Origin of the sequence: Acetobacter orientalis, assembly GCF_000963965.1 — a bacterium.
Taxonomy (GTDB): domain Bacteria; phylum Pseudomonadota; class Alphaproteobacteria; order Acetobacterales; family Acetobacteraceae; genus Acetobacter; species Acetobacter orientalis.
Map to the genome: position 1 here is coordinate 1 of NZ_BAMX01000002.1, position 57671 is coordinate 57671.

Annotated in this window: 52 protein-coding genes; 29 read left to right on the plus strand and 23 right to left on the minus strand. The window is 52.9% G+C overall.

What is annotated here, in order from left to right:
* Positions 1-272: 272 nt before the first annotated feature.
* Positions 273-1568, plus strand: coding sequence for a transcription termination factor Rho (rho, locus tag Abor_RS00530; protein WP_048839895.1), 1296 nt, complete (start codon positions 273-275; stop codon positions 1566-1568).
* Positions 1569-1652: 84 nt separating this feature from the next.
* Here the strand turns inward: rho and Abor_RS00535 are convergent, their stop codons facing one another.
* Positions 1653-1919 (minus strand): sulfurtransferase TusA family protein, encoded by a 267-nt coding sequence (locus tag Abor_RS00535; RefSeq protein WP_232014990.1) that lies wholly within the window; start codon positions 1917-1919, stop codon positions 1653-1655.
* A 226-nt stretch (positions 1920-2145) separates the two neighbouring features.
* Between Abor_RS00535 and Abor_RS00540 the strand changes: the two genes are divergently transcribed.
* The 4 genes from Abor_RS00540 (at position 2146) to Abor_RS00555 (ending at position 5686) form a co-directional block, all read left to right on the plus strand.
* Entirely contained in the window at positions 2146-2574 is a 429-nt protein-coding gene (locus Abor_RS00540; RefSeq protein ID WP_084594293.1) for a Fur family transcriptional regulator, read from the plus strand.
* On the plus strand, positions 2571-3422 hold the full coding sequence (locus tag Abor_RS00545) for a GNAT family N-acetyltransferase (RefSeq protein WP_048839897.1): 852 nt from the start codon (positions 2571-2573) through the stop codon (positions 3420-3422). Before Abor_RS00540 ends, Abor_RS00545 begins: the two co-directional genes overlap by 4 nt.
* Positions 3423-3538: 116 nt before the next feature.
* Positions 3539-5098, plus strand: a complete 1560-nt coding sequence (gene lnt, locus Abor_RS00550) for an apolipoprotein N-acyltransferase (RefSeq protein WP_084594302.1) — start codon at positions 3539-3541, stop codon at positions 5096-5098.
* A 90-nt stretch (positions 5099-5188) separates the two neighbouring features.
* On the plus strand, positions 5189-5686 hold the full coding sequence (locus tag Abor_RS00555; RefSeq protein WP_048839898.1) for a helix-turn-helix domain-containing protein: 498 nt from the start codon (positions 5189-5191) through the stop codon (positions 5684-5686).
* 91 nt (positions 5687-5777) lie between these two features.
* Here Abor_RS00555 and Abor_RS00560 read toward each other — a convergent pair whose 3' ends face one another.
* Entirely contained in the window at positions 5778-6554 is a 777-nt protein-coding gene (locus Abor_RS00560; RefSeq protein WP_048839899.1) for a DUF2076 domain-containing protein, read from the minus strand.
* Positions 6555-6663: 109 nt separating this feature from the next.
* On the opposite strand from Abor_RS00560, the gene Abor_RS00565 reads away from it, so the two are divergent.
* Genes Abor_RS00565 through glyS form a run of 3 tightly spaced genes read left to right on the plus strand, consistent with a single transcriptional unit; the run spans position 6664 to position 9790 of the window.
* Positions 6664-6807 carry a hypothetical protein gene (locus Abor_RS00565; RefSeq protein ID WP_158319705.1) on the plus strand — a complete coding sequence of 48 codons (144 nt, stop codon included), beginning with the start codon at positions 6664-6666 and terminating at the stop codon, positions 6805-6807.
* 33 nt (positions 6808-6840) lie between these two features.
* On the plus strand, positions 6841-7725 hold the full coding sequence (locus Abor_RS00570) for a glycine--tRNA ligase subunit alpha (RefSeq protein ID WP_048839900.1): 885 nt from the start codon (positions 6841-6843) through the stop codon (positions 7723-7725).
* A 4-nt stretch (positions 7726-7729) separates the two neighbouring features.
* Entirely contained in the window at positions 7730-9790 is a 2061-nt protein-coding gene (gene glyS, locus Abor_RS00575) for a glycine--tRNA ligase subunit beta (protein ID WP_048839901.1), read from the plus strand.
* 160 nt (positions 9791-9950) lie between these two features.
* On the opposite strand, the gene Abor_RS00580 is transcribed toward glyS, so the two are convergent.
* Both Abor_RS00580 and Abor_RS00585 read right to left on the minus strand, forming a co-directional pair.
* Complete coding sequence (locus tag Abor_RS00580) at positions 9951-12464, minus strand: TonB-dependent receptor plug domain-containing protein (protein ID WP_048839980.1); 2514 nt, start codon at positions 12462-12464, stop codon at positions 9951-9953.
* Between the two features lie 240 nt (positions 12465-12704).
* Positions 12705-14504: an ABC transporter ATP-binding protein gene (locus tag Abor_RS00585; RefSeq protein ID WP_048839902.1), complete on the minus strand. Its 1800-nt coding sequence runs from the start codon at positions 14502-14504 to the stop codon at positions 12705-12707.
* Between Abor_RS00585 and Abor_RS00590 the strand changes: the two genes are divergently transcribed.
* Positions 14503-14655, plus strand: coding sequence for a hypothetical protein (locus tag Abor_RS00590; RefSeq protein WP_158319706.1), 153 nt, complete (start codon positions 14503-14505; stop codon positions 14653-14655). The genes Abor_RS00585 and Abor_RS00590 overlap by 2 nt on opposite strands.
* Positions 14656-14942: 287 nt before the next feature.
* Positions 14943-15614: an endonuclease III gene (nth, locus tag Abor_RS00595; RefSeq protein ID WP_048839981.1), complete on the plus strand. Its 672-nt coding sequence runs from the start codon at positions 14943-14945 to the stop codon at positions 15612-15614.
* Positions 15615-15617: 3 nt separating this feature from the next.
* On the opposite strand, the gene hemH is transcribed toward nth, so the two are convergent.
* Positions 15618-16655 (minus strand): ferrochelatase, encoded by a 1038-nt coding sequence (gene hemH, locus Abor_RS00600; protein ID WP_048839903.1) that lies wholly within the window; start codon positions 16653-16655, stop codon positions 15618-15620.
* A gap of 102 nt (positions 16656-16757) precedes the next feature.
* The gene (locus Abor_RS00605) at positions 16758-17822 is read right to left on the minus strand and encodes an A/G-specific adenine glycosylase (RefSeq protein ID WP_086552600.1); all 1065 of its coding nucleotides are present in this window, start codon (positions 17820-17822) and stop codon (positions 16758-16760) included.
* Positions 17823-18000: 178 nt separating this feature from the next.
* Between Abor_RS00605 and Abor_RS00610 the strand changes: the two genes are divergently transcribed.
* The 7 genes from Abor_RS00610 to holA all read left to right on the plus strand — a co-directional run bounded on the left by Abor_RS00610 (position 18001) and on the right by holA (position 25210).
* Positions 18001-18423 carry a DUF721 domain-containing protein gene (locus Abor_RS00610; protein WP_232015234.1) on the plus strand — a complete coding sequence of 141 codons (423 nt, stop codon included), beginning with the start codon at positions 18001-18003 and terminating at the stop codon, positions 18421-18423.
* Positions 18424-18553: 130 nt separating this feature from the next.
* The gene (locus Abor_RS00615) at positions 18554-18790 is read left to right on the plus strand and encodes a hypothetical protein (RefSeq protein ID WP_048839905.1); all 237 of its coding nucleotides are present in this window, start codon (positions 18554-18556) and stop codon (positions 18788-18790) included.
* 62 nt (positions 18791-18852) lie between these two features.
* Positions 18853-20028, plus strand: a complete 1176-nt coding sequence (locus tag Abor_RS00620) for a lytic transglycosylase domain-containing protein (RefSeq protein ID WP_052946326.1) — start codon at positions 18853-18855, stop codon at positions 20026-20028.
* A 186-nt stretch (positions 20029-20214) separates the two neighbouring features.
* Positions 20215-20757: a DUF3576 domain-containing protein gene (locus Abor_RS00625; protein ID WP_084594296.1), complete on the plus strand. Its 543-nt coding sequence runs from the start codon at positions 20215-20217 to the stop codon at positions 20755-20757.
* A 66-nt stretch (positions 20758-20823) separates the two neighbouring features.
* Positions 20824-23463, plus strand: a complete 2640-nt coding sequence (leuS, locus tag Abor_RS00630) for a leucine--tRNA ligase (RefSeq protein WP_048839907.1) — start codon at positions 20824-20826, stop codon at positions 23461-23463.
* Entirely contained in the window at positions 23463-24167 is a 705-nt protein-coding gene (locus Abor_RS00635) for a lipoprotein (RefSeq protein WP_048839908.1), read from the plus strand. The genes leuS and Abor_RS00635 overlap by 1 nt, the downstream gene beginning before the upstream one ends.
* A 26-nt stretch (positions 24168-24193) precedes the next feature.
* On the plus strand, positions 24194-25210 hold the full coding sequence (gene holA, locus Abor_RS00640; protein WP_048839909.1) for a DNA polymerase III subunit delta: 1017 nt from the start codon (positions 24194-24196) through the stop codon (positions 25208-25210).
* A 726-nt stretch (positions 25211-25936) separates the two neighbouring features.
* On the opposite strand, the gene Abor_RS00645 is transcribed toward holA, so the two are convergent.
* From Abor_RS00645 to Abor_RS00665, 5 genes are all read right to left on the minus strand, one after another.
* Positions 25937-26143, minus strand: a complete 207-nt coding sequence (locus Abor_RS00645; RefSeq protein WP_126621285.1) for a hypothetical protein — start codon at positions 26141-26143, stop codon at positions 25937-25939.
* Between the two features lie 242 nt (positions 26144-26385).
* A complete protein-coding gene (gene pgm / locus Abor_RS00650) occupies positions 26386-28032 on the minus strand; it encodes a phosphoglucomutase (alpha-D-glucose-1,6-bisphosphate-dependent) (RefSeq protein ID WP_048839911.1) in 1647 nt (548 codons plus the stop codon).
* A 203-nt stretch (positions 28033-28235) separates the two neighbouring features.
* On the minus strand, positions 28236-30608 hold the full coding sequence (locus Abor_RS00655; RefSeq protein ID WP_370684217.1) for a TonB-dependent receptor: 2373 nt from the start codon (positions 30606-30608) through the stop codon (positions 28236-28238).
* Between the two features lie 252 nt (positions 30609-30860).
* Complete coding sequence (locus tag Abor_RS00660) at positions 30861-31238, minus strand: ArsR/SmtB family transcription factor (protein ID WP_146855115.1); 378 nt, start codon at positions 31236-31238, stop codon at positions 30861-30863.
* Positions 31235-31894: a peroxiredoxin gene (locus Abor_RS00665; RefSeq protein ID WP_048839912.1), complete on the minus strand. Its 660-nt coding sequence runs from the start codon at positions 31892-31894 to the stop codon at positions 31235-31237. Before Abor_RS00665 ends, Abor_RS00660 begins: the two co-directional genes overlap by 4 nt.
* A 106-nt stretch (positions 31895-32000) precedes the next feature.
* On the opposite strand from Abor_RS00665, the gene Abor_RS00670 reads away from it, so the two are divergent.
* The 7 genes from Abor_RS00670 to Abor_RS00700 all read left to right on the plus strand — a co-directional run bounded on the left by Abor_RS00670 (position 32001) and on the right by Abor_RS00700 (position 40412).
* Positions 32001-32927: an MBL fold metallo-hydrolase gene (locus Abor_RS00670; protein WP_048839913.1), complete on the plus strand. Its 927-nt coding sequence runs from the start codon at positions 32001-32003 to the stop codon at positions 32925-32927.
* 37 nt (positions 32928-32964) lie between these two features.
* Positions 32965-33747 (plus strand): sulfite exporter TauE/SafE family protein, encoded by a 783-nt coding sequence (locus Abor_RS00675; RefSeq protein ID WP_048839914.1) that lies wholly within the window; start codon positions 32965-32967, stop codon positions 33745-33747.
* Between the two features lie 248 nt (positions 33748-33995).
* Positions 33996-35690, plus strand: coding sequence for a thiol reductant ABC exporter subunit CydD (gene cydD, locus Abor_RS00680; RefSeq protein ID WP_048839915.1), 1695 nt, complete (start codon positions 33996-33998; stop codon positions 35688-35690).
* Complete coding sequence (gene cydC / locus Abor_RS00685; RefSeq protein WP_048839916.1) at positions 35687-37378, plus strand: thiol reductant ABC exporter subunit CydC; 1692 nt, start codon at positions 35687-35689, stop codon at positions 37376-37378. The genes cydD and cydC overlap by 4 nt, the downstream gene beginning before the upstream one ends.
* A gap of 49 nt (positions 37379-37427) precedes the next feature.
* Positions 37428-39038, plus strand: a complete 1611-nt coding sequence (locus Abor_RS00690; RefSeq protein ID WP_048839917.1) for a cytochrome ubiquinol oxidase subunit I — start codon at positions 37428-37430, stop codon at positions 39036-39038.
* 24 nt (positions 39039-39062) lie between these two features.
* Positions 39063-40202 (plus strand): cytochrome d ubiquinol oxidase subunit II, encoded by a 1140-nt coding sequence (cydB, locus tag Abor_RS00695; RefSeq protein WP_048839918.1) that lies wholly within the window; start codon positions 39063-39065, stop codon positions 40200-40202.
* Positions 40203-40220: 18 nt separating this feature from the next.
* A complete protein-coding gene (locus Abor_RS00700; RefSeq protein ID WP_048839919.1) occupies positions 40221-40412 on the plus strand; it encodes a hypothetical protein in 192 nt (63 codons plus the stop codon).
* Between the two features lie 163 nt (positions 40413-40575).
* On the opposite strand, the gene Abor_RS00705 is transcribed toward Abor_RS00700, so the two are convergent.
* The 4 genes from Abor_RS00705 to Abor_RS00720 all read right to left on the minus strand — a co-directional run bounded on the left by Abor_RS00705 (position 40576) and on the right by Abor_RS00720 (position 45356).
* A complete protein-coding gene (locus Abor_RS00705; protein WP_084594298.1) occupies positions 40576-42243 on the minus strand; it encodes a SulP family inorganic anion transporter in 1668 nt (555 codons plus the stop codon).
* A gap of 188 nt (positions 42244-42431) precedes the next feature.
* Entirely contained in the window at positions 42432-42815 is a 384-nt protein-coding gene (locus Abor_RS00710; protein ID WP_048839920.1) for a wnt family protein, read from the minus strand.
* A gap of 164 nt (positions 42816-42979) precedes the next feature.
* Positions 42980-43774: an SDR family NAD(P)-dependent oxidoreductase gene (locus Abor_RS00715; RefSeq protein WP_048839921.1), complete on the minus strand. Its 795-nt coding sequence runs from the start codon at positions 43772-43774 to the stop codon at positions 42980-42982.
* A gap of 121 nt (positions 43775-43895) precedes the next feature.
* Positions 43896-45356, minus strand: coding sequence for an aminotransferase class V-fold PLP-dependent enzyme (locus Abor_RS00720; RefSeq protein ID WP_048839986.1), 1461 nt, complete (start codon positions 45354-45356; stop codon positions 43896-43898).
* 117 nt (positions 45357-45473) lie between these two features.
* Here Abor_RS00720 and Abor_RS00725 point away from each other — a divergent pair, with 117 nt between their 5' ends.
* Together Abor_RS00725 and arsC are read left to right on the plus strand one after the other, a co-directional pair.
* On the plus strand, positions 45474-45935 hold the full coding sequence (locus tag Abor_RS00725) for an Lrp/AsnC family transcriptional regulator (RefSeq protein ID WP_048839922.1): 462 nt from the start codon (positions 45474-45476) through the stop codon (positions 45933-45935).
* Between the two features lie 12 nt (positions 45936-45947).
* Positions 45948-46304, plus strand: coding sequence for an arsenate reductase (glutaredoxin) (gene arsC / locus Abor_RS00730; protein ID WP_048839923.1), 357 nt, complete (start codon positions 45948-45950; stop codon positions 46302-46304).
* Positions 46305-46372: 68 nt separating this feature from the next.
* On the opposite strand, the gene Abor_RS00735 is transcribed toward arsC, so the two are convergent.
* Entirely contained in the window at positions 46373-47488 is a 1116-nt protein-coding gene (locus tag Abor_RS00735; RefSeq protein ID WP_048839924.1) for an S-(hydroxymethyl)glutathione dehydrogenase/class III alcohol dehydrogenase, read from the minus strand.
* Between the two features lie 334 nt (positions 47489-47822).
* Here Abor_RS00735 and Abor_RS00740 point away from each other — a divergent pair, with 334 nt between their 5' ends.
* Positions 47823-48410, plus strand: coding sequence for a GcrA family cell cycle regulator (locus tag Abor_RS00740; protein WP_048839925.1), 588 nt, complete (start codon positions 47823-47825; stop codon positions 48408-48410).
* Between the two features lie 122 nt (positions 48411-48532).
* Here the strand turns inward: Abor_RS00740 and Abor_RS00745 are convergent, their stop codons facing one another.
* Entirely contained in the window at positions 48533-49249 is a 717-nt protein-coding gene (locus Abor_RS00745) for a bactofilin family protein (protein ID WP_181014189.1), read from the minus strand.
* A gap of 198 nt (positions 49250-49447) precedes the next feature.
* Here Abor_RS00745 and Abor_RS00750 point away from each other — a divergent pair, with 198 nt between their 5' ends.
* Entirely contained in the window at positions 49448-50446 is a 999-nt protein-coding gene (locus Abor_RS00750) for an adenosine kinase (RefSeq protein ID WP_048839988.1), read from the plus strand.
* A 97-nt stretch (positions 50447-50543) separates the two neighbouring features.
* Here the strand turns inward: Abor_RS00750 and rnd are convergent, their stop codons facing one another.
* Positions 50544-51749 carry a ribonuclease D gene (gene rnd / locus Abor_RS00755; protein ID WP_048839926.1) on the minus strand — a complete coding sequence of 402 codons (1206 nt, stop codon included), beginning with the start codon at positions 51747-51749 and terminating at the stop codon, positions 50544-50546.
* A 123-nt stretch (positions 51750-51872) separates the two neighbouring features.
* Between rnd and queF the strand changes: the two genes are divergently transcribed.
* Complete coding sequence (queF, locus tag Abor_RS00760; RefSeq protein WP_048839927.1) at positions 51873-52343, plus strand: preQ(1) synthase; 471 nt, start codon at positions 51873-51875, stop codon at positions 52341-52343.
* Between the two features lie 101 nt (positions 52344-52444).
* Here queF and atpC read toward each other — a convergent pair whose 3' ends face one another.
* From atpC to atpH, 5 genes are read right to left on the minus strand one after another with little or no spacing between them, the layout of a single operon-like run.
* Complete coding sequence (gene atpC, locus Abor_RS00765) at positions 52445-52855, minus strand: ATP synthase F1 subunit epsilon (RefSeq protein WP_048839928.1); 411 nt, start codon at positions 52853-52855, stop codon at positions 52445-52447.
* Positions 52856-52883: 28 nt separating this feature from the next.
* A complete protein-coding gene (gene atpD / locus Abor_RS00770; protein ID WP_048839929.1) occupies positions 52884-54356 on the minus strand; it encodes a F0F1 ATP synthase subunit beta in 1473 nt (490 codons plus the stop codon).
* A gap of 31 nt (positions 54357-54387) precedes the next feature.
* Positions 54388-55281, minus strand: coding sequence for a F0F1 ATP synthase subunit gamma (locus tag Abor_RS00775; RefSeq protein ID WP_048839930.1), 894 nt, complete (start codon positions 55279-55281; stop codon positions 54388-54390).
* A 16-nt stretch (positions 55282-55297) separates the two neighbouring features.
* Positions 55298-56833: a F0F1 ATP synthase subunit alpha gene (atpA, locus tag Abor_RS00780; RefSeq protein WP_048839931.1), complete on the minus strand. Its 1536-nt coding sequence runs from the start codon at positions 56831-56833 to the stop codon at positions 55298-55300.
* Positions 56833-57417: an ATP synthase F1 subunit delta gene (atpH, locus tag Abor_RS00785; protein ID WP_048839932.1), complete on the minus strand. Its 585-nt coding sequence runs from the start codon at positions 57415-57417 to the stop codon at positions 56833-56835. Before atpH ends, atpA begins: the two co-directional genes overlap by 1 nt.
* Positions 57418-57671: the final 254 nt, after the last annotated feature.

The window sequence follows — 57671 nt, forward strand, 5'->3', positions numbered from 1 at the left end:
ACTGGCACTGGCACTGGCACTGGCACTGGCACTGGCACTGGCGGGCAAGCTGGTTGACTGCGCTGGCACGTAAAGCTATATTATGGGCCTAGACACTGGCTGACTTCACCTGCCCAGTGCTCCTCCTCCCCAAGTCAGGATCCTTCCCTGCGTCGGTTTTGTCGGCGTGACGTCTCAGCACGTTACATCAGGCAGTTCTTTTTCGGTGCCGGGGCCCCATTACGATCCAGACCTCCCTTTTGTGACCTACTTGCCAATTAGGGCATTTTTCAATGCATCTTGCGGAACTCAAGGCCAAATCTCCGGCCGACCTTCTAGCCTGCGCCGAAGACCTGAATATCGAAAACGCATCCTCCCTGCGCAAGCAGGACATGATGTTCGCTATTCTCAAGGCGCTGGCAGACAACGATCAGGCCATTTACGGTGATGGCACGCTCGAGATTTTGCACGACGGGTTTGGGTATCTCCGCTCTCCCGAGTCTAACTACCTGCCCGGCCCGGACGATATTTATATCTCCCCCACACAGGTGCGCCGCTTTGGCCTGCGCACGGGCGACACGGTTGAAGGGCAAATTCGCGCACCACGTGATGGTGAGCGTTATTTCTCACTCCTTAAAATCAACAGTATCAATTTTGAACCGCCAGAGGCCGTACGCCACCGGATCAACTTTGATAACCTGACCCCGCTTTACCCCGAGCGCCGCCTTCAGATGGAAGTTGAGAGCGCTGCCCCGCCGGTTGCAGAAACCAAGGGTAAAAAAGGCAAAAGCACCCAAGACTTTACCCCCCGCGTGATAGACCTTGTGGCCCCCATTGGTATGGGCCAGCGCGCCCTTATTGTGGCCCCACCGCGCACTGGTAAAACGGTCATGCTGCAAAGCATTGCCTCCTCCATTTCTGCCAACCACCCCGAATGCTTCCTGATTGTGCTGCTCATTGATGAGCGCCCTGAAGAAGTAACCGACATGGCCCGCTCTGTGCGTGGCGAAGTAATTTCTTCTACCTTTGACGAGCCAGCACACCGCCACGTGCAGGTAACCGAAATGGTGCTGGAAAAAGCCAAACGTCTGGTTGAGCACAAACGCGACGTGGTTATTCTGCTCGACTCCATTACCCGTCTGGCCCGTGCTTACAACACTGTTGTGCCATCATCTGGTAAAGTCTTGACCGGTGGTGTGGACGCCAACGCCCTACAGCGGCCCAAACGCTTCTTTGGTGCGGCCCGTAATATTGAAGAAGGCGGCTCTCTCACCATTATTGCGACCGCGCTCATTGATACCGGCAGCCGTATGGACGAAGTGATCTTTGAAGAATTCAAAGGCACGGGTAACTCTGAACTGATTCTTGACCGGAAACTGGCTGACAAGCGCACCTTCCCGGCCATTGATATTACAAAGAGTGGCACCCGTAAGGAAGAAATGCTGGTTGACCGCGCTACCCTGTCTAAAATGTGGGTGCTGCGCCGTATTCTGGCCCCTATGGGCACAATGGATGCCATGGACTTCCTGCTCGACAAGCTCAAATACAGCAAGTCGAACAATGACTTCTTTGAAGCCATGAATAACTAAGGCGACCAGTCTTAGCGCCTATGCAGCAGGGGGCTTATGGCCCCCTGTTGTTGTATGCGGCCCAACAAAGCCCCCCAACCGGGCTTATTTTTTTTGCACGGTTAAAATCACAATTGTGTCACGCTCTGGCTGCTCACCCAAAACAAGGTGGCCAAGAGCCAAGACCGAGCGTTTCACGTTTTTAAGCGGTTCTGCCCCCTGCAACCGTACCGCCAGCGTACCGCCAGAGGGCAGGCTATCTAACGCCAGCCGTGTACGTACAAAGGTCATGGGGCATTTTTCGTGAATAAGGTCGAGCACCTTTATACCGGGCACGGTGCTGTCTGGTAAAAGAGGGATATCGTGCATCATTTTTATAGCCTCCGGTGGCCCAATACCATGCCAAGACACGGGCCTTGTGCGCAAAGCCGCAGCATAGAAAACCTGCGTTGGCGTGTAAAATTGGACAAACCCCCTTTATTTCGGCTACCTGATAAGGACAAACGCAGGTGGTAAAGAAGCAGGATTTGCGCCCTTGAAATCTCAGTCGGCAGAAGAATCGCGGATCGCGCAGCTCTGTGTAGAACATGGCCTGAAAATGACCGGACAGCGGCGCGTGATCGCCCGTGTTCTGTCAGATGCAGATGATCATCCCGATGTAGAAGAACTCTATCGTCGCGCTGCTGCGCTAGATGCCCGTATTTCGGTGGCAACTGTTTACAGAACAGTGCGCCTTTTAGAAGAAAAGGGTATTCTGGAACGCCGCGACTTTGGCGGCGGCCGCGCCCGCTACGAAGTAAACGAAGGCGATAACCACCATTACCACCTCATAGATGTGGATAATGGTAAGGTTATTGAGTTTGAAGACCCCGAACACGAAGAGCTTATGCGCAAAGTTGCCCAGCGGTTAGGCTTTGACTTTGTGTCTATGCGGCTGGAGCTGTTTGGTAAAAAACGCCCAAGCGCTCAAGCCACCGCCAAACCCGCTGTAGCCAGCAAAGCCAAACGGAGTGGAGAGCCATCATGAGCGCAGCCAAACAAAACACTGCTGCCTCTCTCTCTACCCTTGAGCTGGAACGCAACGGCTTTCCGGAATTGCATGGCGGCAACCTGAGTGTGCGCATTGCCGCCACCGAAGCCGAGCGTGACGCCGCACAAGCCCTGCGCTACCGCGTATTTTATGAAGAAATGGGCGCACACCCAGACCCAGAGACCCTCCGCCTAAAGCGCGATAGTGACGAGTTTGATGCCGTAGCCGACCACCTTTTGGTGATTGATAACAGCATTGCCTCAGACGCACGCGGGGTTGTGGGCACGTACCGGCTGGTGCAAAGCGACGCAGCGGCTAAAATTGGACATTTCTACTCCTCAAGCGAGTATGATATTTCGCCCTTAACAGAGTTTCCGGGCCGCTTGCTTGAAGTGGGCCGCTCCTGCGTAGATAAAAACTACCGTGGCCGGGCCGCCATGCAGCTTTTATGGCGGGGTATTGCCTCCTACATTTTTCTGCATCGTATTGATGTGCTGTTTGGCTGTGCAAGCCTACCCGGCACAGACCCCGATAGCATGGCAGATGAGCTCACCTACCTGTACCACAACCATTTGGCCCCTCCGGCACTGCGTGTAAAAGCTTTGCCAGAGCGCCGGGTTGAAATGCTACGGACAGACCCCCATTCCCTCGACTTCCGTAAGTGCCTAACGCGCTTGCCCCCCTTAATCAAAGGCTACCTACGCCTTGGTGGTTATGTGGGTGATGGCGCGGTTATTGACCCGCAGTTTAACACCACAGACGTTGCCGTTCTGGTGAAAAGCGAGCTGTTGGCAGACAAATATTACCGCCATTATGAGCGCCGCCTGCGTGACGCGCTGGACTAAGCGCGCCCGCTAAGACACTCCTTTAAAGAGCCTCTGTGAAACGAACACTCCCTTTCCGTGCTGGTCTACGCCGTATTGGCTTGCCCTCTCGCAAAGGGGTGCAACAAACCTGCATTATGCTAGGGTTGGGGGTTTTGTCTGCCACGGCGCTGCCGCCCGTGCATGCCCTGCCTGTGTTGCTGTTTACCTTCCCTGCCCTGTTTGCTGCCATAGACCGTGCACCGTCTTGGAAACGGGCGGCTTGGGCCGGTGGGTTATTTGGTTTTGGGTTATATGCAGCCAGCCTTTATTGGCTGGTAAATGCAGTTATGATCCGCGCTGAAGACTTTTGGTGGTTTGTGCCATTTCCGTCTTTGGGGTGTGCGCTCATTTTAGCCCCCTTAACAGCCGCGCCTGCCGCACTGTGCCGTATTGTACCAACAGGCCCACGCCGTATGGCGCTCTTTGCCGCACTCTGGACACTGTTTGATATGGCCCGGGTGTTTTTGTTCAGCGGCTTTCCATGGAACCCACTTGGCAGCGGTTTTGCTCTGCCGGGTCGCGTGGGTGATGTGCTTATTCAACCTGCAGCATGGTTGGGGGTCGATGGCATGACCCTTGTGCTGGTATTCACTGCCCTGTTCTGTGGTACGGCCCTACGAGACCAAATCTGCTTGGCGCGCACCACCACGTATACCCCTTATTTTTCTCGCATTCTGCGCCGCAGCACGGGTATTTTTGGCACACTGCTTGCCGTAATGTGGGTTGGGGCTGGTGTTGCCCGGTTGCATTTTGCCACACCAAGCGGCCCATTAGGGCCAATCGCGGTGATGGTACAAGGCAATGTGCCAGAAATAGAAAAAGTTGGGCACCAAAGCCCCCGTACTATTTTTGAACGCTACCTGACCCTTACCGCCCAAGGCGTACAACAAGCAAAAGCTTTGCGTGCACAAAACCCCGCTCAGGCAGAGCGGCCTATCGTCTTTTTGTGGCCCGAGACGTCTTTCCCCGGCTATACGCTGCTGCAAGACAGCCCACGTGCGCGGCAAATTATTATGGCATGGGCTGCGGGGGCTGATGCCGGGTTAATTGGCGCCCTACGCCAAGATGATAACGGGCGGTACCGCAACTCCATACTGGCACTTGCGCCCGATGGCGGTATTGAAGCGCTTTATGACAAGGCCCGGCTTGTACCGTTTGGGGAGTACCAGCCCAAGCACATTCCGCTCCAAATTGTACCACAAGGCGGTTTAGCCGCTGGCCCCGGCCCCCAAACATGGCACTTGCCCAACATACCGCCTGCTGGCCCACTTATTTGCTATGAAGTTATTTTTTCTGGCGCTGTGGTCGATAAAGCAGACCGCCCGCGCTGGTTTGCCAATGTCACAAACGATGGTTGGTTTGGAGATAGTGCAGGGCCAAGGCAGCACCTTTCCTCAGTGCGTTTACGCGCAGTAGAAGAAGGCTTGCCAGTAGCCCGTGCCGCCAATACCGGCATTTCTATTGCCTATGATGGCTATGGCCACGAACTTGGCCGCCTAGGCTGGAATAAAACAGATACACTGGTCACAGCACTTCCAGCGGCTCTGCCCGTACCTTTATTTGGCCTATACGGAAGAATAATTCCGTTCTTGTTATGTCTTTTGATTGGGATAAGTGCACTGCTGCCTATTGCACAGCGCAAGCAGGTACAATAAATTAATAAACAGTTACTTATTTCTTAACAAACAGGTTCTGGTCACACGCATGACCCCTCCATTGCCTGTCCCCATCACCTGGCAAAAACTGTGACAAACACAAAATTTCCTAACACTGACCCAAGCCACACGGTGGTACCCAGAGCCACGTCTGTAGATGCCTATGTGGGCAAGCGCATTAAACTGCGCCGTATTGCCTTGGGCTTTTCGCAGGAAAAACTGGGCGAGTTGGTGGGTATTACATTCCAGCAAATTCAAAAATACGAACGCGGGGCCAACCGGGTTGGGGCCTCACGGCTTTATGATATTGCTGGCGCCCTTGATGTCCCCCTCGACTTCTTTTTTGACGGTGTTGACCGCCACCCCCAACCGGGCACCCTACAAAAAGAAGGTTTTGCACAAATACGCAAAGCATTTGAAGGCGCACCCAGTGGTAGTTCAGACCCTATGGATGCAAAAACTATCACTCAACCTGAAACACTTGAACTCGTACAAGCGTATTACGCCATTCCTGATGCCAATGTACGGCGCAATGTGCTGGAGCTTATTCGCTCCATGAACCCACAAAAGCCTGAAACATCAAACTAAATACTGTTGCTGTATCTTGAAATTTTAAGAAAATATAAAAAGGGCAGCGCGTTGCTGCCCTTTCCCTTAGTCAATAACGCAAGCTGGGGGCTTAAAAATTATCATCGCCCCAGCCGCCGCCAAAATCTCCACCATCGCCACCAGCATCCTGACCACCCCAGTCATTATTACCGGCATCAAAGTTGGAGTCTGCGGCTGTGCCTTGGCCTGCAAAGGGGTCTTGGCCCGCAGCACTATCTCCATAGTAGTTATTAATGGTTTCAGACTGTGGGGCACCCCAACCGCCTGCGGCATCACCACCCATACCGCCATCATGGTGGCCGCTAAACAGGCTTGTTAAGGCGTTAGCTGCCAGCATACCACCGGCAACCCCCGTTGCCGTTGTAAGGGCAGACCCCAAAAAGCCGCTACCGCCACGCTGGAACATGCTGGGCTGCATGCCATAGGGCATTTGCTGGTATTGTGGGGGGGGCGGGGGGGCCTGCGTATTGTTACCCCAACCCGGCGGGGTTTGCTGCTGCGGGCGCTGCTGGCCACCGCCAAACAACCCACCCAAAAAACCACTGCCAGACTTTTGCTGCTGTTGCGCCTGCTGCGCAGCCTGCTGGGCCTGCTGCAACTGGAACTGCAACTGCTGGATACGGTTTTGCGCTTCTACCAAAGCGGCTTCCTGCACAACGGCCATTTGCGTAATGCGGTAGCGGGCTTCGGGGTATTGCTGAAACTGCTGGGCAATAAACTGGTCTGCCTCAGGGTCTATAGGGGGCAGGCTGGGGCGGGTGCTAGGCACGCTGCCAAAACCGCCCTGCTGGGCACCGCCTACGCGTGCGACAAACTTTGAAATAAGGTCGCGTTCTTCGTTGTTCATCTTCTACCTTCCCGCCTGATTACGGCCTGCTGGCATAGCCTTGGTTGCCGCCAGTATGCCTTTCTTACCAGCATAATACGCTATCACTCTAACAAAAATGTGGCGCGCCATGGCAGAGGTTGCAAGAGCATTTGCACAGAGTGGCTGCCCTTCTCTTCCTGTATGCCGCACACACCTGTATGGTGTGGCCCTTCTGGCTGGCATGGCCTGCCCCGTACCTGTTGTGCGGGGTGCGCCGTGCTTGCTGTTCTGACACTGTTTTCTTACTGCGGAGTTTCAGTCTGACATGGACCCGGCGTCTCCCCGCCCGACCGAGCGGCCTCTTTCCTTTCAGGATTTAATCCTGACCCTCCACCAGTTCTGGTCACGGCAGGGCTGCGCCATTCTCCAGCCGTATGATACGGAAGTGGGTGCGGGCACACTCTCCCCCCACACCACGTTGCGGGCATTGGGCAACACCCCATGGAAGGCCGCCTATGTGCAGCCCTGCCGCCGCCCGTCTGATGGCCGTTATGGTGAAAACCCCAACCGTTTGCAGCATTATTACCAATACCAGGTACTGCTCAAACCCACACCAGAAGAAAGCCAAAAGCTGCTGCTAGACAGCTACCGCGCTATTGGCATTGACCCCGACAAACACGATATCCGCTTTGTGGAAGATGACTGGGAAAACCCCACCATTGGCGCATGGGGCCTAGGGTGGGAAGTCTGGTGCGATGGTATGGAAGTGACACAGTTTACCTACTTCCAGCAGGTTGGTGGTATTCCCGTTGTGCTCCCTTCAACCGAGCTAACATACGGGCTGGAACGTCTGGCCATGTATGTGCAGGGTGTGGAAAATGTGTACGACCTTGACTACAACGGCACCGGCCTAACCTACGGCGATGTGTTTTTACGCGCCGAGCAAGACTATTCGCGCCATAATTTTGAACTGGCCGACACAGACCTTTTGTTCCGCCATTTTGCAGATGCCGAAAAAGAAAGCGTGGCATTAGCAGAAGCAGGCGTGGCCCAGCCCGCTTATGACCAGTGCTTAAAAGCCAGCCATTTGTTTAACCTGCTTGATGCGCGTGGGGTTATTAGCGTGAGCGAGCGCGCCTCCTACATTGGCCGCGTGCGGACACTGGCAAAATTGTGCTGCGAAACGTGGCTGGCTGGCGAGGACAAGTAAGATCATGCCTGAATTGCTGATAGAACTTTTTTCTGAAGAAATTCCCGCCCGCATGCAGCAACAAGCCGGTGAAACCCTGCTGCGCCTGCTAACCGAGGCCCTTGCCCCGCTGGCCCCCAAAGACGCCCGCATTTTTACCGGCCCCCGCCGCATTGCCGCAAGCCTAACCTTAAACGACATGGTGCCCGGCCGCACACTTTCTGAGCGCGGCCCACGTGAAGGTTCGCCCGATAAAGCGCTAGACGGCTTTACACGCAAACACGGCATTACACGCGATGCTTTAAGCCTACAAAACGGCTTTTGGGTGCTCGAGCGTGATGAACCAGCCCTAGAAGCCCGTACCCATATTGCTGCCGTACTGCCAGAGCTACTGCGCCGCTTTCCGTGGCCCAAGTCTATGCGCTGGGGTGCAGGCAGCAGCTTTACATGGGTACGCCCGCTACGCCGCATTTTATGCCTGTTTGACGGCACAGTCGTACCCTTTGCTTTGGCGCACGATGAGGATAACGGCCACCATCTGAGCACAGACACCCTGACCGAAGGCCACCGCTTTATGGCACCGGGGGCAGTGGCTGTAACAAGTGCAGACAACTGGGCACACACCCTGCGTGAGCGCTTTGTGATGGTTGATGCCACAGAGCGCCGCAGCGTGATTAGCAAAGAACTGGCAGCCTTAGCCGCCAGCGAAGGGCTAAGCATTGTACCCGATGCTGGCTTGGTTGATGAAGTAGCCGGGCTAGTTGAGTGGCCCGTACCTTTTCTTGGGCAAATTGATGACCGGTTTATGGATCTCCCCCCCGAGGTCATGCAGGTGTCCATGCGGGTAAACCAGCGCTACTTTGCCCTGCGCAACAGCGATGGTACAGCCGCACCCCGCTTTGCCTTTGTAGCTAACATTAAACCCACAGATGGCGGCGCACTGGTTGTTGCAGGCAACGAGCGCGTACTACGCGCCCGCTTTGCCGATGCCCGCCATTTTTGGGATCTTGACCGCAAACAAACGCTGGAAAGCCGCCTGAGTGCGCTGGATAACATTACCTTCCATGCCAAACTCGGCACGCAAGGTGAGCGCACCCGCCGCATGGTGCGCTTGGCTGGCCTGATAGCCGATAGGGTTGGTGCGCCTAAAGCCGAATGTGAACGGGCAGCCCTGCTAAGCAAAACTGACCTACCCACCGGTATGGTTGGCGAATTTCCTGAGCTGCAAGGCGTTATGGGCGGCTATTACGCCCGCCACGATGGCGAGAGCGAACACGTAGCCCAAGCCATTAGCGAGCAATACCAGCCCCGCGGCCCCGGAGACACGGTGCCCACAGCCCCCGTAGCCGTAGTGGTTGGGCTGGCTGACCGTTTTGACATGCTGGCAGCCTTTTTTGCCGCAGGTGAAAAACCCTCTGGCTCCGGCGACCCCTTTGGCCTGCGCCGTGCTGCTTTGGGTATTATTCGCCTGATACGCGAAAACGGCTTACGGCTTGATCTGGTTGAAATTTTCACGCTGGCAGCAGAAACCCTGCCCGCTAACCTGCAAAATGCACCAGACCTAGCCCTGCTACCGCAGTTTATTGCAGAACGCCTGCGTGTGCAGTTGCGTGCTGAAGGCGCACGGTATGACTGTCTGGCCGCTATTTCTGTTGGCAATACCGATACAGACATAGTGCGCCTGCTGGCCCGCGCCCAAGCCCTGCAAAACATGCTTGAAACAGAAGACGGCAAAAACCTACTGGCAGCGACCCGCCGTGCCGCCAATATTTTGCGTATTGAAGACAAAAAAGACGGCCCGCACGAAAAAACGCCCGATGCCAGCCTTTATACGCAAGATGAAGAACGCACCTTGGCCCAAACGCTCGACCGCGTTGAACCCGCTGTAGAAACAGCCTTTGCAGAAGAACGTTTTACCGATGCCATGCGGGATGCCGCCAGCCTGCGCACCCCGCTAGACCACTTTTTTGAAGCAGTAACCGTTAACGCGCCAGAACCAGCCCTACGCCTAAACCGGCTACACCTGTTAGCCCGCCTAGGCCGTATGACACGCCTTATTGCGGACTTTAGCCAGATAGAAGGCTAAAACCCAGCCTATCTGTTTTGTTAGAACACCAACTACCAAAACAGTGTGTATAGGGGCTAGTCTATTACAATAAAAAGGCCTTACCCCTTATGGGGTAAGGCCTTTTTTAATGGTGGGTTACGTGCATAACACCACCATTTATTTGTAAAAATTCTTTTCTTTAGAAGGTTACATCTGCACGCAGGTAGTAGAACCCACCGTTCATACCCAGCTGGGAGGTGCTCATGTAGTACTGGGGGGCTCCAAGGTAGCGGTTGTTTTCTGGCACGCGGCTTGGGTAGACATTAAACAGGTTGTTGCCACCAAGCGTAAAGGCCAGTTGCGGCAGGGCACGGTACGTGACCTCCATATTGGTAATAAACTTGGGCGAGTTATGGAATTGGCGGTAGTTATCAGCACCAGACAGAGAGCTCGTGTTACCGGCCCCGCCGTAATAACTTAATTGAGACGTAACCTGACCATAACGCACCTCATGCAGGCCAAATGTCCATTTGCCAGTTGTTAAACGACCACCAAAAATAATTTTGCTGCGTGGGTAAGCCGTTGTCAGATACGCAATGCTTTGCGGGTTAAGCAGAGCTTGACCGTTATTACCGTAAGACTGATGGCTAAGACGTGTACGGTTAAGGTTAATTGCAACATCCCAATCAATACGGCCAAAGTTTCCTAATTGGGTCGGGTAGGTGGCTGTTAGGTCAAGCCCTTGTGTACGGGTGCTGGCCACGTTAGCAAACCAGTGAGTGGAAAGAGATGCGCTTGACCATGTGTTTGCATCGCTTGGCAGATTAAAACCATTCAAGGTAAATGCTTTTAAGGCTTGCGCACCATAAATCTGACCACCGGGCATAATTTGGTCACGCAGGTTAATCTGGTACACATCTACGGTCACGTGCAGTTTGCGAATTGGCTCAACTACAATACCACCGCTTACGTTGGTTGAACGCTCAGCTTTAAGCGGGGCCGCACCATTCGCCTGCGCACCGGGCGAATTAACAGCCATAAGGCCGCGTGCAGCTGTAGGAGAAAGCGCTACACCACTATAATGCTCTTGCGCGAGTGTAGGCGCATGGAAACCGTTAGAAATAGTCGCCCTAAAGGCAAGACGCGGCGAAACATCATACCGGGTAGAGACCTTACCGGTTTGCGTGTCCCCAATATCGGTATAGTGCTCGTAACGACCAGCAAGGTCTAGCTGCCAATGTTTGGTCAGGTGGGTTGAAACATCAATATATCCGGCAATCACATCTCGGCTGTAATTGCCTGCATTGCCCCCTGTTGTGCCCGGCAGCGCATCTGAGCCCGTACCAGCAGTGGCGTCTGATGAGCCTGTGCCAACAGAGTAGCTTTCGTAACGGTACGATGTACCACCCGCTACGTTAATATCGTGCGGCCACCCTGAAAAATGGAACTTGCGGGACAGATCAAAGCTGCTTGTCCATTGTGAGTTATTAAAGCCCTGCACGTTATCAAACTTTGTAGGCGTGCGGCCTTCGGTTTTTTCCAAATACACGTTGGAAGAATTTTTCAGTCCAATATCATCATAATCACGGCCGTAAACGGTTGAAAGATCCCAATTCCAACCTGCCAAAACGCCTTTGACACCGGCTGTTAGCTCGTAATCGTTTTCTTCTAGCGTTTGCAGTGGGGAATACCCATTAGGGTAAAGCGCTGCATATTGCGGGTATTTTGTGCTATCTATGGCACTTGGTAAACGATAGTTCTGATATGCTTCAGCATGACGGTGCGCATAAGTTGCTGTGCCGTAAGCCTGAATGGTGTCGGTTAGGTCGTACCCGGCTTTAATCGCAACGCTTTGGCGTGTTTGTTCGGGCTGGCCCAGAACATTGTTAACCTTGGTGCCTGTACGGGCATCTGGCGCGCTACGGTAGGTGTGGTCTGTGTGGTAAAAATCCCCACTGACATGAATAAAGCCGCGCTGACCCAGCTTAGCGCCACCATCTAGGTAAACGCCTTGCTGGAAACCATCTTTAGCAGCGGTAATGCCGGAGATGGATTCAGCATGGAAACCATGGTCCTGCTTTTTAAGAATAATATTGACCACACCTGCCACAGCATCTGAACCATATTGAGCCGATGCGCCGTCACGCAGCACTTCAACATGGTCTATGGCGGCCATGGGAATCATGTCGATATCAACAGGGGTTGTGCCCTGCTGTGGGCCGGGGTCTGCGTAGATATTGGCTGTAGTGTGGCGGCGTTTACCGTCAACCAAAACCAGTGTTTCGTTAGCGTTCAGGCCACGTAAGCTGATGGAGTCTGTGAGTGCCCCCGTATCAAACCCGCCGGTTGGCATGGTAAGCGAAGGCAGCAACTGCGCCAGGGCCTCCCGCAAGTTAGGCTGGCCTGTTTGGCTAATTTGCTTGGCAGAAACCACATCAATCGGAGCAAGGCTTTGGCGGGCTTTGCGGCCTGTTTCACGCGTGCCGGTTACAATCACGCTTTCTTCGCCCGTGCTATCAACGGGTGTACGCTCAGTAACCTGTAACGGGGCCGTGAGAGTTTTTGCGTTTTGTGCGGCCTGTGTGCCGTGGCGCGTTGTTTTATGAGCAGCTGCTTTTGCAGGTGCAGCATCTTCGCTTTGGCCCGCAACGGCAGACACACCAGCAGCCCACGCCCCAACCGGGCTAGAAAGCAACGTGGCAGCCAGCACCATGCGCGAGCAGCCACGGCCCATGCCATAAGCTTTGGTAGAACGAGAAAAAAGGGTACCGGGCACTACAAAACGCTGACGCACGAGGGGGTCGCTCCCAACACAAATAACCAATAACAACGTTTAATTGTTATATTACTTTTTGTGCGGTGCATTGTGGAAAATACCAGAAGACACGATTTCGCAACAATCTGTGTCTATATCGCAACAGTGTGCTTCTGGGCTTTTGTATTTAGTTCCCCGTTACGCATCAAGCGACTGCAACTCGTATAAACGCCTGTACAGGCCGTTTGGTTTCTGAATTAATGTTGTATGCGCGCCATCTTCTACCACCTGCCCGTGGGCAAAAACCAGAATACGGTCTAGGTCAACAACTGTGGCCAAACGGTGCGCAATTACAATCACAGTACGCCCTACCATAAGCCGCTGCATGGCCTCTTGCACCAAGGACTCAGACTGAGAATCTAGGCTGGCGGTGGCCTCATCCATAACCAAAATGGCGGTATTGGCCAAAAAGGCACGGGCAATGGCAACACGCTGGCGCTCACCCCCAGAAAGCTTAACCCCGCGCTCACCCACCAAAGTTTCATACCCATCAGGCAGGCGGTTAATGAACTCAGACGCATTGGCGAGGCGGGCTGCTTCTTCAATTTCGGCCTGTGTGGCGTTGGGCCGGGCGTAGGCAATGTTCTCCGCCAAGCTACGGTGAAACAAGATGGGCTCTTGCGGCACCAAGGCAATTTCAGCCCGCAAGGCAGATTGCTGCACGCTGGCAATATCTACCCCGTCAACCACAATACGGCCGCCATTAAGGGTATAAAGCCGTTGCAAAAGTTTAGTGAAGGTTGATTTACCCGAGCCAGACGGCCCCACTAACCCAACACGACTACCCGCTTGAATATGAACGTTGAGGTCTGAAAAAATCTGTTTTTTCTGGCCCGCGTACTGAAAATCAACATGCTCAAACCGAATATCCCCGGCCTGCGCCTTAAAAGGTATGGCCCCCGGTACATCTTGCACAGAAGGCGGCGTGCGCCACAGCACCAGCAGCTCTTCCATTTCGTTAACTGAGCGCTGCACAACAGAAACCTGCTGCCCGATATCGCGCAAATAGCCTTGTACCAAAAACATCATGGTAAGCACGTAGGCAACCTCACCGGGGCCAGCTAGGCCTTTGAGCCACAACCACACTGCCGCCCCAGCCAAAACCAGCCGCATAATGGTAACCATAAGGTTTTGTAGGCCTGCGCTATCTGTACCGCGTGTCCAGGTATGAATGGTATAGGTGCGCCATTTATCGACTATTTGTGCAAGCCGGCTTTCTTCACGGGTTTCTGCACCAAAGGTTTTTACCACGGGATTACACGTTATGGCATCTGCTAAGGCTGCGCCCACTTTACTGTCCCACTGGTTTGCATCGCGCGCAGACGGAGCCACATAGCGCAGGGTAAGTGTGCAAGACAGCGCAATAAACAGCACAGACAGCACCCCCAGCACGACCCCCATAAACACCCAATGCCAAGCCAGCACCAAGGTGGTGAGAATAAGCAGGCACACCTCGGGAATGAGCATAAGCAGCAGCGTGTCATCCAACATATCGACCGCCCACATGCCCCGCGTAAGCCTGCGCACAGTTGAACCCGCAAAAGTATTTGCGTGCCAGTCTGTTGAAAGACGCTGCACGTGCGCAAAAGCCTGCGTGGCAATTTTTTGCATAACCCGTGTTGTTAAGTGGGTAATGCCCAAATATGCCGCACGCCGCCCTAACACGCCGCCAACACCACAGGCCGCCATGGCAAACAACATCCAAACCGCATCGTGCGTGCGGCTAGACTGTGCAGCAGGCACAGCTACGTCAGACACCAAGCGCCCCGCCAATACGGGCATAAGCACATCAAGCAAGGTGGCAAAGGTTACACCGGCCACCGTAATCCAGAGCGGGACTGGAAAATCGAGCCAGCGGCGCATGACAAATTTCAGGACATCGACAAACAAATTTTGCCTCCGTGCGGCAGGCTGCGCACCGGAAGAGGGGGTATTCATGCAAATATTCCGAAAAATTCAGGTCTCGGGGCGGCTGAGTGGCGGCAAACAGCCAAAAGACGGGAGCAAACTGTATCTTGCCCTTATAGTTTTAGCAAACCACCCAAGCAAATACCGCTACAGCATGGACTGCCCCCTGCAACACGCCTAAAATGCAGCATGGCCAAAAAACCAAGCCCCCTTAGCACGTTACCTCCGGCACCTGCCCTACAGGAAGCAGCACCCAAAGCCACGCCAGCTGCCCGTAGCCGCCGCACAACACAAGCGGCGGCCCCAAAGGCCACAGCACGCGCCCCAAAAAAAACTACCGGTAAAACAGCGGCTACACCCAGCACAAAAACCACAGCCAAACGGGCCAGTAACCCCAAAGCCAAAGCGGCCACACCCCGTAAAATAGCCGCAGCAGCAAAGCCAACGGCAACCCAAGCCCCGCGTGACATGAAACCAGAAGAAGTGCGCCTTTTTCTGGCAGACCTTGCTAAAGCATGGCCAAACGCCGAGACAGAATTGCTCTATTCTGACCCATTTAGCCTTTTGGTTGCTGTTGTGCTGTCTGCCCAAGCCACAGATGCATCGGTTAACCGCGTAACACCGGCTTTGTTTGCCAAAGCCCCTAATCCTGCGGCCATGGTGCAGTTAGGTGACGAAGGCGTGGGGGCGCTTATTCGCACTATTGGGTTATGGCGCAATAAAGCCAAGAATGTTGTTGAACTCTCGCGCCAATTATTGGCACGCCATAATGGGGCAGTGCCCGGCACCCGTGCCGAGTTAGAGGCCTTGGCCGGTGTAGGCCGTAAAACAGCCAATGTGGTGCTAAATGTTGCCTTTAACCAACCCACTGTGCCGGTCGATACGCATGTTTTCCGGCTGGCTAACCGTACTGGCCTTGGCCGGGGCAAAACGGTAGAAGCCGTAGAAGCCGCCCTAGAGCGCCGCATACCCACAGACATGATACGCGATTCGCACCATTGGCTTATTTTACAAGGCCGCTACGTGTGCAAAGCCCGCAAACCCGAATGCTGGCGGTGCGCTGCCACCACCCCCTGCCTGTTTCCGTCCAAAACAGAGCGGCCTGTTATTAAGCCGCCCAAAAACCCAACGTTGGTTTAAGCTTTACAGCCAGCCTGCCAGTTCTTGCCGGGCCAGTTGTTCTAGCAAGTCTATGCACGGGGTGCTGTCGTTTAGGCAGGGTATAAGCGTAAAGTGCTCACCCCCTTTGGCCATAAACTCGTCTCGCACTTCGTTGCCAATTTCGTCCAGCGTTTCAATACAGTCTGCCATAAAGCCAGGCGTAATAACGGCAATATTCTTAATGCCTTTTTCGGGCAGGGCTTCAATAAATGGCGCTGTGTAAGGTTCTAGCCACTTGGTTGGCCCAAAGCGGGACTGAAAGGTAAGCGGCAGTGTTTCTGCTGTCATGCCCATGGCCGTGCGCAGGGCCTCAATGGTGCGTACGCAATCAGCTTGGTAGCTGTCACCTTTTTCAACATAGGCTTTAGGCAACCCATGGAAGGAAGCAACAACCATTTGCGGTGGCGTAGGCAAATGCGCCAGCCCCGTGCGCAAAGAGGCCGCCAAGGCCTCAATATACGCCGGGTGGTCTGGAAAAGCTGGCAGTGTGCGCGTGGCTGGCTGGTTACGCAGGTGCATAAGAGCACGAAAAAACTGGTCGTTTGCGGTGGCGGTGGTTGTGGCACTATATTGGGGGTAAAGCGGCATAACCAAAATGCGGTCACACCCTTGCTCCATCAGGTCATGCAGGCCTTGCTTTACAGAAGGCTGGCCGTAGCGCATGGCCCACGCCACCGGTACATCATCTGCCGCAAAGCGTTGCGCCAATTGGGCAGACTGGTTGCGGGTAAACACGCGCAAAGGGCTTTGGTTGTGGGTTTTATCCCAAATGCGGTCATAGGCTTTGCCGCTTTTGCCGGGGCGCACGGTTAGCACCACACCTTGCAAAATAGGCTGCCAAAACAGTGGTGAGCCTTCAATCACCCGCCGGTCAGACAAAAATTCAGACAAATAGCGCCGCACAGAGCGGTAGCCCGTGTCATCTGGTGTGCCTAAGTTAAGCAGTAACACACCGGGGCGGCTGTTCGCCCCGGCGGCACTTTCTGGGCGTTTGCGCGGCGGAACGTGATGGAACACCATTAAAAACTTCTCCCAAACCCACGCAAAACGCGCGTTATACTAGGCCATGATACATGTATCTATAATGCGGTGCGGCTCACGCACCACATGGCTAGAACGGCTTTACCCCTCAAGAGTTTTCAAGCCTGCTTTCAAACACTTCATCATAACCGATGGTAAAGACAGGCTGGCAACCTGCCCCACGGGCGCTAAAAACCCGACCTGCCCAGCCTGGTTAGAAAAACGCTTTACCTGTGCGGCAAATACACTCACCTCAAGCGTAAAATGTGTAAAAACATGCTTAACCGTACCACAGGGCTGCCAGTCTGCGGGTACGGGGGCATGGCGCAGGGCCTCGGCTTGGGGCCATGGGGTTGTGCGCCACTCTGTGCCGGGTAGCTCGGTCATGGCGGCAAGCAGGCCGGTTTCTGGGCGTTTACGCAGCAGCACTTGGGCTGCCTCATCTACCACCAGAAAATGCACGCCATAACGCACGGGCTTAACCGCTTTTGGGGTACGCCGGGGCAGGCTTGGGGCAAGCCCCGTTTTTTGGCCCGCACAATGCCCCTGCCACGGGCACACCCCACACGCCGGAGAGCGCGGCGCACATAAAGAGGCCCCTAAATCGAACAAAGCCTGCGCAAAGTCAGACGGGCGGGCTTGCGCGGCTTTGCCCTCGTTTAACTGTGCACCAAGCTGGGCCAGTGTTTTACGGGCGGCTGGCAGGGGGGCTTCTATGGCAAACAGGCGGGCGGTAATACGCTCTACATTGCCATCAACCGGCACCACGGGCACACCAAAAGCAATGGCGGCTACGGCTGCGGCCGTGTAAGCCCCAATACCGGGTAGGGTAAGCAGCCCTTCTACCGTATGAGGAAAGCCCCCCAAAGCCACCACCTGTTGGGCACACGCATGCAGGTTACGCGCGCGGGAGTAGTAGCCAAGCCCGGCCCACGCCGCTAACACGGCATCACGCTCAGCGCTGGCGAGGTCTTGCACGGTTGGAAATTTTTCCAAAAACCGATGATAATACGGCCCCACCGCTTTAACCGTTGTTTGCTGAAGCATGATCTCGCTCAGCCAGACATGGTAAGGGTCTGCGCTCTGGCCGGGGCCGGAGCGCCACGGTAGAACACGCCGGTGGCGGTCGTACCAGTCGAGCAGTAAATGGGCGGGCGGTATTTTCACGGAGGACGTTATGGCGAAGGACACACGCTCCGGCAAGGTTGGCGCACGCACAGGCAGCACAGCGCCCAGTGCACGCACCACGCCGCCGGGCACAAAAGCTGCCCCCAAAACAACGCGGGGCAAAACTGGCGCCACACCACCGCCAGAGCCCCCCAAACGCGCCTTAACGGCCCGCAGCTTGGCAGCCTTATTGCCAGCAGTTACGGCCCCTGCTTTCCGCCGCCGCTCACCCGCCAGTGTGCAGGTCTTTACCGACTGGGCCGATATTGTAGGCCCCGCCCATGCCGCCGTAACAACCCCAAGCAAACTCAGTGCTGGCACTTTAACCATTGCCTGTGCTGGGCCCGTGGCTATGGAATTGCAACATTTAAGCGATGCCCTTGTGGCGCGTATTAATACGTGGTGTGGGCATGGCCTTGTGGCGCGTTTGCGCTTTGTACAAGACCCGCAGGCAGGCATAAGGCTGGCAGCTCCTAAACGCCTCGCGCCCTCTCTACGCCCTAACCCGCAATGCACTGTGCCCGATATGGAAGAAAGCCCCCTACGCGCGGCCCTTGAGGCCTTGGGAGCACGCATTTTACAAGAAAAACAGAAGCGCTAAACGGCACAAACAAGAGCCTGCTCACGCCCCTTCGGGCCACAGCTAAAAAAGGGCTGCATCTTTAAAATGACACATTGGTAATGTTTTCGAGCACCCAGATGTTTTTTACTGAGGTGAGTTTTCATTGCCTATGTCTCTTGTCAAATACCCGCTGTTTCAAAGCGCTGCGGCCCGCCGCACCGTGCATAGACACGGGGCCAACTGTATATCCGACCTCTGTTTTTTAGAGGAATGGGCATCAGGCCGGGCAGAAAGTTCGGCTGCTAATATTTTGCGAGCAAGCCAAATACGGCGCACCAACCCAACCCTTGTGCAAGAAATAGACCGTACCCTGCCAGCAAGCATACCCCCACGCAGGCATAGCTGAACGGTACAGCCCAACACAGACCATGATTGCATCTACCCCGCAACACAGGCACATAGTCTGGTATGGACACAGTGTTCGGAAAAATGCGCAAAGCCACCGCCAAACGGCAAGCCACAACGGGACTTTACCTGGGGCTACTGGCAACACTGGCGGCCTGTGCCAACCAACCTGCCCGCACCACGCATACCGCTGCCGCCGGGGCCTCTGTTAATCATTGGAGCGGCTATATTCAGGAAGCCTCCAACCGGTTTTCTATTCCACAATCCTGGATCCGGGCTGTCATGCAGCAGGAGTCGGGGGGGCACCAATACTTACATGGCCGCAAAATACGCTCGGTGCATGGGGCGGTGGGGCTTATGCAAATAAAACCCGACACCTATTCTGAGCTTGCCCAGCGCTATAGCCTAGGCTCAGACCCCTACGACCCCCACGATAATATTATGGCTGGCAGCGGGTATATTCGCGAGCTTTACGATCGCTTTGGCTCGCCCGATTTTTTGGCCGCGTATAACTGCGGCCCACAATGTGCAGAAAACCACCGGTCTAAAGGCACGGCCCTACCCGGCTATGCCAAAGCCTATATGGCAGCCATTAGCCTCCACTTAAACGACCCCGTACCGGGCCTAATGCAACCCACACAGCTTGCCTATGCCCCAGCCCCTACACCCCCAGTTACCGTTGTGGCTGATACCTATGGCCCAGCGGCTGACCCACCACGCAGCTACAACCAGCAAAATTTTGCTACAGGCGCACAACCCGCAGGCACCGCCCCCCCTTTAGACGATGAGGACTTAAGCCCCCCAACCCCTTACGGTGGGGCCGCAAATTCTGCCGGGGCTATAACAGTGGCTAACGCGCAACCCACAGCAAGCCCGCAACGCCCTTATTACGCATACCAACAGCCCAACAACGCCCCAGCTTATACGGCCCCCACCCCCCAAAGCACATGGCGGCCTACTGCCCCGGTTGGCACACTGGCCAGCAGCACGGGGGGGGCCGCCATTCAAATTGGTGCGTTTTCAACGCAGGCGCGGGCTATACGGGCGGCTTCTTTGGCAAGGCGGTCTTCTACCGCTTTGGCCAATGCTGTTAGCCAGATTGACCGTATTGCACCCTCTGGCAACAGCCACCCCGTATGGCGCACACGGCTTGCGGGGCTACCCGCCCAGCAAACAAGCGCCATTTGTGCAACGCTACGCCAACAGGGGCTGTCTTGCGTGCCAGTGGCCACCCCTTAGGCAGCCCATTTACCCCGTACCCAGTGCCGTGCGGCAGAATGCAAGCAGACGCTTGGCGTAACTGCCCCGACAGGATATGTAAGATACTCGACACCCGTGACCCACATACCGGTTCCTGACCCAAGGCAGAACAAAGGCAGGACTGGGAAGATCGACGCCACGCGCCGAAGGAGCCGTACCGACACCATGCCACGTCGTCTCATGCCCCGCCGCCCAGCCTCTGGTTCTAGCGCGTGCCGTATGCGCGGGGCCTCATCATGGCTTTCCGCTACGGCTCTGCTTAGCCTTACCTTGTTGTCTGCCTGTTTTGGTGGCCCCAAGTCCAGCAGTGACCTGACAGCCCCCCGCAACCACCTGCTTGCAGAAGACCGTGGTGCTTCTGGCGGTGAAGACACCCTTAAGGGTGGCGTTAACGCCTATCTCTGGCGCGCCACGCTAGATACGCTGTCTTTTATGCCTGTTGCCACAGCCGATGCTGAGGGCGGCATTATTCTGACAGACTGGTACACCCCACCAGCCACACACGATGAACGCTTTAAAATTACCGCCTTCATTCTTGACCGCCGCCTGCGCTCAGACGCACTGCGCCTGTCTGTTTTTAGGCAAGCCAAACAAGACGGCGAATGGGTAGATACCCCAACCGCTGGCAATACCGGGTCTGACATTGCAGCCCGCATTCTCTCCCGCGCACGCAAACTGCGCGCAGACAACGGCAACCGGGACGACTAACCGCCCCGGCTTTTGCCGCTGCCTCAAAATGACTTGCCTTTCCATACCCTGACCTGCACGAGTTCCATGACACAGCCTGCCAACACGCCCGCCACCCCGGCTACGCCTACCTTGTCCTACGATTTTGATAGCGTGGAGCCACGCTGGCAAAAAGCGTGGGAGCAGGCCAATGTCTTTACCGTGCCAGACGTACCCCCAGCAGACCGCCCCAAATACTACGTGCTGGAAATGTTTCCCTACCCCTCTGGCCAGCTCCATATGGGCCATGTGCGCAACTACGCACTGGGTGATGTTGTAGCCCGCTACAAACGGGCCCGTGGCTATGCTGTGCTGCACCCAATGGGGTGGGACGCCTTTGGCCTGCCAGCTGAAAACGCAGCGCGTGAACGTGGCGTACACCCACAGGAATGGACACTTAACAATATTGCCGCCATGCGCACCACATTGCAGCGCCTTGGCTTTTCCCTCAACTGGGATCGGGAAATTGCAACCTGCCTGCCAGACTATTACGGCAAGCAGCAAAAACTGTTTTTAGACTTTTTGGCAGGCGGCCTTGTTGAGCGGCGCGAAAGCTGGGTCAACTGGGACCCCGTAGACCAGACCGTGCTGGCGAACGAGCAGGTGGTTGATGGCTGTGGTTGGCGCTCTGGCGCCCCCATTGAAAAGAAAAAACTTTCACAGTGGTTTCTCAAAATTACAGATTTTGCAGAAGACCTGCTTGAAGGGCTAAAAAGCCTAGACCGCTGGCCAGACCGCGTGCGCACCATGCAAGAACGCTGGATTGGCCGCTCTGAAGGCGCACATATTCGCTTCTCGCTGCACCAACCACCAGCCGGGCTCGATACCAACCTCAACGCGGTTGAAGTCTTTACCACGCGCCCAGACACGCTCTTTGGCATGTCGTTTCTGGCTATTGCGCCAGACCACCCGCTGGCAGCTTGGGTTGCAGAACACAACAAAGATGCCGCCGAATTTGTCGCTGAATGCCGCCGCCTTGGCACATCGGTTGAAGCCGTTGAAACCGCCGAAAAACGCGGCTTTGATACGGGCCTGCGGGTCAACCACCCCTTCCTTGATGCCAGCTTCCCGATCTGGATCGCCAATTTTGTGCTGATGGATTACGGTACCGGCGCTCTGTTTGGCTGCCCATCAGGCGACCAACGCGACCTTGATTTTGCCCACAAATACAACCTGCCCGTAACAGCCGTAGTGCTACCCGCAGGCAAAGACGTGGCAGACTTTGCCATTACCAAAAACGCCTTTACCGGCCATGGCACCCTGATTAACTCCGGCTTTTTAGATGGGCTGAGCACACAAGATGCCCGGCGCGAAGCCATTGCCCGCCTTGAAGGTATGGGCGTTGGCAAAGGGGTTACCAACTGGCGCCTGCGCGACTGGGGTGTTTCCCGCCAACGCTACTGGGGCTGCCCTATTCCGGTTATTCATTGCGATAGCTGCGGCGCGGTTGCCGTACCAGATGACCAACTGCCAGTTAAACTGCCAGAAGATGTTACGTTTGATAAACCGGGCAACCCACTAGATCACCACCCAACATGGAAGCACGTTAACTGCCCCAAATGCGGTAAACCTGCCACGCGTGAGACAGATACTTTCGACACATTTGTCGATAGTTCTTGGTACTTTGCCCGCTTTACCGCCCCCCATGCACAAACCCCCACCGTGCGCGACGCAGCCGATGGCTGGCTGGCAGTAGACCAATATATTGGCGGTATTGAGCACGCTATTTTGCACCTGCTTTATGCGCGCTTCTTTACCCGTGCCATGCAAAAAACTGGCCATCTTGATGTGCGCGAACCCTTTGCCGGGTTGTTTACGCAAGGCATGGTCAGCCACGAAAGTTACAAAGACGCAGCAGGCAACTGGCTCTACCCAGAAGAAGTAGAACGCAAAGGTGACAGCACCGTTAAGCGCGGCACAGAAGAACCTGTGAACGTTGGCCGTGTTGAAAAAATGTCCAAGTCCAAACGGAACACGGTGGCCCCAGTGGCCATTATTGAACGCTTTGGCGCTGATACCGCACGGTGGTTTGTACTGTCTGACAGCCCACCAGAGCGCGATATGGAATGGACAGAAGCAGGGGTTGCCGGTGCGGCACGCTTTGCCCAGCGCCTGTTCCGTCTTGTGCGCACAGTTGCCGAGTCTGTGCCAGCACAGCCAAGCTGCCCAGCAGACCTAACCCCACAGGCAGATGCCCTGCGCCGCGCGACACACCGCACTATTGCCGCTGTAACCGAAGCACTTGAAGGCTTTGCCATTAACGTGGCCGTGGCGCGTATTCATGAGCTGACATCTGCCCTGGCCGATGCTGAAAAAACAGCCGATGCCACTGGTATGGGCTTTGCCCGCCGTGAAGCCGCCCGCACCCTGTGCCTGCTGTGCGCCCCCATGATGCCCCACTTGGCAGAAGAAATGTTTGCCCAGCTTGAGCCGGGCAGCACCATGGTGGTTGAACAACCTTGGCCAGAAGCAGACCCAAGCCTGCTGGCTGCAACACAAGTCACTATTGCCGTGCAAATTATGGGCAAATTGCGTGGCACAATTGAAGCCGCCCCCGATGAAGACAAAGACGCCGTGGTCGCCCGCGCTGAAGCCGAGCCTAACGTAGCCCGGTTGCTCGAGGGCAAGCGTATTGTCAAACGGGTGCATGTGCCCAACCGCATTGTTAACTTTGTAACGGCAGGCTGATGCATAAAACCCGCTCTTTTCGGTCTTGGGTCGCTTTTTCTCTTACTGCGCTGCCTTTGCTGGCACTCCCTGCAACCTTAAGCGGCTGCGGCTTTCGCCCGCTTTATGGCACACAGGGCGCAGCCGGAGAAAAAGCACCAGAAGACGAACTGCGGCGGGTGTATGTTGCCAACATTCCTGAACGGACTGGCCAGTTGGTGCGCCTTGCCCTGCAAGAAAGAATGGCTGGCGCTGGCCCAGAAAACCCAGACGGTTACACCCTGCGCGTAACCCCCGCAGTGGGTGAAGAATATATTGATATTCATGGCGACAACACATCTGGCCGTGTGCGCACCAACGCACATGCGCATTGGGCGCTCTATACCGTAGCGCAAGAGCCTGTGTTGCTCGCCCAAGGGGATGCCTCCGATATGGACGGCTACACAAACACCTTCGAGCAATATTTTGCGCAATCTCTCAACCGCGAAACCGTTGTAGCCCGCGTGGCCCAAGCTTTGGCCGAGCAGATTACGCAGCAGGTTTCTATCTGGTTCCGTACCCACACCCAAGCGGCCATTAAGCGTGATGAAGGGCCAAAATCTTACTACCCTGCCCCCAGCGCCATACCAGATTCTGAAGGCATTGCCCCAATGGACCAAGAAGGGGCAGATGCCATACCTAATATGGCAACCGGGCGCGATACCCCCAATGCCGGGAGCCTGTAAGCCACACGGCCTAGCAGGAGCACCCCATGAAAATTGATAACCGCTCGCTCTCCCGTGTAACCAAAGACCCCGGAAGCTGGCGTGTTATTCTTTTACATGGTGAAGATACAGGCCTTATACGCGAGCGTGCCCAAGACGCTACCCGCCAAATTGCAGGCACAACAGACGACCCCTTCCGTGTCGCCGTGCTGGATAAAGAAACCCACGACCGGTTGGAAGAAGAGGCCCTTGCTCTCTCGCTCATGGGGGGGCGCAGGGTTGTGCGTGTGCGCGATGCATCAGACACACTCTTAAAAGCCGTAACCACTGTATTGGAAACCACAACCGACACATTGGTTATTTTAGAAGCGCCCAGCCTGCCCTCTCGCTCCAAGTTGCGCAGCCTGCTTGAAAAACGGCCCGATTGCGCAAGCGTTGGCTGCTACCCAGAAGAAGGCCGCACCCTTGAGGGCACCATTACCCAAATGCTGGCCGCCCATAAGGTACGCATAGCACCAGACGCCCTGCACTGGCTTACGGGCCGTTTAGGGGCAGACCGCAGTGCCGCCCGCAGCGAAGTTGAAAAACTTGCACTTTACGCCAATGACAGCGGCACCTTGAGTTTAGAAGACGCCCACGCCTGTATAGGAGACGCTGGAAGCGTATCGTTAGAAGATGCCGCTTTTGCCGCCACAGAAGGCCGCCGGGCTGAGGCCGACCTTGCCATAGAGCGCGCCTTAACTGAGGGCATTAGCCCCATTGCCATTGCCCGCGCGTTTTTGAACCACCTGCACCGCTTGCGCCGTGTAAGAGCCGCCATGGCAGACGGTGAAAGCAAAAGCGATGCCATAAAAGCGCTAAAGCCGCCTGTATTTTTTAAACGTACCGCAGGGTTTAACCGCGCCCTAGAGCTATGGCCCCTACCCGCTTTGAGCGATGCCCTGCAAGAAACCCAAGCCCTTGAGTTGTCTTGCAAGCAAACTGGCGCGCCAGACCAGCTTTTATGCAAGCGGTATGTGGCCACCCTTTGTGGCAAAGCTGCACGGGCTGCAAAACGCTATTAGCGCGGCAGTTCTGGCCCCTTGCCCCTGCAAGCTATTTTAGTATAAGCACATCTTGTGTGTCCGCGTAGCTCAGCAGGATAGAGCACAGGATTCCTAATGCAATTGGGCGCCATGGCGGGAAACCTCATGGTGTATCCGCTCAAATTCGGGGAACGCTCTGGCCTTTCTTTAGGCCGTGCCAATCCCGAGCCAAGCTGCCTTTAGGGGCAGAAGGTGTAGAGACTGGATGGGCGGTGCCTACGGGCCATGTGCCTAGGGCAAAGGGACAGTCCAGACCACGAACACCCCCTGCTTACGCAGCCGGGTGGCGGTGAAAGCCGAAGTGGTATGAATCCTGGGGCCGTGGGTTCGAATCCCGCCGCGGACATACCCCCTTTTCTATAAATTTTACCTTATGGCGCACGAGGGTCTTTATAATTGGCACGCAAGACACCCACTCTTGCCAGCCGTTGCCTACACGTGAGTTTGCAAAAGGGTAAAACCTCACAAACCAACCCAAATTGGCATGGTTTAACTCAGGAATTGCAGCACCCTATTTGAGAATGTCCCGACCCATTCTCTGAATATTAGGGTGTAATGGAAGAAGTCATGTCCCAAAAAATAAGAGTATGCGCAGCCTAACGCGGCGCTATAACCCCCACCCCAAGTTTCCATAAAAAAAGAGCCTTGCTTACTGCAAGACTCTTTGCCGAAAAAACCGCTTATCGTGTTCTAGAGGCAGCCTATTTAGGCTGTTTCGTCTTCACGCTGGGCCACAACGCACGCTGCATATTCCGACCCTTCTGATGCAACACAGGCCGCTTTAGCTTCAGAATAGCCTGTAGCCTGCAAAATATTCTTTTTAAGCCCCACAAAAGCTGATGAACCGTCCCACATGATGCACACGGCAAAGAGCGTAAGAATTAGGGTTGCCATGACACTTAAGGACTTCATCGGGCTCCTCACATTGCGGAAACATTAACAGCAGTAAACAATTCAAAACGTAATAATCTGATTCGTAGGGGCAGGCAATCTGTTTTTTATACAAATGCGTGCCCACTCATGCGTATTCAAAATAGGGTTTAGACCCCCTCTTGAAAAGCATAGTAACGCATTTACCCACTCCATGCGCCTCAAAACCAAGTGAGGCCCCAATGGCCCGCGCTTTAACCGCTGCGGGCCAGAGTAAACACCCTTTAGACAGAGAGCACTTTATTAATAACCGTCTGTGCTTCTTCCTGAATTTCTTTCAAATGTTCAGGGCTTTTAAAGCTTTCTGCATAAATTTTATACACATCTTCTGTACCAGAGGGGCGCGCAGCAAACCACCCATCGCGCGTGGTCACTTTTAGGCCCCCAATGGCAGCACCATTGCCGGGCGCTTTGGTCAGCTTAGCGGTAATGGCCTCACCTGCCAGCGTATCACCGGGGTACTGCTCGGGGGAGAGTTTAGAAAGACGTGCTTTTTGTTCCGGCGTGGCGGCGGCATCTATGCGCTGATAATAAGGTGTACCCAAGCGTGCAATCAGTTCGTGGTAATGCTGGCTGGGGTTTTTGCCGGTTTTCGCCGTAATTTCAGCGGCCAGTAGGCTTAAAATCAGGCCATCTTTATCTGTTGTCCACACTGTACCATCGCGGCGCAGGAAGGTCGCCCCGGCACTTTCTTCCCCCCCAAACCCCAAAGAGCCATCAATAAGGCCGGGTACAAACCACTTAAGGCCAACGGGTACTTCTACCAGTTTACGCCCCAGTTCAGCAGCAACACGGTCTATCAGGCTGCTGCTCACCAGTGTTTTGCCAATACCTAGGTCTTTTTTCCATTCTGATCGGTTTTGGTAGAGGTAGAAAATAGCCACAGCCAAATAATGGTTGGGGTTCATCAGCCCATCAGGCTGGGCCACAATGCCGTGGCGGTCTGCGTCTGTATCGTTCGCAAAAGCTACATCAAATTTCTGCCCCATAGAAATAAGCCGCGCCATGGCATAGGGCGATGAGCAATCCATACGAATCTGGCCGTCCCAATCGGCTGTCATAAAGCCAAACTGGGGGTCAACTTCTGTGCTCACAATGGTGGCGTTCAGGCCATACTGCTCAACAATACGCTGCCAGTAACCAACAGCCGCCCCCCCTAGCGGGTCTATGCCAATTTTAACGCCAGCGGCCCGAATGGCCTCCATATCAATAACCGAGGCAAGGTCTGCCACGTAAGGCGTTACAAAATCATACTTGGTAATGCAGGGATGCTGTATGGCGGTATCGTAAGCAAGGCGTTGCACATCTTGCAGGCCGTTTGCCAAAAACTCATTGGCCATATCCTGTATGGCTTTGGTTATGGCTGTATCGGCCGGGCCACCGTGGGGGGGGTTATATTTAAACCCACCATCGCTTGGCGGGTTATGAGAGGGGGTAACCACAATGCCATCAGCAAGGCCTGTGGTACGGCCTTTGTTGTAAGCCAAAATAGCGTGGGAAATAACCGGCGTGGGCGTGTAACCACCACTTTGGTCGATATGCACTTTAATGCCGTGTGCCGCCAGTACCTCAAGCGCTGTACGCTGTGCCGGGGCAGACACAGCGTGGCTATCAATGCCTAAAAACAGCGGGCCATCGATGCCCTCGGCTTTGCGGTAGCGGGCAATGGCTTCACACATTGCCAGAATATGGTTTTCGTTAAAACTGGTGTGCAAAGGCGAGCCACGGTGCCCAGATGTACCAAACGCCACACGCTGGGTTGCAACAGCAACGTCTGGTTTACGATCATAATAGGCTGCCAGCAGGGCAGGAATATCAACCAAATCTGCTGAAGGTAACTGCTTGCCTGCCAATGGGCTGATCTTAACCATATGCTCTGCAATCCTCGCCAGTCTGTGGGAATGGTATGAAACGCCCATACCAAACACCCTATCCCGCTGCTAATCCAGCCCTTTTGCACACAGGCAGGCTTGCACTAGCAAACGCAGGGAAGAAACATGACGACAGAAAGTGGAGAAAATCAGGCAGGTAAAAGAACATAAGGGGGCAATGCCCCTTATGCCCGCGCATTATTTTAGTAAGCTACGCTGACTTCACCCAAGAACATACGCCCAGCAGACGGTGTTGCCCGGTTTGAAAACAGGCTTTGGTAATTCAAACGGTTGGCAAGATTGTAACCGTTCATTGAAATTTTCCAATGCTCATTAAAGCGATGAGAAATAACAGCGCTAAAATCTAGGTTAGCGGGCACCCGTGCCGTATTACCTGCATCCAGCCACACACCCTGCCGCCATGTTAAGCCACCACCAAAAGCAATGTTGTAAGGCTTAGTTGGAAAGGCATTATAAACAGACCACAACGTAGCCTGATTATGCGGCACATATTGCACTTTTTTACCAACATTTGCCGCCGTGCCAGACGCCAGCGTGCTGCTGTCATACAGAGCATACGTGGCGCTCACGTTCCAACCGGGTAGAATAATACCCCCTACAGAAAGCTCTAACCCCTGGTTGCGCTGCCGGTCTGAAGAACCCTGTGCCTCCCCCGTTACGGGGTCCATATTAATGGCATTGCCTTTATCAAGCCTGAACAGAGAAATGGTGGCCCCTAAGCGGTCATGTAAAATGCTGTATTTAGCCCCCACTTCGTAAAGCTGAGATTTTTCAGGGCTGGCAAAAGAATTGGTGCCGGGCCGAATAGGCACAGACCCGTTGGTAACATACATACCCATAGGCGTGGTTGAGCTGGCCCACGTAAAGTAATAGGTCTGGTGCTCATCTGGTGTGGCAATAAGGCTAACGTTAGGGTTAAAAACGTTTGATGTATCTTTTAAGTGAATATCTGGGTTTTTAGAAACATCGCCCCCGGTCATGTTATAGGCGGTTTTCCACCTATCCCACCTAAAACCACCTTTAACAGAAAGCCATTTTGTAAACCAAATCTGATCGAACAGGAATATACCTGTATCAAACCCATACCCATTACTATGGGACTTGGCACCCAGTGCCCCAAGGCTTACAAGCCCAGCGGTGTTTGAGTCTCCGGGCACCAAATTCAAATCCCCCACGTAAGGGTTAGGGTTTACCAAATTGGCGTATGGCTTGTTGCGCGTATAGGTTGATTGAGAACGTACATCGTTCACGCGTTCAATATCAAAACCTGCTACAACCTGATGCTTCAAGAAGCCGGTATTAAAATCGGCCACCATTGTTGCAACATTTTGTACAGACCAGCTTTTTTGTTCATAGGGCAATGGCGCCATGCTGCTGCCGGGGTATGGGCCTGTGGCATTACCAGCCCCTTTAGGCCCAGCACGGGCAACCCATGCTTCCTTCCCGCTAAAATAATTTGCTGTACATGTTGCGTCACACGTGGCTTTAGAGGCGGCAAATGTGCGGTAATATTCACCACCGCGCAAATCATCATAAAATGTAATATGTTTGTTTAACTTATAGCTAAACCGCGCAGTTTCCATATTGTCGTTTGTAGCGTTTTGGTCGCTGTCTGTGCCGTACCAGTTTGTACGGCGAATCCCGTATTCGGTAATTGGGCCACTACTACTATTCCCCGGTTTTTTAACAACAGGCACACCAAAATCTGGCACAGAATTTTCTTGCTGGTGCATATACTGCAAAATAAGCGTTGCCCGTTTGCCAAGACCAAACGCAAGAGAAGGCGCTACCCCCCAACGGTGCGAATAGATGTAGTCACGCCCTACAACGTTGTGCTCATCACCCATGCCAGTAATACGGAAGGCTGTTGAGTCGTTAATTTTTTGGTTAAAATCGAGTGTGCCACGGTAGTAGCTGCCAGACCCACCGCTAAATTCAGCCGCGTAACGGTTTTTAAGTGTTGGGGCTTTGGTAACCATATTAATGGCACCACCAGTTGTGCCATTACCAAACACTTCTGAAGATGGGCCTTTAATAACCGAAACAGAATCAAAATTAAAAGAGTCTCGAGAATAAACCCCAAAATCTCTTAACCCATCTTCATAAATATCATTCTGAGCTTGAAAACCACGGATAAGAAACTGGTCGCCATTCATGCCGCCAGCCCCTTCCCCAATAGACGCTGTTACACCGGGCACGTTACGCAAAGCCTCATCGAGAGACTTAACATTTTGCTGACGCATAAGGGCTTGGGGCACAACGTTAATATTTTGAGGCGTATGCATAACATCTTGCGGCATACGCGACAGGCCAACAGACTGGTGCATGGTGTTAAACCCATGCCCGCTAACGGTCAGGCGTTCTTCATCTGTTGAGGCAATATCTGTTTTATTAGAAACAACTTTGTTTGGAAGACGTGCATTTTTCGAATTACGCTTTTTATGCCCATCTGGCGTATCAGACTTTGGCGTAATAGCCGCCATAGCCTGTGTAGACAGCAAAATAGCGCCCATAACGGAAAGGGGTGCAAAATACACCCTGTAAACTCTGCTCATGCACATGCCCCAACACAGAAAGAATAGTAGGGAGGGCAATACAGGAAATAATAATCGTTCGCAATTACAGGTTGCGTAATCTTATAACGGAATATGGGCATTGCATGCCAACTGTATCATTATTGACACAATACCCTTTATCCCAAAGGCCATACACAGGCAGCCTTTTCCAGCACAAATGTTTTGAATTTTGTTTTTAAAAAGAGATTTTAAATACCAGAACTATTCGGGGGTGTAAGAATAAAGGCAAACCTAGCCCCCCCCTTCGGTTTGGGTTTTGGGTTTTGCTAAACTCGCCTGCCCTTTGGCTATCCGTTGCGCTAAAGGCAACCCTGCTTTGTCTTCTCGCAATAAGCCAATAAGCGCTTTTGCCCGCAATATTTCTTCTTCATTCGCCAAGCTATAATAAATGGCGCGAGATTCCCGGCGGGGTACAACAATATCTGCCCGGCGCAATGTGCCTAGTTGCTGGCTAAGCGTAGGTTGGCCAATACCCGTTTTGGCCTCTAGCTCACTTACGGCTAGGGGGCCACCCAACAAAGCATCAACAATAATAAGGCGTTGTGGCTGGGCAAACAGTTTAAGGCGCTCAACCAGCTGCTTGGCTTCATCAAAAGAGAGCGGCATTATACACCACGCTCAGCAGCGGGGGGCATAAACCACGCAGGGCCAGCCGCGGCAACACCCTGCTGTGTTAACGGCACTTGGGGCATACCCGCCTGCCCCGGCTGCCAGCCTTCTGGCAACAGCACGCCCTCTTGCGCGGCAAATTGCAGCGCCGCCACAAGCCGCAACAACTCTTTAACAGAGCGCCCAACGGCAGGAGGGTACCATGTAAGCGCCTGCACCACACCATCTGGATCAATGACATATACCGCTCTTACCGTCACACTGCTTTCGGCCGCAGCATCCAACATGCCGTAAGCCCGGGCCACAGACATAGACGGGTCTTCAATAATCGGGAAAGGAATCGTAACGCCAAACTGCTCCCGAATGGCCTCTACCCACGCAAGGTGTGACGGCAGACTATCTACAGACAGCCCAATAAGCGCACAATTTAACGCCTTAAACTGTGGCTCTGCCTGTGCAAGAGCAATAAACTCGCTTGTGCAGACTGGCGTAAAATCTGCTGGGTGCGAAAACAGCAAGACCCAATGCCCCCGCAAAGCACTTAAGGTAAGCTCACCTTGCGTGGTACGCGCCACAAAATCTGGGGCAACATCACCAATCTGTAGAATGGCGCGCGTATGGGAAAGAGGGCAGGATTGCTGAATGCTGTCGGTCATACTCCGCTTGTAAGCGAATCACGGTTCTTGACGCAATACGGTTTCGCATTTAATGAAGTATGAAATACAGAGTTAAATTAAATCTTAAACTATAAGGACGCCAAAGATGACGGATTCGCCTCTGGCTACAGCAACAGCCCAGATTCTGCGTGCCGAGCAACAGCCCGGGCAGAAACCCGTTATAAAAACCTTCTTTGATGAAGCGACCTTTACCGCCAGCCATGTGGTGCATGACCCACAAACCAAAACCGCCGCCATTATAGACAGCGTGCTTGATTATGAGGCATCGTCAGGGCGCACCTCTCATGCCACGGCAGAGCAGATTGTTGCCTACGTAAAGGCCGAAGGCCTGAGCGTTGCTTGGCAGCTTGAAACCCACGCCCACGCAGACCACCTTTCTGCCGCACCATGGCTACAAGAGCAGGTGGGCGGCAAATTGGGCATTGGTGCAGCCATTACGCATGTGCAAAAGGTTTTTGGTAAAATCTTTAACGCAGGCACACAATTTGCGCGTGATGGCTCACAGTTTGACCACCTCTTTCACGATGGTGAAACTTTTAAAATTGGCGCGCTAGAGGCTATCGCCTTGCACGTACCCGGCCACACCCCAGCCGATATGGCCTTTATTATTGGTGATGCCGCCTTTATTGGCGACACACTTTTTATGCCAGACTACGGCACCGCCCGCGCAGACTTTCCGGGCGGTGATGCCCGCATGCTGTACCGCTCTATTCATCGCCTTTTAAAGCTACCGTGCGCAACACGCCTTTTCTTGTGCCATGACTACAAAGCCCCCGGACGCGACACATTTGCATGGGAAACAACGGTTGGCGCAGAGCGCGCCCACAATATTCATGTACATGAAGGCGTTACAGAAGACAGCTTTGTGCAAATGCGCACAACACGAGATGCCACCCTCTCTCTTCCAACGCTTATTATGCCTTCTGTACAAATTAATATTCGGGGTGGCCATATGCCCGAGCCTGAAGATAACGGCGTAAGTTACATCAAAATACCCATTAATACGCTCTAACGTTTTTCTTCTCTCTTTTTACAGTCAGGTTCTCAGCATGTCCGCAGCACTTTTTCATACAGGGTTAGAACTTTTCTCTGGCGTGCTGGTTGGCTTTACATTGGGGCTTATTGGTGGGGGCGGCTCTATTCTTGCTGTGCCCCTCATGGTGTATTTAGTTGGTGTTTCAAACCCCCATGTTGCTTTGGGTACTAGCGCCTTAGCTGTTGCAGTTAATGCCTTGGTAAGCCTTGCACAACACGCCCGCGCCCATACCGTAAAATGGCGTTGCGCCAGCATTTATGCCTCTACCGGTATAGTGGGCGCTTTTGCCGGTGCCGCTGCCGGCAAGGCGGTCGATGGGCGGCACCTTCTGCTATGTTTTGCCATACTCATGATTGGCGTTGGCATTATTATGCTTAAAGGCCGCCGCAACGAAGGTTGCCCCGGCGCAAGCTGTAACCGGCACAATGCCGGAAAAGTAGCAGGCTATGGGTTGGGCACCGGCCTGCTTTCAGGTTTTTTTGGCATAGGCGGCGGGTTTCTGATTGTACCCGGCCTTATAGCCTCAACTGGCATGCCTATCTTAAATGCTGTTGGTACATCTCTTGTTGCTGTCTCAGCTTTTGGGTTAAGCACAGCCGTAAGCTATATGCTTTCAGGCTATATAGACTGGCAACTTGCCGGGCTGTTTATTCTGGGGGGTGCTGCAGGTAGCGTAGTAGGCATACGCACAGCCCGACACATGGCAAAATCTAAAGGGAGCTTAACCACCTTCTTTGCCATCGTTATTTTTGCCGTTGCCATTTACATGATCTGGCAAGGACTCCGCTCCCTCTAATACAATACTTACAAAAATTATTAAATTATAAGCGGCCTTATGGTCGCTTTTTTTGTGTGTGAAATGCCATCCACAAAACGGAAATTTATTTCAACATGCTGTTTTTGCTTTATTTTTTGAAAAATCGCCATTCCAGGTGCATAGCTGCCCCGCTTGACACTTAATGATTATGTGAATATGTTTCTAACACTTTATTATTTACATAAAGTATAGTCCTTTTTGGCGGAAAACAGTTCAGGTCTTATGCAATGCGCAGCACGCCCCCCACCACAGAATGGCAGCTTACCGGCTTAACACGCCGCGTAAGTGGCTGGCTGGCTGCGGCAATAGGGCTTGGCGGTTTGGCCGCTGTTTTGTTTGTTTGGCAGCTCAGCACCTTAGCCCAACTGGTAGACAGCCTAACCTTTAAAGGCCAAGGCCTAAGCACTTTACGGGGGGAGTTTCTCAAAACATTTCTGCTCTGTGCAGCAAGTTTAAGCCTGCAATGGGTAGCCGATATGGCCGGTACACACGCTGGGCTGCGTATTAGCACAGCAGTGCAGCAAGACGGTATTGCGCATATTTTTAAGGCAGGGCCAGTCGGGTGCGCAACACAGGCCACAGGCCAACTGGTTACCACCCTTACCGAAAGCACAGCCGCTTTAACCCCTTATTTTGCACAGTATTTGCCACGCGCCGCCATGATGGTGATTTTGCCGTTACTCATACTAGGCGTAACCCTGCACCTTGATAGCTGGAGCTTTATTGTTCTGCTCTGCACCGGCCCGCTTGTGCCAGTGTTTATGGCACTGGTTGGCTATAGCGCCCAAGCCATTATGGACCGCCAATGGGTTAACTTGGTTATTATGGGTGCAAGTTTTCTCGATAACCTTACAGGGCTTCGGACACTCCGGCTTTTTGCACAAACCCAAAGCAGCGCAGCCCGTATGGCTGCCCAAACAGAAGCCCACCGCAGCGCAACCTTTGCCGTTATGCGCGTGGCCTTTTTAACCTCTGCAGTTTTAGAGTTTTTTGCCAGCCTCTCTATTGCTTTGGTAGCCGTACTTTTTGGCGCACGCCTGCTACATGGCACGGTAGATTTTCGGTCTGCTTTTCTAGTGCTTTTGTTAGCACCAGAATATTTTATGCCGTTAAGAGCCTTTTCTGCCAGCTACCACGCAAAGCAGAATGCAACAGCAGCAGCCAAGCGCCTTTCTGCTCTCTTTGCGCTCCCCACCACCATACAACCGCGCGCCAATAAGCCAGAACGGCAAAACAAGGTACAGGCCACACTCTTAACATGCGCACCGTTTTCTGTTGCCTATCAAGGGGCAACACCACAACTCAGCAGCCTAGAAACACGGTTTCAGGTCGGTGGCCTTAGCATTTTAAGCGGAGAAAGTGGCGCTGGAAAAACAACTTTTTTAAGAGCAACCCTTGGCTTTTTACCTTTGCCAGAAGGTAGTCTGAAATTTTATGATGCAAAGGGCCAAAGCTTACCGCCAGACACATGCCGTATGGCATGGCTGCCCCAAAAACCCCTTATGGTGTTTGGCAGTATCGCCCAAAACCTGCGCCTAGCTGCTCCAACGGCAAGTCAAATGCAGCTTGAAAAAGCCTGTGCACAAGCAGATATTCTTGAATTTATTAACAGCCTACCAGATGGGTTTAATACATTTATTGGAGATAGGGGCAGCCTGCTTTCTGGTGGGCAGCTTAAACGCCTTGCGTTAGCGCGTGCTCTTTTGGGCAACCCCGATGTGCTGTGCCTAGATGAACCCACAGCTAACCTCGATGCACAGAGTGCAGGCCATATTATTCAAACACTTTTGCACTGTGCAAAAACCCGCATTGTTATTGCCGCCACCCACGATGCCAGACTGAGCGCCCACGCAGCGCAGATAATGCTGGTTGAAAATGGGCAGATCTTCCCCCTTTCCGCTGAGCAAAAGGTGGCATCATGAAAATACTGAACATCCCTCAAGTATTTTCCACAAAAGTACGCTGGCCTCTTATTGGCGGTATTGGTCTGGCTTGCCTTGCTGCGCTCGCTAATTTTGGCCTGCTATTTCTTTCTGGTTGGCTTTTAGCTGGTGCAGCAGTTGCAGGGTTGGGGGGCGTTGCTGCCCAGCGGGCGTTTAATATGGTGTTGCCTGCCACAGGGGTACGCTTTTTTGCAACGCTGCGCATTGTGGCCCGTTATGCTGAACGCCTTATAACCCATGATGCCGCACTGCGTATTATTAGCCAGATACGGGCCAAGTTTTACGCCCATATTGCACCCTTAGCCCCTGCGGCCCTCAACACACAACGCAGCGGCGACCTATTAAGCCGTTTTGTGGCCGATACAGACCGGATTGGCCAGTATTATACAGATACAATTGTGCCTTATATACGTGCCTTAGTTTGTGGCTGTGTTTTTATTGCCATTTTTGCACTTTTTTCTAAAGCAGTCGCATTCAGTGTAGGTCTGTCTTTTATCGTGTGCGGGCTTTTTGTGCCGTATGTAACCGGGGTTGTGTCAGACAAAATTCTGCTCCGAGCAACAATGTTGCAAAACAAACTACAAGCAGACTTAACCGATACCATAAATTGCTTAGGAGAGTATCTGAGCTTAGGGGCCGCCCAAAGGCAACAAGAGCACTTAGCACATAGCCAGACACAAATTACAACGTTGCAGTGCTACCTTGCTGCAACACAAAGTGCTGCCAAAGCCATTACCGGGCTGTGCGCAACAGCAACAAGCCTAGTTGTATTGTATTATGCAACGCAAGGTCTGCTAACCCACACTCTGTCTTTACCACAGGTGCCTATGCTGGTTTTAGGCTGCCTTGCGGCTTTTGATGTGCTGGCCCCATTACCCGCAGCCCGCCAAAGCCTAGGGGCTGCCCGGTTAGCAATGAAACGCCTTGAAAGCGCCTGCACTACCCCTATATGCAGCGCCCCGCACACAGCTACCAACACACCCAATGCCCCTTACACCCTCAAACTTCATGATATTTCTTTTAAATACCAAGAAGAAAAAGAATGGGTTTTTAACCATGCCACACTCAGCATTCAATCGGGTGAACGCGTAGCCCTAGTTGGCCCTTCTGGGAGTGGTAAAAGTAGCCTTATTAACCTTCTATTTGGTTTCTACCCTTATCAAAACGGGCAGGCTTCTTTTGGTGGTGCAGACTTACACACCATGCGCGCAGAAACACTCGCGGGCTATATTGCCGTAGCAGGGCAAGACTTTCACCTTTTCAGTGGCACAGTGCGTGACAACCTGCTGCTTGCTAATGCACAGGCTACTGAACAGGAAATCTGGAATGCACTTGAAACAGTGCAACTGGCAGATTTTATAAAAGAGATACCCCACGGGCTGGACACCTTTGTGGGTAATGAAGGGCTTTGCCTTTCTGGTGGGCAGGCCAAACGGCTGAGCATTGCTCAAGCTCTGCTCCGTAAAACCCCTTGGTTAATTCTTGATGAACCAACAGAGGGGCTCGATGCACAAACTGAACAGGCCTTGCTGGAAAACCTTATGCGTGCGCGGCCAGATGCCACTTTTGTGTGCCTGACCCACCGCCCTGCGGTTCTTCCATTCATGACCCGCGTTTTGCAGATCAAAGACGGGATGTTCTCCCCACTACAGGAGGAACAAGCATGACATAACGCCCCCTTATTTCATTCTTTTTCTTCTAAAGGACTTTACAAAAATGGATCTTATCAACCCCACCGTTGTTGATCTTTCGCGGTTTCAGTTTGCACTAACTGCCTTATATCACTTCATGTTTGTGCCCCTAACCTTGGGCCTTACCTTTATGCTTGCCGCCATGGAAACGGTTTACGTCGTAACCGGGCGCAAAATTTATAAAGAAATGGCCCAATTTTGGGGTAAGCTTTTTGGCATTAACTTTGCCATTGGTGTGGCCACCGGTATCACCATGGAATTTGAGTTTGGCACCAACTGGTCAATGTATTCCCGCTTTTTTGGGGACATGTTTGGCACGCCACTCGCCATTGAAGGGCTTATGGCCTTCTTTATGGAATCAACCTTTGTGGGGCTGATGTTCTTTGGCTGGGACAGATTAAGCAAACCCGCCCACCTTGCTGTAACGTATCTGGTAGCCCTGGGCTCTAACCTGTCTGCTCTCTGGATTTTGGTGGCAAATGCCAGCATGAACGTGCCTGAAGGGGCACATTTTGACCCAGAAACCATGCGTATGCAGTTTGACAGCTTTGTGCACGTTGTCTTTAACCCAGATGCACAATCTAAATTTGTCCATACTTCTGTGGCTGGTTACGTATCTGCTGCACTCTTTGTTATGGGTATTAGTGCTTTCTATATTCTGCGCGGCCAACACAAGCAGTTTGCAGCACGCTCTTTCCGTATGGCGGCCCTTTTTGGTATTATTTCGACGGTTGCTGTCATTACCCTGGGTGACGTGCTTGGCCGCATGGACTATGAAAAACAACCCACTAAAATTGCAGCGATTGAAGGGCTATGGCACACAAGTAAGCCCCCTTATGAACCTTGGATTTTGGCAGCCCTACCTGATGATGCCAAACAAGAAAACCACTTTGAAATTGGTGTGCCGTTTGTACTAACCCCCCTTATTGCACACGACTTTAACACCCCCATTACTGGCCTGCATGAGCTTGAAGATGCCGCCGAACCCCGTATCCGCTCCGGGATTGAAGCCGTCTCTGCCCTGCGCCGCTATGGTGAAACCCACCAACAGGCTGACCTTGATATCTTCCACGCCCATGAAAACGATATGGGTTATGGCTTTTTGGCCACCCGCCATGCACCTGGCCAAGATGTAACGGCCATTCCCGCCGCAGCGCTAGACCAAGTTGTTCAGGAAACAAAACCCGATATTTTACCAAATGTTTTTGTAACATTCTGGGCTTTCCGCCTTATGGTTTTCTTGGCGTTATACTTCTTTGCGCTGTTTGCCATTTCTTCTTATGTTAGCCTCAAGAACAAACTTGAACGCAACAAACTGCTGCTCCGTTTGTGCATGTGGTCTATCCCGCTGCCTATTTTGGCAACAGAATTTGGCTGGATTACCGCAGAAGCTGGCCGCCAACCTTGGACAGTTTTTAACAAGCTACCCACCTTTATGTCTGCCTCTACGCATAGCGTGTCTTATATGCTGTTCTCTCTGGCTGGTTTTGCAGTGCTCTACAGTATCTTTATTGCGGCCGAACTGTACCTGATGTTCAAATTTGCACGCCTTGGCCCAGAAGCACACGACACCCCACATGACAGCGCAACGCCTACGCACCTGCACGCTGTTTCTTCTGCTCCGGCAGCACACTAAAACTGCTGAAAGAGAGTGCCTGTTATGGAACTTTACGTTATTCTTAAACTCATATGGGCAACCATATTGTGTGTGCTGCTTATTGGCCTAGGGCTTATGGTCGGCATGGACATGGGGGTTGGCACCCTGCTACGCTTTGTTGGCCGCAATGATGGAGAGCGCCGCACAGCGCTTAATATTATTGGCCCACATTGGGACGGTAACCAAGTTTGGTTTATTTTGGGTGGTGGCGCTATTTTTGCGGCGTTTCCAACACTCTATGCCACCTCTTTTTCTGTGTTTTATGTGGTTATGATTCTGCTGCTGTTCAGCATGATTTTACGCCCTGTCGCCTTTGAATACCGCTCTAAAGCAGACAGTAAACTGTGGCGCGCAAGCTGGGACTGGGTTTTTCTGGTTTCTGGTTTTCTGCCCATGTTTATTTACGGTGCCGCCTTTGGCAATATTCTAGAAGGGGTGGGTTACCACTTTGGCTGGAACGGCCAGTATTACCAAGACGACTCTTTTTTCTCTTACCTGCTTAGCCCGTTTGTGGTGCTATGCGGCCTGATGTCTGTCGCACTCAGCGTCTATCAGGGCGGCGTTATGCTTATGCTACGCAGTGAAAACCCTATTTACGACCGGGCACAACGTTACGCGACACGCGGCGGTATTCTTGCGGCTGTGCTGTTTGCTATTGGGGGCGTTTTCATAAGCCGTATGAAAGGTTTTATGATGACAGAGCCTGCCAACCCCGCCATGCCAGCAAACCCGCTCCATGGCCAACATGTTGCCCATACAGCAGGTGCTTGGTTACATAATTTTACCGCACACCCAGTTTTATGGGTGCTACCGCTTTTGGGCCTTACCAGCATGGTGCTGGGCACAGTTGCTGTACGCCACAATAAGAGTGTTGTTGCGTGGTGGGTTGGCTTGGGGTCTTGGGTTGGCACTATTGGCACTGTTGCCGCTGCTATGTTCCCGTTCTTTATGCCCTCTACCACAGCACCAGACCAAAGCCTGACAATCTGGAATAGTTGTGCCAGTGCTTATGGTTTAACTTGTATGCTTGTTGTGGCACTCATCTTTGTGCCGCTTATTCTGTGCTATACCTCATGGTGCTATTACGTCATGCGCGGAAAAGTGCGCACGGCAGATATTATCCATGATTCACACAGTTATTAGATAAGGAAGGGCATAGACATGGTAATTCTCCGTTTAGCCGGCTTGGCTCTTGTCCTTGTTATATCGCTTTTGTTTGCCGTTTTTGTAGGTGACCAAGGGCCATGGTACTTCGCATGGGTTATTGGTACAGTCATGATTATTTTGATCTCTGGTGCCGGAGCCATTTTGTTTGATGCACAAACAGACGATTCTGCTGAGAGTGAGGTTTAAGCTATGATGGGTGACCTTGAAGGAATAATTTTATTTATTCCGTTTGTATATCTTGCACTTTTTTGTGCTGCATACCTTTTCGGGCGCAAACTTTTCCCGTAAGATAACTGTGTTCTGACAAAACAAAGTCTCGCACAATCCGCCTTCATAATTTTACTCCGGTCTAGTTATGAAGGCGGGCTGCTGCCAACGCAGTATGCAACTGCGGAAATATATTTTCTTCCCCCACAATATCTGAAATACAATGCCGTTTCATGTCAGCATGTAAATACTGGCTGACACGGCCAAAAATAATATGCACCCTGCGCTGCGCAAGGTCTGCCAATAAGGTACGCACAGCAAGTGCTGCTGAATAATCTATATCTGTAATCGCACTGGCATCTACGACCACACAGGTAACGGGTGGTTGGGTTAAGAGTGTTATTTCATCTACAAAGGTTACGCAGTTTGCGTAAAATAGGTCTGCACAAAAACGATAAATAACTAAACCGGGTTCAGATTGTGTGCCGGGCTTTACTGGCTCTGCCTCGAATAGGTCTGTTTTGGGGTCTCTCTTTAAAACAAGTGTATGCGGCTTATAGCTGTGCCTGACATGCCTAAATAATGAAAGCGCAATAGCTGCAAAAATACCTTGCTCTACCCCCAAACCCAGCACAATGGCCCCTGTTATAAGAGCCAGCCAGAACTCACCAGGGCTTTCGCGCCGTATGCGGTTAAGTGCTCCAACATTAACCATGCCCACCCCAACATTAAAGACAATAGCAGCAAGAATGCAGTGCGGTAGGTAACGTAAGGGAGCTGTAAAAAATAAAAGAACACACAGCGTAAGAACCGAAAAAATACCTTGTGCCAGTTGGCTACGCGCACCCGCTTTAAGGGCCATGGCTGTTTGCGTGGGGCTGCCATTAACAACAAATGTGCCACTTACAGCCGCAGCAAGATTGGCAACGCTTAACCCTAAAATATCTCTGTTTTCATCTACTGTTTCATTAAACATATTTGCCGCTGCACGAGCCGTTGCTGCACTTTGCGCAATAATGACAAACACGCACGATGTAGCAACTGGCAAAAGGGCCAAAAGGTCGTTCCATGCTACGTGGGGTAAATGCAGCTTTGGCAAGCCTCCAGCCATTGGCCCTACTAAACTGACCCCATGCGTCTGTAATGGCAAAGCCCACCCGCATACAATGCCACACACTACCACCAACAGCGCCCAGGGCACGGCTTTATTTAACCGCTCTGCCCCCCATAAAAACAAGCTGGCACCAAAAGCACAGGCCGCTGTGAGGGGTACGGCGTGGGGTAACAGCTGGAGCAGGCTCCAAACCTGCACCACAGTATTGCGTGATGAAATACTGAGCCCCAACATATCAACCAGCATAGCGCACGCTACCTGTACGCCCACCCCAGCCATAAACCCTACCAACACTGTACGAGACAAAAAGTCTGCTAAAAAGCCAAGTTTAAAAAAACGGGCCATAAGCAAAAAGAAGGCACTTAAAAGAGCCACCATGCCCACAAGGTCTTGGTAGTAGGGGCTGCCTAACGGCGCAATTTCAGACAAGGCGCTTGAAAAAATAGCGGCTGTGGCAGAGTCTGCGGCCACAACAAGGTGCTTGGATGAGCCAAACACACCAAAGGCCATTAAAGGCAGTAAAACCGTATACAGCCCTGTAACAGAAGGCATGCCCGCAATACGCGCATACCCTAAAACCTGCGGAATGGTCATAGATGCTAAAGAAAGCCCCGCTACACCCTCTTGCCACCACCGTGCGCACCGCTTTGCTGTGCACAAGCCTGCGAGACTTTGAAGGAGGTGGGCTGCTCTCATGGCGGGTGGCCTTATCTGCTCTTATGTTCTGTCTTACCCATTGTTTAGCAACACATTATTTTACAAACCAGAGAGCATAAAAAACAGGCTGCCTGAGTATGACCCCAGACAGCCTGTTTTGAGAACGAATAAGGAGGCGTGTAAAACGCTTTATGAAGGTTTATGACACACCACACCCTCCATGTGCTTTACCCTGAATGCGTTGTGCGCGCCTCTTTTTCATCTTGCCTACACGCTGCGGGCAACACCTCTGTTAAACTTGCAAGCGCTGCTTTGTGAGAGAGGCCACTTTGTGCAGCTACATGCTCTATTACGCTAGGTGGCAAGAGTTTTTGTACAATATCTTCTGTGGTAGCAGCGGGCCTGCGCTCATGCTGCCAATGGGTAAGAGTTGCGCCCAAACCGTGAGCCTGCGCATTATGGCGCACAGCGCTGCGCCCTGCCTCGTTATTATGTTCTAAATATGTTACGAGTGCTGAGAACAGACCAGACTTGTCGTTGCCTGCGGCTGTCAAAACATCTGCGGCTTTGGTCATGGCAGAGGAGAGTTGTTCAGTTTTTGAAGCTGTCATTTTTCTTCTCCTTCACTTTCTGCGTAGGGTGTTATTTGCACTGTTATTTTTACAATCATAAAGTCTAAAAATAGACTTTCATGCAAAGCACCTACGCCATTCGGTGGCTATAATTTTTCTAACGCATAAAACAGCTAAGGTGTTGCACAGAATTTTTCTATTTTTTAAAATATAGTTTCAAGAATGCCACCTTCAACGCGCAAAGCGGCACCAGAGGTCGCCGATGCCTCACGCGACGCGACATATAGAATCATGTTGGCTACTTCATCAACTGTTGCAAATCTTTGAATGAGGGAAGAAGGGCGCTGCTGCATCACAAAATCATGCCCCACTTGCTCAAGAGAGCGGCCTGTTTCTTTCATTTTTTCGCGCAGCATCTCTTTTGCACCATCAGACAATGTTGGCCCTGGCAGAACAGAATTTACTGTAACACCCGTTCCTGCCATACGTTTTGCTAAACCGCGTGAGAGAGCAAGCTGCGCGGTTTTAGAGAAACCATAATGAATCATATCTTGCGGGATGTTTTGTGCAGATTCTGAGGAAATAAAAATAACACGGCCCCACCCTTTTTCTTTCATAGAAGGGAGATAGGCGCGTGCTAACCTAACACCAGACATCACATTAATATCAAAATATTGCTGCCATAATTCATCTGGCGTTTCAAAAAAATCTTTAGGCCCATAAATGCCGACGTTGTTTACCAAAATATCGCAGTGCGGGTGTGCTTTCAGGAGGCCATCACACCCTTGCGCTGTACTGAGGTCACCAACATATGCCTCAATTTTTGCACCGGGCACAGCATCTTGCAGTGCTTTTACTGCTTTTGTGCAGGCTTCTTCCTTACGGCCATTTATAACAACATGCGCCCCCGCCTGCGCCAACCCTTTTGCTGTCGCAAGGCCAATACCTAAGGTTGAGCCTGTGACAATCGCTTTTAGAGAAGAAAGGTCGAACCGCATAAGGGAATGCTCCTTTTGGTATCTGGTGCTCTGGGCAAAGCCGGTTTGGGCACGCTACTGTGTAAACCGTAGCGTGCCTGTTACATGCTCAACACAACACATCAGACCCCAAAGGGTTCATTCACAGATCGAGTTTGTGGCGAAAACGTGCCGTTGCGGCATCGCACTGGTAGGCTGGTATAAAATGTGCAGAAGAATTCGCTAACTCGTTAACCGCATCTATAATATAGCGCACTTTTTCATCGCTCATTAGTACGCTAAAGTTGAGCCTTACCCAGCCGGGTTTTTCAAGCTCATGCCCGGCATGCAACGCTTGCAACAACACATGGGAGGCATCTTGCTCTATCTCAAGCAGTCTATGCGCATATGGCCCTGCACAAGCACACCCCCCCCGTGCCTGAATGCCAAACCGGTCTGACAGCATACGTGTAAAAAGCTGGTGGTGCACCAGATTACCGGCATCGTCTTTCACACAAAAAGAGAAAATAGGTAAATGCTCTGTCGCGTTAGTATTACCTAAAATACGCAAATGCGGGTTAGACTGCCAGCTTGTAAAAACCTGCTGGTATAGCTGTTTATTACGCGCTTCCATACCATGCTGTAAGAGCGCGTCTTTTACCAAAAAACAAAAAGCTGCGCGAATATTACCAACACCATTAGGGGTACCCGCTTCTTCTCGGGCAACAATGCTGGCAGAATATTCATGCCCCCAAGGAGAGACAAATTTAACAGTGCCACCACCCGGCAGGCTGGGGTTAAGGGTTTTAACCGCCCCTTCTCTGACAATAAGCACACCAGATGCCCCCGGCCCCCCTAAAAATTTATGGGTAGAGACTACAACAGCATCTTTTTCAAACTCTGTACCATGCTGCATGGTAATGGGCAGATAAGGGCCAGCTCCGGCATAATCCCACACGGCAAGAGCTTTGTTTTTTTTCAAAATATAAGTGACAGAATCAGTATTTGTTACAATACCTGTAACGTTTGAGGCAGCGGAAAACGCCCCGATAACCAAACGCCCCGGCTCTACTGCTTTGAGGTAGCTTTCAAGATAAGCCAGATCTGGCCCACCAGAGGCGGCTTCTGGAATTTCATGTAATTGCGCTCCACTTTCGCGCCATGGCAGAATATTTGAGTGGTGCTCATACGGGCCAATAAGCACTAACGGCTTTTGGCCAGCTTTTACAGCGTCGTGCACACCCAGCAAATGCACAAGGCGATTAAGGCCCGATGTCGCACCATCTCCAGAAAAAATGGTGGCGTAGCCCTGCTCTGCCCCGCATATACGCGCAATTGTCTGCCGTGCTGCTGCACGCAACCGGTTCATGACCTGCCCACACAAAGAAGCCTCTGTGTGGCTGTTCGCATAATAGGGCAAAACCTCTTGCATAATGGTTTGCTCTATAGCCCCTAAGGCCCGGCCAGACGCCACATAGTCTGCATACACTAAAGGCACGGTACCGTACGGGCCCTTAACAGACAGACCATCGCCTATAATATCGTGCCCAAGACGGTGCAGCACATCGCCCTTATTAAGGGTTTCAGCAAAGCGTGAAAAAAGGGTTTCTGACGAAGTGTGCATGAGAGAGGCCATGTTTGTATGAAAATAACGGGATACCCCACAGACTAGTTTTTTCCTGCCAAAAAGGTTCCTCTATTTTTTGCTTGTAGGGCTATAAAACCAATCATATGATAGGGTATGCCTTACAAATTAGACCATCTTGATCGGGCTTTATTGCGTGCTTTGCAACAGGATGCCTCGCTCTCTCAACGTGATTTGGCAGAGCGGGTTGGCATGTCGCAAAATGCCTGTTGGCGGCGGTTGCACGCTTTACGCAGCGCAGGCGTACTACAAGGCCAAACCGTATTGCTCGACCGTAAAGCAATAGAGATGGATTTAACGGTTATTGTTTTGGTTAAAACCCGCCACCACGCCAAAGAATGGTTAGACAACTTTAAAAAAGTTATTCTCTCCATTCCCAATATTGTCGATTTTTACCGCATTGCGGGAGAGTATGACTATATGCTGAAAATTGTTGCGCGGGACATGAACGCGTTTGATGCCATTTACCGCAAAATGATAGAAAATATCGATATTGACACCGTAACATCTTACATGGCCATGGAGGCCATTGCAGATAACCGCCCGCTCCCTCTTTAAAAAGGTTTTTGTATGCAGGTTACACTCTACCATAACCCCGCGTGTGGCACATCGCGCACTGTATTGGGTATAATCCGTGATGCTGGCATTGAGCCAGAAATTATTTTGTACCTAAAAACTCCACCCAGCCGTGAAACCTTACAACAACTAGCGCAGCAAAGCGGCCAGCCTGTACGCACGCTGCTACGACAAAAGGGGGAACTGTACGAGAAACTGGGTTTAGCAGACGAGACCGTGTCTGACGCTGCCATTTTAGACGCCATTGCCACCCACCCAGAGCTATTAAACCGCCCTGTTGTCGTAAGCCCCCTAGGCACACGCGTATGCCGCCCCAAAGAACTGGTTTTGGACATTTTACCAAAACCATAAAACTCAATACGTAACTAAAACACTCTAAAAAGAGGCCCAATTTGGGCCTCTTTTTTTACAAACTTGGCTTAGTATTCAACAACGGTACGAATACTCTCGCCTTTTGTCATCATATCAAAACCCTCGTTAATACGCTCAAGAGGCAGTTTATGGGTAATCAGATCATCAATATTGATCCGATTTTCCATGTACCAATCAACAATTTTTGGTACATCTGTGCGGCCTCTGGCCCCGCCAAAGGCAGAACCAATCCAGCGGCGGCCTGTTACAAGCTGGAAGGGACGGGTGCTAATTTCCTGCCCGGCACTTGCCACCCCAATAATAGTAGAAACGCCCCAACCACGATGCGCACATTCAAGCGCTTGGCGCATAAGTGTGGGGTTACCAACACATTCAAACGTATAGTCTGCCCCACCCCCGGTCAGCTCAATCAGGTGGCCAACAAGGTCGCCCTGCGGGCCAAGGTCTTTAGGGTTTACAAACTCTGTCATGCCAAACTGGCGGGCAATTGTTTCACGCGCGGGGTTAATATCTACACCAATAATACGGTCGGCCCCCACCATTTTGGCCCCTTGGATAACATTAAGGCCAATGCCGCCTAAGCCAAACACCACAACAGTTGAGCCAGCCTCTACCTTAGCCGTAAACAGCACAGCCCCAATGCCGGTGGTTACGCCGCAGCCAATGTAGCAAACCTTGTCAAACGGGGCATCGTTACGAATTTTGGCCAATGCAATTTCGGGCAGCACTGTATAATTGGCAAAGGTAGAGCAGCCCATATAATGGTGGATAGGCTGGCCTTTAAAAGAAAAGCGCGATGTGCCGTCTGGCATAAGCCCTTTGCCTTGCGTGCCCCGAATAGCCGTGCACAGGTTGGTTTTACGAGACAGGCAAGATTTACACTCACGGCATTCTGGGGTGTAGAGCGGAATAACGTGATCACCCGGTTTTAAATGCCTGACACCCGGCCCGACCTCTACCACCACGCCAGCCCCTTCATGCCCCAAAATAGCCGGAAAAAGCCCTTCAGGGTCTGCACCAGAAAGCGTGTATTTGTCTGTATGGCACAGGCCGGTGGCTTTAATTTCTACCAGCACTTCACCTTCTTTGGGGCCTTCAAGCTGTACGGTTTCAATTTCCAGCGGCTTACCAGCGGCAAATGCTACGGCGGCTCTTACGTCCATTCCAGACTTCCCTTTGTTCCAAACGACACCATCAGGCTGCCAAAAACTTAAACGGCCCCTCTACTTGGTGGCAAACTCTATACGGTAAACTTTGCTTCACATCTCTTTTAACGCGGCACTATTTCGTTATGGCAATAGAGTATACCAGACAAGCCTTACAGCCTAAGACCACCTATGCCCCCTTTGCAAAAGCCTCACGGCACGGTGGTATGGCTGTACCCCGCACGATTTTGCGGCTTTCTCCTTGAGGTAAGGCGGTTCTGGCTTTACTATGCACCCCAAAGAAGCAAATTTGCTTCAACTGTTTGATGACAGAACGAAAAGGTGGCTGTGAATGGAGTGGACCGAGGAAACAATCTCCCGGCTCAGAGAGCTATGGGCAGAAGGTCTTTCAACAGCTGAAATAGGCCGTAGGCTCTCCATTACCAAAAATGCCGTTGTGGGCAAGGCACACCGCCTGAGCTTGCCACCGCGCCCCTCTCCCATTCGTCGGGGTGAGAAAAAGCAACCCGCAGCCACGCCAAAAGCCGCAGCACCTGCTGCTGCCAGCCCCACTAAGGCAGAGGCTACGCCAGAGCAAACCGTGCAAGCTGTAACGGCCCCGGTTGCCGCACCACAGGTAGAAAAACCTGCGCAAGCCGCCACGGCCCCACAGGCTGCCCCAGAAAAACCGGCTGCTAAAGTTGAAAAACCAGCCGCAGCGCCCCGCACACCCGCTCGGCCTAAACCGGCCATAAGCCGTATTTCTGACCCAGAGCCAAAAAAACGCCGTGGCCCAACGTGCTGCTGGCCAATTGGTGACCCCGGCACACCGGGTTTCCATTTTTGTGGGGCAACGCCACTACCCGGCAAACCCTACTGCGCAGAGCATGCTCAAATTGCGTATGTAAAACTACGGGACAGGCGCGATAACGTAGCCTGATAATGTAGCAGGCTTACTGCTTTGCTACAGAATACTGGCCTGAAATAAGGCCAGCTTTCTCCCCCTTCTTTCTTACCTGCACGCACTAAGAAAGAAGGAGGAAATACCCAAAAATTTAGGGCTTAGCCTTCGCTGGCTTTGTCTGCCGCTGGGGCAGTAACAGAGGGCTTATTGGCGCTGCTGTCATCTGTCAGCATTTCAAGCTGGCCGGTAATCTGGCCACCATCTTCTACTTTCAAGCGACGGCAGGCAGCTTTACCAAGCAAACGGCCCGTTGCACGCAGGGTAAGACCACCACGCGCGGTAAGCGAGCCATCAACCGTGCCAGCAATTTCTGCGCTTTCCACTTCCACACCACCACGGAACAAGCCACCGGGCATAACCACCAGCTCTTTGGCAGAAATCATGCTGGATTCTACGGTGCCTTCTACCACCAGACGCTCTGCATCCTGCACGGTGCCCTGCACGCTAATGCCACGGCCCACAACAAGCGTGCGCTGCTCTGGCACATCTTTTTTAGGCTGTGCCTGCTGTGGCAAACCACGCCCAGCGCCAGGAATGGGTGGCATGGCAGAGCCAGGCGAAAGAGGGGAACCGGGGGGGAGTGGTGCACGACCCATTGAGGTCTCCTTTGCTGCATCAGGACGAGTAGAAGCTGGGGCATTACCGCTGCCAGACGCAGGCGGTGTTGCACCAGACGAAGAGGAGGAAGAGAAGAGAGAACCAAAAGCACCCGCAGGGTTGCCAGCACCCGGCTGGCTGGCATTTTGGCCAGAGCTTGATGCTGCCGGTTTGGTTTCTTCAGGTTTGCGTCTTTTGAACAAGAACACCCCCGCCATGCTGGCTGCCGTTTTAAGACAGCGGATTTACAAATACCTTTAAGCACCCACATCGAAAAATCTAGCAGGCAACTTAAATGTTATACAGCCGACACATATGGCGGCAAGAACTGCATAGTGCTTCCTGTTGCCCTTTTTATGGCAGCAGGCTACCCGAAAGGGCGTTACTTTTATTTTTTTCAGGAAAATGCCTCTGTCATGACTGTTTCTGAGACCAAATACGACATTCTGGGCATAGGAAATGCCATTACCGATATTTTGGCCCATGTTGAGCCTGCCTTTTTAGAGCAGCAAAACCTGACCCCCGGCAGCATGACCTTAATTGATGCAGACCGTGCAGATGCCCTAACCGCCAACCTCAAAACAGAACGTGTTATGGGTGGTGGGTCTGCGGCCAATACCTGCGTTGTAGCAGCACAGTTTGGTGCGCGCGTTGCCTATTTGGGGAAAGTAGCACGCGACAACGCGGGCGAAAAATTTACCCAAGACCTGCGCGAAAACGGCATTACTTTTCCCTCTGCCCCGCTAGATGGGCATGTAACAGATAATCTGCCAACTGCGCGCTGCGTGGTTATGGTCACCCCAGATGGCCAGCGCACCATGGCAACCTACCTTGGGGCCTGCACCCATTTTACAACCGATGATGTGCTAGAAGAAACCATTGCAGCCTCCCGCATTGTGTATCTGGAAGGGTATCTGTTTGACCCACCGCACGCACAAGAAGCCTTCCGCCGTGCAGCAACTCTGGCCCATAATAACGGTCGCCAAGTTGCCCTTTCTCTCTCAGACCCGTTCTGTGTTGGCCGCCACCGTGAAGCATTTTTAGATCTGGTACGTGGGCACATTGATATTTTGTTTGCCAACGAAGACGAAATTTGTGCGCTGTACGAAACAGAAGATTTTGAAAAAGCCGCACAGCACACTCTGCAAGATACAACCTTTGCAGCTCTTACCCGCTCTGGCTTAGGCAGTGTGGTTATTCATGATGGCCAAATGACCAAAGTTGACCCCGTGCCAACACAGGTTGTGGACACAACAGGCGCGGGCGATGCCTACGCAGCAGGCTTTTTAGCGGGGCTGACCACAGGCCGCACTCTGCCAGAATGTGGCCGTCTGGCTTCTGTTGCTGCGTCTGAAATTATTTCGCACGTTGGCGCACGGCCCCTGTCCAATATCTGGCAGGAAATGGGCTTCTAAAAAGCCTAACACATACCGTTTTCTTTTCCTCTTCTGGAGGAAGAGAAAAGGGCGTAGGCCGTTTTTACGAACGGTCTACCACACACAAAAAATATTTTTATTTTGGCGCTGTCAGCTGCGTTGGCAGAAGAGCAACTTTGCCGCCTTTAACAGCCAAAGCAATATCCCCATTCCGTAAAGCCAGTGCGGTGTCACCAAACACACGCTTACGCCACCCCGTTAACAGGGGGTTGGCCTGTGTTGGGTCTAGGGCCAAGGCTTCTAGGTCTTCTGGAGACGCCACCAATTTGGGGGCCACATCGTGCTCTTCGCAGCAGGTGGCCAGTAATACCTTTAGCATAGCCATAAGCGCCCCAGAGGGTTTGGGAGCATCTTTGCTGCGGCCTTTAGGCAAACGCGGCAGTTCAGAATCTGGCAGGGCCTGCGCCGTCTTAACGGCCTCTATCATTGCCAGGCCAGTGCGGCCTTCTGCCAAACCACGCGATACGCCGCGCACGCGGGCCAAGGCATCAATGGTTGTCGGCACGGTGGCTGCTATTTCAAGCAGGCTTTCATCTTTTAACAAACGCTGCCTGGGCACATTAACGCGTTGGGCTTCACGCTCACGTAGGGCCGCTACCCCGCGCAATACCCCGAGCATACGACGGTTATTGGTACGGGCGCGTAAACGCTCCCATTGTTTTTCGGGGTCTGGCCTAAAGGTGGCTGGGTCTGCCAGTTCAGCCATTTCAGCCGAAACCCACTCAAGCCGTTTTTCCTGCTCCAGCTTTTTAATGAGGCGCTCATACACAACGCGCAACCACGTGACATCCCCCGCAGCATACGTAAGCTGTGCCGGAGAAAGTGGACGGGCCGACCAGTCTGTAAATCTGTGGCTTTTATCAATAGCGTGGCCGGTAAGTGAGCCTACTAAGCTGTCATAGCCTACTTGGTCGCCATAGCCTGCCACCATAGCAGCTACCTGTGTATCAAACACAGGGCTTGGCAGGGCATCAAACAAATGTAGAAAAATTTCTAGGTCTTGCCGGGCGGCATGAAAAACCTTGAGCACAGCCGTGTCGGCCATAAGCTCTGCCAATGGGGTAAGGTCTAACTCTTCTGCCACGGCGTCAATCAACACCACTTCCCGCACGCCACCAATCTGGACAAGGCAAAGCTCTGGCCAGTAAGTGCGCTCACGCATGAACTCGGTATCAATGGTCAGAAACGGTTCATGGCGCAAACGCGCAAGAGTTTCTGCCAGATCTTCCGTAGTGGAAATAAGGCGGGGCTGGGGGAATGCAGGGGTGGAAGATTTAGCCATACGTCCTTCATACACAACCTGCGCAGAAAAAGAAGCCAACGCAGGAAGCCCAAAGCCGGAAAAACTTGACGAAACAGGCCAGAGCTTCGACATCGTGACACAACACACCAGAAAGGACACACCATGACCGCCTCTGATGATGGCAGCGCTGCACTTACCCAGCTTGGCCGCCACACCCCAGCACCCAATAGCCCAGAAGAAGCCGTGCTTGAGCGCGTGCCTGCACCCTACCCCGGCAAACGTTATTTGGTACGGTTTACCGCGCCAGAATTTACCTCACTCTGCCCCGTAACCGGCCAGCCCGACTTTGCCCATATTGTGATTGATTACGTGCCTGACCAATGGATTGTAGAGAGCAAATCTCTCAAGCTATTTCTTACCAGCTTCCGTAATCATGGTGCCTTTCACGAGGCTTGCTCTGTGCAAATTGCCACCACGCTGGTTGACCTGCTCTCACCCGTATGGCTGCGCATTGGGGCATATTGGTACCCCCGTGGCGGTATTCCGATTGATGTGTTCTGGCAAACAGGGGCACCACCAGCCGATGTCTGGATTCCGTCTCAAGACGTGCCAACTTACCGGGGGCGCGGTTAAAAAACGCCCTCGTATGGAGCACTTTAGAAAAATGCCCCATAAAAAAAGCCACCTTAATGGTGGCTTTTTTATTCCGATACAGGCTTAGACCAACACGCTTTTTAAGCGTGTGTGCTCCCTGCTTCAATTTCAGCCCGGACAGCAAGAATTTTATCTTGCAAGACATCCAGACGAGACATGTCTGTTTTATCAGCCTTGTCCCATGCTTCAGTCAACGCTTCGAGCGCTGCTGTTGCATTATCAATAGAAATTTCGCTTACCGGCTCTGCTCGATCAGCAAGGATCGTGCAGCGCGTTGCGGTGATGTCTGCAAAGCCGCCACCAACAAAGAAGCGGTCTGTTACCACACCGTTCTCGTGCAGAGAAACAACACCACCACGCAAAAGAAGCATCATGGGAGCACGATCAGGCATGGCGGCAATATCACCTTCCATACCCGGAAGTACTGCCATTTCGACTTCCCGCGATACCAGAACCTTTTCAGGGCTGATAATCTCGACCTGGACTGGCATGAACGTGCTCCTTTCGGAAAATCGGCTATTAAGCCGATTCTCTCAGTTTTTCAGCCTTGGCAACTGCTTCTTCAATGGTACCAACCATGTAGAAAGCAGCTTCTGGCAGGTCGTCATATTCGCCAGCGCAAATTGCTTTGAACGAACGAACCGTGTCAGCCACAGAAACCAGTTTACCCGGAGCGCCTGTGAACACTTCTGCCACATGGAACGGCTGAGACAGGAAGCGCTGAATGCGGCGTGCACGGGCCACAATGCGCTTATCGTCTTCAGACAGTTCGTCCATACCCAGAATAGCAATGATGTCCTGCAAGGATTTGTAGGTTTGCAGGATACGCTGCACTTCACGCGCTACGCTGTAGTGCTCTTCACCCACGATAGCGGGGTCAAGCGAGCGAGAGGTGGAGTCAAGCGGGTCAACAGCCGGGTAGATGCCCATTTCAGCAATGGAGCGGTTAAGAACGGTTGTTGCATCCAAGTGGGCAAAGGTTGCAGCAGGTGCAGGGTCGGTCAAGTCATCGGCAGGGACGTAAACGGCCTGAACAGACGTAATAGACCCTTTTTTGGTTGACGTAATACGCTCCTGCAGTGCGCCCATTTCCGTTGCCAGTGTAGGCTGGTAGCCCACAGCAGAAGGAATACGACCCAGCAGAGCAGATACTTCAGAACCAGCCTGCGTGAAGCGGAAGATGTTATCCACGAAGAAGAGAACGTCTTGGTTTTCTTCGTCACGGAAGTATTCTGCCAGTGTCAGACCGGTCAGAGCAACGCGGGCACGAGCACCTGGGGGTTCGTTCATCTGACCGAACACAAGGGCCACTTTAGAGCCGTCTGTTGCGTTGTCTTCGCCCAGTTTGATAACGCCAGCATCCTGCATTTCGTAATACAGGTCGTTACCTTCACGGGTACGTTCACCAACACCAGCAAACACAGACACACCACCGTGTGCTTTTGCAATGTTGTTGATCAGTTCCTGAATGATAACGGTTTTGCCAACGCCAGCACCACCAAACAGACCAACTTTACCACCTTTAAGGTAGGGGCATAGCAGGTCAACAACCTTAATCCCGGTCATCAGGATTTCGGAAGCGGCAGCCTGTTCTTCAAAAGACGGGGCATCACGGTGGATTGGCGCGCGGCGTGCGGTTTTAACCGGGCCTTTTTCGTCAATCGGTTCACCGGTAACGTTAAGAATACGGCCAAGGGTTTCTGGGCCAACTGGCACAGAAATTTGGGCGCCGGTGTCAACCACCTCTGCACCACGCACCAGACCGTCTGTGGTCTCCATGGCAATGCAACGGACTTCGTGCTCACCGATTTCCTGGGCCACTTCAAGCACCAGTGTCTGATCACCCAGCTTTACGTGGAGGGCGTTGAGAATTTTGGGCAGTTCACCTTCGAACTGCACATCAACAACCGGCCCTCTAATCTCGGTAATGCGGCCAACAGCATTGGTTTTCGTGGCCGCAGGGGCCTGGGTCTGGGTTGTGGTATCCGACATGGGTCAGCTCCTGCGGGGCAAACGAGCGGGCTCAGACAGCCTGTGCGCCCGAAATGATTTCGATCAGTTCGTTAGTAATATTGGTCTGGCGTGTCCGGTTATAGACCTTGCTCAGACTATCAATGGACCGGCCTGCATTTCGCGTGGCGTTGTCCATGGCCGTCATGCGGGCACCGTTCTCACCTGCTGCTGTTTCCAGCAACGAAGCATAGATCTGAACCTGCAAGTTTTTCGGAAGGAGCATCGCTAAAAGCGCGGCTTCATCCGGTTCAAATTCATACTGTGCGGCATCTGCATCAGCGGGTGTTGCAGCATGGCCTTGGGCCTCGTCCATGACGAGGGGCACAAGTTGCTGGCATGCCGGAACCTGGGTCATGGCGTTGCGAAACTGGTTATAAACCAGTGTGCACACATCAATTTCGCCAGCTTCAAGCAATGCGTTAATCTTGTCGCCAAGATCACTTGCCACAGAAAACGGTACTTCTTTACCGCTAAACCCCATAACCTTATCAATGATAAGGTCTGAGTATTCGCGGGCAAAGTAGTTGATTGCGCGACGGCCAACTGGCAGCAGCTTAACCGTTTTACCTTCAGACTGAAGGCGGCGGATGGTCAGCTCTGTCAGGCGGTGTACGTTGGCATTAAAGCCACCGCACAGGCCACGGTCACTCGTGAGAGGCACAAGCAGATGTACCTGATCACGCCCGGTGCCGGACAGAAGGAGCGGGCCACCTTCTTCCCCTTTTGTCGCACCGGCCAGCTCACCCAGCATGCGGCGCATGGCCGCAGCGTAGGGGCGGGCTGCTTCAGCACTTGCCTGAGCGCGGCGCAATTTTGCGGCCGCGACCATTTTCATCGCGCTGGTGATCTTCCGTGTCGACTTGATACTTCCGATCCGGGCGCGGAGTTCCTTGAGGGAAGCCATGACTGCTCCTGCTGCCTCAGCCGCCGAAATTGCGGTTGAAGGTGGTCAGATATTCAGTAAGACGGGCTTCAGTGTCTTTAGACAGAGCACGCTCCTTACGCAGGGAGTCGAGAATGTCTTTGCCACCGTTTTGCAGGTCTTTAAGCAGAGCCTGTTCCCAAGGAACAACCTGCTCAACCTTAATGCCGTCAATAAAGCCACGTGTACCAGCAAACAGAACAACCACTTGCTCTTCAACCGTAAGCGGAGAAGACTGAGGCTGTTTAAGCAGTTCAACCAGACGGGCACCACGAGCAAGCTGCTTCTGTGTTGCGGGGTCAAGGTCTGATGCAAACTGAGAGAACGCTGCCATTTCGCGGTACTGCGCGAGTTCCAGCTTAATCTTGCCTGCAACCTGTTTCATGGCTTTGATCTGTGCGGCAGAACCAACACGAGACACAGAACCACCCACGTTCACTGCCGGGCGGATACCACGGTAGAACAGGTCGGTTTCAAGGAAGATCTGACCGTCGGTGATGGAGATCACGTTGGTCGGAATATAAGCAGAAACGTCACCAGCCTGTGTTTCAATAACCGGCAGAGCGGTCAGAGAGCCACCGCCATGGGCGTCGGACATTTTTGCAGCGCGTTCGAGCAGACGTGAGTGCAGGTAGAACACGTCACCTGGGTAAGCTTCACGGCCTGGTGGGCGGCGCAGCAGCAGAGACATCTGACGGTAAGCCACAGCCTGTTTGGACAGGTCATCGTAGCAGATCAGAGCATGCATGCCGTTATCGCGGAAGTATTCGCCCATAGCGCACGCTGCGTAAGGAGCAAGATACTGAAGCGGTGCCGGGTCAGACGCGGTAGCAGCCACAACGATGGAGTACTGCAGAGCGCCTTTTTCTTCCAGCAGACGCACAAGCTGTGCAACTGTGGAGCGTTTCTGGCCAACAGCAACGTAAATGCAATACAGAGACTGCTTGTCGTCGCCGAGGTCGTTAACGGCTTTCTGCGCCAGAATGGTGTCTGTCAGAATGGTTGTTTTACCGGTCTGACGGTCACCAATGACCAATTCACGCTGGCCACGACCAACGGGCACCAGTGCGTCAATGGCTTTAATACCGGTCTGCATCGGTTCGCTAACAGACTGGCGGGGCATAATGCCCGGAGCCTTAACTTCAGCGCGGCGCATTTCAACGCTGCCCAGTGGGCCTTTGCCGTCGATCGGGTTACCCAGACCGTCTACAACGCGGCCGAGCAGGGCTTTGCCTGTGGGCACTTCAACCACAACACCAGAGCGGGTGACGGTGTCACCTTCACGAATGTTGGTGTCATCCCCGAAAATAACGATACCAACGTTATCGCTTTCGAGGTTGAGTGCCATGCCTTTCTGGCCAGCGGAAGGGAACTCAACGAGCTCGCCTGCCATAACATTTTGCAGGCCGAACACACGGGCAATGCCGTCCCCTACGGACAGGACAGTACCGGTTTCGACAACGTCGGATTCTTTGTCAAACGACGCAATCTGCTGCTTGAGGATATCCGAAATCTCTGCGGGACGGATTTCCATCACGCGGCTCCCTTCATGGCGTAATGCAAACGAAACAGGCGGGTCTGAAGACTGGCGTCATAAAGCTTTGCGCCAACACGCACGACGAGACCGCCGAGCAATGAGGCATCAACACGCTCACGAATAGCAACACGGGCGTACCCGGCTTCAGCCAGACGAATTTGGAGTTGGGTGCGCTGCTCGGGGCTAAGCGGCTGGGCAGAAGCAACTTCTGCCACCACTTCACCCCGGCGGGATGCTGCCAGCGCCTCGAGTGCGGCCAGAATACGGCGCAGCACAGGCAGGCGGCGGTTATCAGCTATAACGCCAACAAAATTTCTAATGATAGAGCTGAAACCCTGCGCCTCAAGCGCGGCCAAAACGGCTTTGCGCGATACGAGGATATCCAGCCGTGTATCAGCCAGAACAACGCGCAACGGGGCGCTCTCATCTATCAGGCGGGCAAGCGCCGCGCCTTGGTCAAGCACTGCATCAAGCTGCTGCTGCTCAGCTGCGAGTTCATAAAGCGCAGTTGCATAACGGCCTTCAAGACCGTTGGCAGCAAAAGCAGTTGGTTGTGCTGTCGTTACGCCCGAGGCCACCACTTTTTAGGCTCTTTCCTTCTGTGCGCGCCGGCATTCCACATCAATGACGCCGCCTCTGGCCCCAGAGGTGCCATAAACATGCATCGGCGCGGCCTCTAGCATGACGGCACGGGGCACGCAACCGGCGTCTTCCCTTAATTTTGGCACGTAAGCCGCTTTTCTGGCTCTGTTGCTGGAAGAAAACAGTTTTTGCGGCACCCGACACCACACCCCATAAGGGCGGCCCCCAAACACTGCCTGCCATACATAACGGC

Bases quoted from the DNA above. Each gene is read 5' to 3' on its own strand.
- Abor_RS00665 (WP_048839912.1), bottom strand. From the start codon at position 31,894: ATGACCGACAGCATTCAGCAATCCTGCCCTCTTTCCCATACGCGCGCC.
- Abor_RS00705 (WP_084594298.1), bottom strand. From the start codon at position 42,243: ATGAGAGCAGCCCACCTCCTTCAAAGTCTCGCAGGCTTGTGCACAGCA.
- Abor_RS00615 (WP_048839905.1), top strand. From the start codon at position 18,554: ATGTCTCTTGTCAAATACCCGCTGTTTCAAAGCGCTGCGGCCCGCCGC.
- Abor_RS00535 (WP_232014990.1), bottom strand. From the start codon at position 1,919: ATGATGCACGATATCCCTCTTTTACCAGACAGCACCGTGCCCGGTATA.
- queF (WP_048839927.1), top strand. From the start codon at position 51,873: ATGACCGCCTCTGATGATGGCAGCGCTGCACTTACCCAGCTTGGCCGC.
- Abor_RS00655 (WP_370684217.1), bottom strand. From the start codon at position 30,608: ATGAGCAGAGTTTACAGGGTGTATTTTGCACCCCTTTCCGTTATGGGC.
- Abor_RS00715 (WP_048839921.1), bottom strand. From the start codon at position 43,774: ATGCGGTTCGACCTTTCTTCTCTAAAAGCGATTGTCACAGGCTCAACC.
- Abor_RS00580 (WP_048839980.1), bottom strand. From the start codon at position 12,464: ATGGTGCTGGCTGCCACGTTGCTTTCTAGCCCGGTTGGGGCGTGGGCT.
- Abor_RS00725 (WP_048839922.1), top strand. From the start codon at position 45,474: ATGCCTTACAAATTAGACCATCTTGATCGGGCTTTATTGCGTGCTTTG.
- lnt (WP_084594302.1), top strand. From the start codon at position 3,539: ATGCTAGGGTTGGGGGTTTTGTCTGCCACGGCGCTGCCGCCCGTGCAT.
- Abor_RS00585 (WP_048839902.1), bottom strand. From the start codon at position 14,504: ATGAATACCCCCTCTTCCGGTGCGCAGCCTGCCGCACGGAGGCAAAAT.
- Abor_RS00775 (WP_048839930.1), bottom strand. From the start codon at position 55,281: ATGGCTTCCCTCAAGGAACTCCGCGCCCGGATCGGAAGTATCAAGTCG.
- Abor_RS00690 (WP_048839917.1), top strand. From the start codon at position 37,428: ATGGATCTTATCAACCCCACCGTTGTTGATCTTTCGCGGTTTCAGTTT.
- hemH (WP_048839903.1), bottom strand. From the start codon at position 16,655: ATGGTGTTCCATCACGTTCCGCCGCGCAAACGCCCAGAAAGTGCCGCC.
- nth (WP_048839981.1), top strand. From the start codon at position 14,943: ATGAAACCAGAAGAAGTGCGCCTTTTTCTGGCAGACCTTGCTAAAGCA.
- cydD (WP_048839915.1), top strand. From the start codon at position 33,996: ATGCGCAGCACGCCCCCCACCACAGAATGGCAGCTTACCGGCTTAACA.
- cydC (WP_048839916.1), top strand. From the start codon at position 35,687: ATGAAAATACTGAACATCCCTCAAGTATTTTCCACAAAAGTACGCTGG.
- rho (WP_048839895.1), top strand. From the start codon at position 273: ATGCATCTTGCGGAACTCAAGGCCAAATCTCCGGCCGACCTTCTAGCC.
- Abor_RS00670 (WP_048839913.1), top strand. From the start codon at position 32,001: ATGACGGATTCGCCTCTGGCTACAGCAACAGCCCAGATTCTGCGTGCC.
- pgm (WP_048839911.1), bottom strand. From the start codon at position 28,032: ATGGTTAAGATCAGCCCATTGGCAGGCAAGCAGTTACCTTCAGCAGAT.
- Abor_RS00745 (WP_181014189.1), bottom strand. From the start codon at position 49,249: ATGGCGGGGGTGTTCTTGTTCAAAAGACGCAAACCTGAAGAAACCAAA.
- Abor_RS00590 (WP_158319706.1), top strand. From the start codon at position 14,503: ATGCAAATATTCCGAAAAATTCAGGTCTCGGGGCGGCTGAGTGGCGGC.
- arsC (WP_048839923.1), top strand. From the start codon at position 45,948: ATGCAGGTTACACTCTACCATAACCCCGCGTGTGGCACATCGCGCACT.
- Abor_RS00700 (WP_048839919.1), top strand. From the start codon at position 40,221: ATGGTAATTCTCCGTTTAGCCGGCTTGGCTCTTGTCCTTGTTATATCG.
- Abor_RS00735 (WP_048839924.1), bottom strand. From the start codon at position 47,488: ATGGACGTAAGAGCCGCCGTAGCATTTGCCGCTGGTAAGCCGCTGGAA.
- rnd (WP_048839926.1), bottom strand. From the start codon at position 51,749: ATGGCTAAATCTTCCACCCCTGCATTCCCCCAGCCCCGCCTTATTTCC.
- atpC (WP_048839928.1), bottom strand. From the start codon at position 52,855: ATGCCAGTCCAGGTCGAGATTATCAGCCCTGAAAAGGTTCTGGTATCG.
- Abor_RS00620 (WP_052946326.1), top strand. From the start codon at position 18,853: ATGGACACAGTGTTCGGAAAAATGCGCAAAGCCACCGCCAAACGGCAA.
- atpA (WP_048839931.1), bottom strand. From the start codon at position 56,833: ATGGAAATCCGTCCCGCAGAGATTTCGGATATCCTCAAGCAGCAGATT.
- cydB (WP_048839918.1), top strand. From the start codon at position 39,063: ATGGAACTTTACGTTATTCTTAAACTCATATGGGCAACCATATTGTGT.
- Abor_RS00750 (WP_048839988.1), top strand. From the start codon at position 49,448: ATGACTGTTTCTGAGACCAAATACGACATTCTGGGCATAGGAAATGCC.
- Abor_RS00565 (WP_158319705.1), top strand. From the start codon at position 6,664: ATGGCAGAGGTTGCAAGAGCATTTGCACAGAGTGGCTGCCCTTCTCTT.
- Abor_RS00740 (WP_048839925.1), top strand. From the start codon at position 47,823: ATGGAGTGGACCGAGGAAACAATCTCCCGGCTCAGAGAGCTATGGGCA.
- Abor_RS00720 (WP_048839986.1), bottom strand. From the start codon at position 45,356: ATGCACACTTCGTCAGAAACCCTTTTTTCACGCTTTGCTGAAACCCTT.
- Abor_RS00635 (WP_048839908.1), top strand. From the start codon at position 23,463: ATGCATAAAACCCGCTCTTTTCGGTCTTGGGTCGCTTTTTCTCTTACT.
- Abor_RS00710 (WP_048839920.1), bottom strand. From the start codon at position 42,815: ATGACAGCTTCAAAAACTGAACAACTCTCCTCTGCCATGACCAAAGCC.
- leuS (WP_048839907.1), top strand. From the start codon at position 20,824: ATGACACAGCCTGCCAACACGCCCGCCACCCCGGCTACGCCTACCTTG.
- Abor_RS00540 (WP_084594293.1), top strand. From the start codon at position 2,146: ATGACCGGACAGCGGCGCGTGATCGCCCGTGTTCTGTCAGATGCAGAT.
- Abor_RS00570 (WP_048839900.1), top strand. From the start codon at position 6,841: ATGGACCCGGCGTCTCCCCGCCCGACCGAGCGGCCTCTTTCCTTTCAG.
- Abor_RS00545 (WP_048839897.1), top strand. From the start codon at position 2,571: ATGAGCGCAGCCAAACAAAACACTGCTGCCTCTCTCTCTACCCTTGAG.
- holA (WP_048839909.1), top strand. From the start codon at position 24,194: ATGAAAATTGATAACCGCTCGCTCTCCCGTGTAACCAAAGACCCCGGA.
- Abor_RS00560 (WP_048839899.1), bottom strand. From the start codon at position 6,554: ATGAACAACGAAGAACGCGACCTTATTTCAAAGTTTGTCGCACGCGTA.
- glyS (WP_048839901.1), top strand. From the start codon at position 7,730: ATGCCTGAATTGCTGATAGAACTTTTTTCTGAAGAAATTCCCGCCCGC.
- atpD (WP_048839929.1), bottom strand. From the start codon at position 54,356: ATGTCGGATACCACAACCCAGACCCAGGCCCCTGCGGCCACGAAAACC.
- Abor_RS00625 (WP_084594296.1), top strand. From the start codon at position 20,215: ATGCCACGTCGTCTCATGCCCCGCCGCCCAGCCTCTGGTTCTAGCGCG.
- Abor_RS00645 (WP_126621285.1), bottom strand. From the start codon at position 26,143: ATGAAGTCCTTAAGTGTCATGGCAACCCTAATTCTTACGCTCTTTGCC.
- Abor_RS00675 (WP_048839914.1), top strand. From the start codon at position 32,965: ATGTCCGCAGCACTTTTTCATACAGGGTTAGAACTTTTCTCTGGCGTG.